General features: G+C 34.6%; 40 protein-coding genes and 2 tRNA genes (1 of these 42 only partly in view). 33 read left to right on the top strand and 9 right to left on the bottom strand.

From position 1 onward, the window contains the following. Window positions 1-281: 281 nt before the first annotated feature. The 3 genes from J2Z81_RS03230 to J2Z81_RS03220 all read left to right on the top strand — a co-directional run bounded on the left by J2Z81_RS03230 (window position 282) and on the right by J2Z81_RS03220 (window position 2,718). On the top strand, window positions 282-857 hold the full coding sequence (locus tag J2Z81_RS03230; protein WP_029268505.1) for a TVP38/TMEM64 family protein: 576 nt from the start codon (window positions 282-284) through the stop codon (window positions 855-857). A gap of 204 nt (window positions 858-1,061) precedes the next feature. Beyond that, window positions 1,062-1,547: a dUTP diphosphatase gene (locus tag J2Z81_RS03225; RefSeq protein ID WP_029268507.1), complete on the top strand. Its 486-nt coding sequence runs from the start codon at window positions 1,062-1,064 to the stop codon at window positions 1,545-1,547. 85 nt (window positions 1,548-1,632) lie between these two features. Next, entirely contained in the window at window positions 1,633-2,718 is a 1,086-nt protein-coding gene (locus J2Z81_RS03220) for a M42 family metallopeptidase (RefSeq protein ID WP_226370690.1), read from the top strand. Window positions 2,719-2,775: 57 nt separating this feature from the next. Here J2Z81_RS03220 and J2Z81_RS16050 read toward each other — a convergent pair whose 3' ends face one another. From J2Z81_RS16050 to sspI, 6 genes are all read right to left on the bottom strand, one after another. Beyond that, window positions 2,776-3,396, bottom strand: coding sequence for a lytic transglycosylase domain-containing protein (locus J2Z81_RS16050; protein WP_226370689.1), 621 nt, complete (start codon window positions 3,394-3,396; stop codon window positions 2,776-2,778). Between the two features lie 65 nt (window positions 3,397-3,461). Continuing rightward, a complete protein-coding gene (locus tag J2Z81_RS03210; RefSeq protein ID WP_226370688.1) occupies window positions 3,462-4,133 on the bottom strand; it encodes an ABC transporter ATP-binding protein in 672 nt (223 codons plus the stop codon). Beyond that, complete coding sequence (locus J2Z81_RS03205; protein ID WP_226370687.1) at window positions 4,126-5,259, bottom strand: ABC transporter permease; 1,134 nt, start codon at window positions 5,257-5,259, stop codon at window positions 4,126-4,128. The genes J2Z81_RS03210 and J2Z81_RS03205 overlap by 8 nt, the downstream gene beginning before the upstream one ends. Next, window positions 5,256-6,479, bottom strand: a complete 1,224-nt coding sequence (locus tag J2Z81_RS03200; protein ID WP_029268518.1) for an ABC transporter permease — start codon at window positions 6,477-6,479, stop codon at window positions 5,256-5,258. The genes J2Z81_RS03205 and J2Z81_RS03200 overlap by 4 nt, the downstream gene beginning before the upstream one ends. 18 nt (window positions 6,480-6,497) lie before the next feature. Next, complete coding sequence (locus tag J2Z81_RS03195) at window positions 6,498-8,087, bottom strand: flagellar basal body-associated FliL family protein (protein WP_226370686.1); 1,590 nt, start codon at window positions 8,085-8,087, stop codon at window positions 6,498-6,500. Window positions 8,088-8,296: 209 nt separating this feature from the next. Continuing rightward, window positions 8,297-8,515: a small acid-soluble spore protein SspI gene (gene sspI, locus J2Z81_RS03190; RefSeq protein ID WP_029268522.1), complete on the bottom strand. Its 219-nt coding sequence runs from the start codon at window positions 8,513-8,515 to the stop codon at window positions 8,297-8,299. A 91-nt stretch (window positions 8,516-8,606) separates the two neighbouring features. Between sspI and J2Z81_RS03185 the strand changes: the two genes are divergently transcribed. The 3 genes from J2Z81_RS03185 (at window position 8,607) to pheT (ending at window position 13,200) form a co-directional block, all read left to right on the top strand. Continuing rightward, on the top strand, window positions 8,607-9,353 hold the full coding sequence (locus J2Z81_RS03185; RefSeq protein ID WP_318842367.1) for a TrmH family RNA methyltransferase: 747 nt from the start codon (window positions 8,607-8,609) through the stop codon (window positions 9,351-9,353). Window positions 9,354-9,724: 371 nt separating this feature from the next. Further along, the gene (pheS, locus tag J2Z81_RS03180) at window positions 9,725-10,759 is read left to right on the top strand and encodes a phenylalanine--tRNA ligase subunit alpha (protein WP_029268525.1); all 1,035 of its coding nucleotides are present in this window, start codon (window positions 9,725-9,727) and stop codon (window positions 10,757-10,759) included. A gap of 14 nt (window positions 10,760-10,773) precedes the next feature. Beyond that, entirely contained in the window at window positions 10,774-13,200 is a 2,427-nt protein-coding gene (pheT, locus tag J2Z81_RS03175) for a phenylalanine--tRNA ligase subunit beta (protein WP_226370685.1), read from the top strand. 46 nt (window positions 13,201-13,246) lie between these two features. On the opposite strand, the gene rnhC is transcribed toward pheT, so the two are convergent. Next, the gene (gene rnhC / locus J2Z81_RS03170; protein WP_226370684.1) at window positions 13,247-14,185 is read right to left on the bottom strand and encodes a ribonuclease HIII; all 939 of its coding nucleotides are present in this window, start codon (window positions 14,183-14,185) and stop codon (window positions 13,247-13,249) included. 199 nt (window positions 14,186-14,384) lie between these two features. Between rnhC and zapA the strand changes: the two genes are divergently transcribed. The 11 genes from zapA to uvrC all read left to right on the top strand — a co-directional run bounded on the left by zapA (window position 14,385) and on the right by uvrC (window position 27,135). Beyond that, window positions 14,385-14,648 (top strand): cell division protein ZapA, encoded by a 264-nt coding sequence (gene zapA / locus J2Z81_RS03165; RefSeq protein ID WP_029268530.1) that lies wholly within the window; start codon window positions 14,385-14,387, stop codon window positions 14,646-14,648. Between the two features lie 3 nt (window positions 14,649-14,651). Next, window positions 14,652-15,206 (top strand): CvpA family protein, encoded by a 555-nt coding sequence (locus tag J2Z81_RS03160; protein WP_029268531.1) that lies wholly within the window; start codon window positions 14,652-14,654, stop codon window positions 15,204-15,206. 163 nt (window positions 15,207-15,369) lie between these two features. Next, window positions 15,370-17,085 (top strand): DNA polymerase/3'-5' exonuclease PolX, encoded by a 1,716-nt coding sequence (polX, locus tag J2Z81_RS03155; RefSeq protein WP_226370683.1) that lies wholly within the window; start codon window positions 15,370-15,372, stop codon window positions 17,083-17,085. 37 nt (window positions 17,086-17,122) lie between these two features. Continuing rightward, the gene (locus J2Z81_RS03150; protein ID WP_226370682.1) at window positions 17,123-19,462 is read left to right on the top strand and encodes an endonuclease MutS2; all 2,340 of its coding nucleotides are present in this window, start codon (window positions 17,123-17,125) and stop codon (window positions 19,460-19,462) included. Between the two features lie 270 nt (window positions 19,463-19,732). Next, window positions 19,733-21,421, top strand: a complete 1,689-nt coding sequence (locus tag J2Z81_RS03145; RefSeq protein WP_226981204.1) for a long-chain-fatty-acid--CoA ligase — start codon at window positions 19,733-19,735, stop codon at window positions 21,419-21,421. A gap of 136 nt (window positions 21,422-21,557) precedes the next feature. Continuing rightward, the gene (locus J2Z81_RS03140) at window positions 21,558-22,142 is read left to right on the top strand and encodes a TetR/AcrR family transcriptional regulator (protein ID WP_029268534.1); all 585 of its coding nucleotides are present in this window, start codon (window positions 21,558-21,560) and stop codon (window positions 22,140-22,142) included. Between the two features lie 60 nt (window positions 22,143-22,202). Continuing rightward, entirely contained in the window at window positions 22,203-22,976 is a 774-nt protein-coding gene (locus J2Z81_RS03135; protein WP_029268536.1) for an enoyl-CoA hydratase, read from the top strand. Between the two features lie 42 nt (window positions 22,977-23,018). Next, window positions 23,019-23,792 (top strand): electron transfer flavoprotein subunit beta/FixA family protein, encoded by a 774-nt coding sequence (locus J2Z81_RS03130; RefSeq protein ID WP_029268538.1) that lies wholly within the window; start codon window positions 23,019-23,021, stop codon window positions 23,790-23,792. Window positions 23,793-23,821: 29 nt separating this feature from the next. Then, window positions 23,822-24,805 carry an electron transfer flavoprotein subunit alpha/FixB family protein gene (locus J2Z81_RS03125; protein WP_029268540.1) on the top strand — a complete coding sequence of 328 codons (984 nt, stop codon included), beginning with the start codon at window positions 23,822-23,824 and terminating at the stop codon, window positions 24,803-24,805. A 133-nt stretch (window positions 24,806-24,938) separates the two neighbouring features. After that, a complete protein-coding gene (trxA, locus tag J2Z81_RS03120) occupies window positions 24,939-25,253 on the top strand; it encodes a thioredoxin (RefSeq protein WP_029268542.1) in 315 nt (104 codons plus the stop codon). 100 nt (window positions 25,254-25,353) lie between these two features. Beyond that, complete coding sequence (gene uvrC / locus J2Z81_RS03115; protein ID WP_029268543.1) at window positions 25,354-27,135, top strand: excinuclease ABC subunit UvrC; 1,782 nt, start codon at window positions 25,354-25,356, stop codon at window positions 27,133-27,135. A gap of 44 nt (window positions 27,136-27,179) precedes the next feature. On the opposite strand, the gene J2Z81_RS03110 is transcribed toward uvrC, so the two are convergent. After that, the gene (locus J2Z81_RS03110; protein WP_226370681.1) at window positions 27,180-27,617 is read right to left on the bottom strand and encodes a DUF2507 domain-containing protein; all 438 of its coding nucleotides are present in this window, start codon (window positions 27,615-27,617) and stop codon (window positions 27,180-27,182) included. Between the two features lie 326 nt (window positions 27,618-27,943). Between J2Z81_RS03110 and J2Z81_RS03105 the strand changes: the two genes are divergently transcribed. From J2Z81_RS03105 to J2Z81_RS03090, 4 genes are all read left to right on the top strand, one after another. Continuing rightward, window positions 27,944-28,564 carry a succinate dehydrogenase cytochrome b558 subunit gene (locus tag J2Z81_RS03105; RefSeq protein ID WP_029268547.1) on the top strand — a complete coding sequence of 207 codons (621 nt, stop codon included), beginning with the start codon at window positions 27,944-27,946 and terminating at the stop codon, window positions 28,562-28,564. Window positions 28,565-28,676: 112 nt separating this feature from the next. Beyond that, entirely contained in the window at window positions 28,677-30,428 is a 1,752-nt protein-coding gene (gene sdhA, locus J2Z81_RS03100) for a succinate dehydrogenase flavoprotein subunit (protein ID WP_029268549.1), read from the top strand. A gap of 16 nt (window positions 30,429-30,444) precedes the next feature. Continuing rightward, window positions 30,445-31,209: a succinate dehydrogenase iron-sulfur subunit gene (gene sdhB / locus J2Z81_RS03095; protein WP_029268551.1), complete on the top strand. Its 765-nt coding sequence runs from the start codon at window positions 30,445-30,447 to the stop codon at window positions 31,207-31,209. Window positions 31,210-31,278: 69 nt separating this feature from the next. Continuing rightward, window positions 31,279-31,725, top strand: coding sequence for an acyl-CoA thioesterase (locus J2Z81_RS03090; protein ID WP_029268553.1), 447 nt, complete (start codon window positions 31,279-31,281; stop codon window positions 31,723-31,725). 180 nt (window positions 31,726-31,905) lie between these two features. On the opposite strand, the gene J2Z81_RS03085 is transcribed toward J2Z81_RS03090, so the two are convergent. Continuing rightward, window positions 31,906-32,136, bottom strand: a complete 231-nt coding sequence (locus J2Z81_RS03085) for a helix-turn-helix domain-containing protein (protein ID WP_029268555.1) — start codon at window positions 32,134-32,136, stop codon at window positions 31,906-31,908. Between the two features lie 326 nt (window positions 32,137-32,462). On the opposite strand from J2Z81_RS03085, the gene racE reads away from it, so the two are divergent. From racE to yihA, 12 genes are all read left to right on the top strand, one after another. Beyond that, window positions 32,463-33,269 (top strand): glutamate racemase, encoded by an 807-nt coding sequence (gene racE / locus J2Z81_RS03080; RefSeq protein ID WP_226370680.1) that lies wholly within the window; start codon window positions 32,463-32,465, stop codon window positions 33,267-33,269. 128 nt (window positions 33,270-33,397) lie between these two features. Next, entirely contained in the window at window positions 33,398-34,480 is a 1,083-nt protein-coding gene (locus J2Z81_RS03075) for a GerMN domain-containing protein (protein ID WP_226370679.1), read from the top strand. A 128-nt stretch (window positions 34,481-34,608) separates the two neighbouring features. Then, window positions 34,609-35,382: a ribonuclease PH gene (gene rph / locus J2Z81_RS03070; protein ID WP_029268561.1), complete on the top strand. Its 774-nt coding sequence runs from the start codon at window positions 34,609-34,611 to the stop codon at window positions 35,380-35,382. Next, window positions 35,379-35,972, top strand: a complete 594-nt coding sequence (locus J2Z81_RS03065) for an XTP/dITP diphosphatase (RefSeq protein ID WP_029268563.1) — start codon at window positions 35,379-35,381, stop codon at window positions 35,970-35,972. The genes rph and J2Z81_RS03065 overlap by 4 nt, the downstream gene beginning before the upstream one ends. A 14-nt stretch (window positions 35,973-35,986) precedes the next feature. Continuing rightward, window positions 35,987-36,505, top strand: a complete 519-nt coding sequence (locus J2Z81_RS03060; protein ID WP_226370678.1) for a metallophosphoesterase — start codon at window positions 35,987-35,989, stop codon at window positions 36,503-36,505. Between the two features lie 175 nt (window positions 36,506-36,680). Beyond that, window positions 36,681-36,751 (top strand) — tRNA-Gly (locus tag J2Z81_RS03055). Window positions 36,752-36,768: 17 nt separating this feature from the next. Continuing rightward, window positions 36,769-36,842: transfer RNA gene (locus J2Z81_RS03050), tRNA-Arg, on the top strand. Between the two features lie 134 nt (window positions 36,843-36,976). Continuing rightward, window positions 36,977-37,960, top strand: a complete 984-nt coding sequence (locus J2Z81_RS03045; protein ID WP_029268567.1) for a tetratricopeptide repeat protein — start codon at window positions 36,977-36,979, stop codon at window positions 37,958-37,960. 136 nt (window positions 37,961-38,096) lie between these two features. Continuing rightward, window positions 38,097-39,383 carry a trigger factor gene (tig, locus tag J2Z81_RS03040; protein ID WP_029268569.1) on the top strand — a complete coding sequence of 429 codons (1,287 nt, stop codon included), beginning with the start codon at window positions 38,097-38,099 and terminating at the stop codon, window positions 39,381-39,383. Between the two features lie 396 nt (window positions 39,384-39,779). After that, entirely contained in the window at window positions 39,780-41,057 is a 1,278-nt protein-coding gene (clpX, locus tag J2Z81_RS03035; RefSeq protein WP_029268571.1) for an ATP-dependent protease ATP-binding subunit ClpX, read from the top strand. A 298-nt stretch (window positions 41,058-41,355) separates the two neighbouring features. Beyond that, the gene (lon, locus tag J2Z81_RS03030) at window positions 41,356-43,674 is read left to right on the top strand and encodes an endopeptidase La (protein ID WP_226370677.1); all 2,319 of its coding nucleotides are present in this window, start codon (window positions 41,356-41,358) and stop codon (window positions 43,672-43,674) included. Further along, window positions 43,674-44,026 carry the 5' portion of a ribosome biogenesis GTP-binding protein YihA/YsxC gene (yihA, locus tag J2Z81_RS03025; protein WP_029268575.1) on the top strand. Its footprint extends 229 nt past the window's final position, so the window shows 353 of its 582 coding nt (coding positions 1-353); it begins with the start codon at window positions 43,674-43,676; its stop codon lies beyond the right edge, outside the window. The genes lon and yihA overlap by 1 nt, the downstream gene beginning before the upstream one ends.

The raw sequence follows: 44,026 nt of genomic DNA, 5'->3' as shown, positions 1-44,026 counted from the left end.
GGATACTCAAGAGATTGAACCGCCGTATACGGAACCGTACGTACGGTGGTGTGAGAGGTCGACTAACCAAGTAATGGTTAGTCACCTACTCGATTTATTTATGTGAGGAAAACGAACGCATGATTGTCTTAAAATAGAGAGTATAGTATTCGATTTATCGAAATTACTTTTGTTGATTAAAGTGTATCCGCGTTTTATTTTGTACTTTATGTCATGAAAGGCTCGTCTCTTGTCATATACCTATAATAAATAGGTATTTGCCTACAGAAGGAGGGGAGGACATGGAACTGATTGGTAACTATCTGATGGCTTATATTGAATTAGGAGGATTATTTGCACCAATATTATTCATAAGTTTCCATTTACTTCGGCCCCTATTTTTTATACCAGTTGTATTTATATGTATCTCTGGGGGCGTGTTATTTGGAACTGTGGCAGGAACTATTTATTCGATTATAGGAATTACTTTATCGAGTATTATTTTTTATGGTGTAATCCGATGGATGCCAAAGACATTAGATAAACTTCTCAGTTTAAAGACAAAATTAATAGGAGAACAATCCAAATTTACAATGTCGCAGATCGCACTCCTTCGACTTATCCCTTTTATTCATTTTCATCTTTTATCTATATGTTTAATTGAAATTTCGAGGAGTTTTAAGGATTATATGAAATCATCTTTATTATCTAATATTCCTTTAGCTTTTGTGTATACTTCGATTGGGAAATGGATTTCAAATTTATCCCCACTTCATGTTTTTATCTTTTTAGCGGTGTTACTGTCATTGATTTATATACTAAGAAGAAAAGAAATCAATATTAAATGGGAAGATTTTTTCCAAGTAAGTACTTATTGATACCATTCATACGTGTGAATGGTATTTTTTTTGATTAGTATCCAAGAGGTTGTTATTAATAAAGGATTATCTTTGAAAAGGTGAATCAAAGGCAGCGATTGAAATCTATGGAGATTCCTACATTAGCAAAAAAATATGCGAAAATAGCCTTTTTAATAATGCAATATGTTACAATCGAAAAAAAGGGGAAAGAGGTTAGCATTCGTGGATTGGAATACGTTGTTTACAATGCAAGAGAAACTTGATGAATATATTGAAGAAAAAAACAATATAAAAAATACGGATGTTTTTCGGGAAAAATGCTTAGCTCTGTTAGTAGAGCTCGGTGAATTAGCGAATGAAACACGGTGTTTTAAATTTTGGAGTAAAAAGCCAAGAAATGATGATTCTGTGATTTTAGAAGAATACGTAGATAATATACATTTTCTTTTATCGCTAGGGATTGAAAAAGGATACCGATACACAATGATTCCAGAGGTAAGAGATACTTTATCTGAATCAGAGCAGTTTATGCATATATTTGACGCATGTGTACAATTTAAAAAAGAGCCAACCAAAAATAATTATGAGCATTTATTTAACCAATATCTATTGCTCGGAAATTTGCTTGGTTATAATGAAACAGATATACAAGAAGCTTATTTCAAAAAAAATGAAGTAAATTATGAAAGACAAAATCAAGGGTACTAATGATACTTTTTAAAAATTGTATTCTTTCTAAGAAAACAGATATAATGAAAGGGTAGAAAGTATTAAAAGGAGGATAAATTTACATATGGCAAAAACAGATGAAACACTTACGATGTTAAAGGATTTAACAGATGCAAGAGGAATTCCCGGTAATGAAAAAGAAGCAAGAGAAGTAATGGAAAATTACATAAAGCCTTATGCTGATAAAGTGTATACGGATAACTTAGGAAGCTTAATCGCAGAAAAAATAGGAAATCAAAATGGGCCTAAAATTATGGTTGCAGGACATTTAGATGAGGTTGGCTTTATGGTCACTCGTATTGATGATCAAGGTTTTATTTACTTCCAGACTGTTGGCGGATGGTGGAGCCAGGTTATGCTGGCACAACGTGTAACTATTTTAACGGCCAAAGGGGATATCACAGGTGTGATCGGCTCTAAACCACCGCACATTTTATCTGCTGAAGCGCGAAAAAAACCTGTAGAAATTAAAGACATGTTCATTGATATCGGTGCATCCAGTAAAGAAGAAGCGAGCGAATTTGGTGTGCGTCCAGGTGATTCTATCGTACCGTATTTTGAATTTACTCCTTTAAAAAATGAAAAGATGTTACTAGCAAAAGCTTGGGATAATAGAATAGGCTGTGCAATAGCTATTAAAGTGTTAACGTTGTTAAAAAAAGAGGATCATCCAAATATCGTATACGGTGTAGGAACAATCCAAGAAGAAGTTGGTTTGCGCGGGGCGAAAACCGCGACAAATATGATTGCCCCAGATATTGGTTTTGCAGTTGATGTTGGAATAGCTGGTGATACACCAGGAATAAGTGATAAAGATGCTGACAGTAAATTAGGTGAAGGACCTCAAATTATTTTATATGATGCATCCATGATATCGCATAAAGGTGTACGTGAATTGATCATAGATACTGCAGAGGAACATAATATACCTTTCCAATACGCAACAATGGCAGGTGGGGGAACAGATTCGGGTTCCATTCACCTAACTGCTAACGGAGTTCCTGCATTGTCGATCACTATAGCAACGAGATACATTCATTCGCATGCAGCAATATTACACCGAGACGACTTTGAAAATGCTGTAAAATTAATCGTTGAAACAATAAAAAAATTAGATACTGATACAGTAAAGGAAATTAAATTTGCGTAGGTTTATTCATATATTGTGATAGGAGAAGATCAGCAATTATTCTGTTGCTGATCTTTTCTATGCTAAATCATTCTTCATTATTTTATTTACATAATTCTTTGTCTCACGGAATGGGGGAACCCCCTGATGTTTATCAACATTACCTGGTCCTGCATTATAAGCAGCGAGAGCAAGTTCTTTGTTTCCGTTATATCTTTTTAGCATTTGACTTAAATATTTTGTTCCAGCTTCGATATTTTGCTTAGGATCAAACGGATCAGATACACCTAACCCCAGTGCTGTTCCAGGCATCAATTGCATCAGACCCTGTGCACCTGCAGAACTTTGTGCTTGTACATTATAATTCGATTCTGCCATAATGACAGAATGAATGAGACTTTCATCGACATTAAATTTTTTTGCCGCTTCCTGTATGTATTGATCAATCGTTGCAGACACAGGATCATGAGTGACCTTGGACCTGGATTGGAGAGAAGAAGCATTATAATTAATAGGATAATGATCATTGCTCGCTTTTTTGTTCGTTTTATTTAGGGCAGTTGCTTCATTTATCTTTGCTTGTAGCAATTGCCTAAATGCATTTGGCATCGATGAATCATGAGATATCCCGTTATTATTCATTCTATGTACGGACATTACTTGATGTTGAATCAGTCGCTGTAAATCGTTTGTTTCCATTTAGTTATTCCCTCCTATAATATATTTTTATTTTACTACAAAAGACCCATAAAACAATGTTCGATTTATAAGGATATTACATTTTCATCTGATTTACTTAAAATATTTTTGTAAAAGGGATCTTCTCCAATACAAAATACACGATCACAGAGATGATTAATTTCATCCATATCATGTGTAGTGTAGACAATTATTTTTTCCTTATTTATTGCATGTTCTAGCAGATAATTACCAATTTCTTTTCGTGACTTAAGATCAATTCCTACAGTTGGCTCATCTAATAATAATACAAGTGGATTATGGATCAGACTGATTGCTAAATTTAATTTACGCTTCATTCCACCTGAAAGTGTTTTTACTGGCTCTTTCCACTTTTCAAGTTTCATATCCAAGCACAGTTGTCTTAATTGTTCTTTATTCTTTCTTTTCCACGATAATTTTTCAAAAAAGATCATATTTTCCTCAACTGTAAACTCTTCCCAAACAGCAATCTCTTGAGGTACAAAGCCAATTTGTTTACGAATATTTGTTTTATTTTTTTGATAAGGTTCACCATTTAAAGCTACCGTACCTTTAGAAGGTTTTAGAGTTGTTGCCAGTATACTGAGTAAAGTAGACTTTCCTGCACCATTTTCTCCAACAAGTCCTATAATTTCTCCTTTAGCTATAGAAAAAGAAATATCATTAAGTATCAACTTTTTTCCGTAAGATTTTGTTAATCCGTGTGCATTAAGCATTGTATTTCTCCTTTCGCCCACACCATAAACCTAATAAAGCAATCAATATAACAGACCATAAATAACTTATTTGTCCTGATAGAAAGGCATGAAGCGGGTTAAAATATTCTACCCCATTATAATTTCTTGTAATGCTTTCAATTGGGAGAATAGCTCCACTTGCAATTGATAAAAATAAAGTAATGATAAATGAAACACTGTAAAATAAGAATATGTTCTTAAAACATAAGGCTAATAGAAATGCTCCTGTATTTAACATTAACCGAAAGGAGAGGATTGCACCAATGAAAGATAAATTTACCGGTTCTTTTAAAAAGGTATGAAATATACCGATCGCCACCATATCAAACATTAGAAAAAGGATCGTGTACAGTAAAAAGTTATACAATAAGTATTTTTTCCATGTAAAGCGTATAAACACAAAACGTGGTAAAATATTTGCATTCTGCTCTTTTATCAACCAATCAAATATAAATAAAGTAGTTAAAATACTTAATAATGCCCAAATACCCCAGGTATCCAAAGTGAATAATTCCCTTTTTGGTCCTTGTTTATCCGTATTGGAAAAGGTAAATTTGGTATAAAGTAGGTTTTCTTCTTTTTGAATGGATTTGCTTTTATTTATAATTTCCTTCCAAGACCATTGTTCTTTTTGTGGGTATTGTTCACTTAGATGTTGGATAATGTGAGCAGCTTTTGATCTGCTGGTTTCTTGTTGAGCATAGGATATTATCATTTCTTTGATTGGTGAAAAGGCAAAGGATAAATCAGATTGATAGCTTGTAATTAATTGATTACGCTTTCCTTGACGTATTTTCTCTTCGTATCCCTCGTGTATGATAAAAACGCTATCCAGCTCATGCTTCTTTAGCCGGTGAAGCGCATCGTCTTCGGTAGTTTCATAAACCCGGATAAAAGGTGTTTCTTTTATGTGCTGATAAAGTTCCATTGACGAGTTTGTTTTTTCTTCCAATATAATTCCAACGGGAACTTTTGTATCCGATTGAATGATATTCATTAAGTTTATAATAGCAAGTGTAGTAAGAATAGGGAACAATAACCAAAATAACAGGCTGAGCCACTGTTTTTTAATATGAATCAAGCGCGTCTTAAGGATGTCTCTCATTGCTGGACACGCTCCTTTCCTAATGAAAGTCCCATAAGGATTAACAAACCTGCCCCGTTCATTAATAGCAATGGAAGATAATCAGCATAATAACGTCCGTTTAAGACAATTTCCTGAAGCCAATGAAAAGTCACACTAGAAAAAATATAAGGCATAAATGATTGAATTTGTAATGGATAGTAAAGACTCGGTATAAAAGACCCGCTTAGCATTAATATAATACCTAGTATGGTTAATTGTAAAAACAGTCGAAGTTTCATTGCAGCTATCAATGTTTCTATCACCGCAAATGTAATGAGTAAAAGTATGCTATAAAGTCCCATAATAATGCTAATTCGCAGGTAGTTCGCTCCCCACACTTGAAAAGATAAAGAGTAGTTTAATATAGCAAACGAAATAATTGCAAATAAAGCAGTAACGAGTAATGTAACGAGCATTCTAGCAAAAATTTGATGCAGTTCTATAACCCCATAAAGTTTCATCCGCGTTTTTATACGCTGTGTTTCTTCTCTATGTAGAAATGTATAAATGATAAAAATCCAAATGGATATGGTTATAAACCAGCTGGCAATACTAAAATAGTCTGTTGGGGATGATGTAGCCTGGTTTTTTAATTCTTTTTGGTCTATGAGTTTATCCTTTCCTATTGTATAAAATAAAAAGTTCTTAAATTGCTCAAACAACATGTCATGTCGTGTTTCATCATCAATAGCCAATGCCTTTGCAAAATGATTAATGGTTAAGATATTAGCTTGTGAGGTACGAATATGTCTTGCTACGCTGTCAATTAGTTCTTTTATTAAGTGACTCTCTGTCACTTGGTTTGGATTCCCTTTGATAGGTATTGTAACAGGGGTTCCATTATACAAGTTTTTGGTAAAGTTTTTTGGTAGTTCTATATAACTGCTGATCCTATTTTTGTTTATACCATTGATTGCTTCATTTTCGGACATATTGGCTAGTTTAATATAATCTCCTAATTGTGATGTTTCGTCAATCATTTCAACAACTAATTGAGTTTCTTCAGATTTATCCAAATCGACTATTCCAACTTTAATCGGTTTACTGTCTGGGGGTGAGAAAAAAGCCACAATGATTGTAACAATTAATCCAATAGTAATGATTGGCAGAAGCAAAAGAAGAGGAAGTGAGATCCACTTCCTCCGTAATTGTATAAAGTTGTTTTTAGTAAAAAGGAACATCTGTCTTAAAAAGTTCATACAATCACATCCAGTTCATTAAAAGCTCATTCCTGGTCCGCCCATAATACCAAGAAACCACTGTTGTGCTTGAGGAGCTACATCTGTTTCGAAATAATTCTTGAGTTCATCCACATTCATACTACCTAGATCTTTGATATTATCTTCTTTAGGCATCTCGACACTCTTTATCGTTTTTCCTTTATTTTTAATATGCAGAGAAGCCATTTCCTGGGTAATGTTTAAAGATGGAAATTCAACTGAAAAACTGTGTTCCGCACTCATTTTATCCTTCTCATAATTAGCATTTCCAGTCCAAATCAATTTGCCACTGTCACCATATTGGTCATCTATGGAAAATTGACGCTCAAATTCACGCTTGCCATCTTTTAGCGTACTATTACCTTCGTATGCCAATTCCATATTCTCGGCAGATAGTTTAATAGAATCAGTTGCTTTATCATCTTTGGTTGAAAAATCTCCAGTAACACTTGCTGAACTTTCTTCATAGTCATCTGAAAATGCAAGTTTATAGTCGAAGCTTTGATTGTTATCTTCTAATTTTTGCGTTCCATTCACTGTAAACTTTGCTAATTGGTCTTTTGTTGGTCCCATTTCTACAGAAAATTCGCGCTTAACTATTAATTTGTCTTTTGTCCATATGGTAGACGTTATCCCATCAGGTATTTTAAAATCTTTAAGTCCATCTTGTGCTTCTTTTAAAGCATCATCAAAATCGTTCATCATTTCATCAAAATTCATATCCAAACTAGCGTCTGCCGGCATTCCAAATTGTTGCATTTGAATTTGTTCTTGCATAATTTCTTTTAATCTATCATCTTTTTGCATTTTTTCAAAAATAGCCTTTAAAATATCTTTTACCTCATCCTCGGAAAGATGCATTGTCATTTTTTTGGTGTCTACAGATTCATCGTTTATTTTTACTGTTTCATCTGTAATTTTAAATGCACTATCCGGGAGTTTGTCATAAATCATTTTTAAGTATTCTTCATTGAAATACTTCTGATCTTCTTCAGATAAACCTCGTTTAAAGAAAACTTCAAAGTTTGGATTCTCCTCACCAGTGAATGTCATGGGATCTAGTTCATGAAGGAATTTTCCTATGTCCTTATCTTTTACTTGAAGTAATTCTTCAAGAAATGGCAGGCCGATAGTAGCTTTTTCATCGGTTAAATAAAATTGAACATCGTCAATTTCAATATCCCCAAAACTTCCTTTTATTTCAGAAGCTATTTGTTTTTTTTCCATATCCGCAGAAGTAGTAAGTGTAATTGTTGAGTTATTAATGATTTCTTGTGGACTCATTGCTCCATAGCCTGATGAAGCAGTTGGGTCATTGTATTCTGCTGAAAGGTCTATAACTGTCTCGGTCGGATTATTTTCCGTTTGTTCTAACCAATCAAATTCTGGCTTGAAGCGCTCCTCTACTTTATCCGTAAGAAACTCCATTGATTTTTTTTCTGAAAGGAAGTACTTTTCTTTGTCAGACAAATTTAACATTACATAAGCTGCTACACCACCTCCTATGACAAGAACTGCTGCAATAATAATTGCTACAATCTTTTTTGGAAACCCCTTTTTTTGTCCATCGTTAAGCGTTTCTTCCATTCCTTCTTCTCCTTTCTATTTCTGTTTCATGCTTTCCATATATATGTATTATTCAAGGCACATAATGATAACTAAAAAGCATGTATATTGATTTTATCTCAATTTATAAAATTTAGTCAAATTATGTCGGGAAATATTTTCCTTCTTCAACATAAAAGATGGATTCTTCTTCATTTAGAAATCCATCTTTTTAAAGAATTGATTTATTTTTAACTTGTTGCTTGCTTGACACCTTGTTCTAATGCACCAATCATTTCTTGTTTTTCTTGTTCTCCAGATTGCTTCCATATCAATTCAAAAAGTACTCCTAACCCCGGAAGCATTTTTTCTTCCCCTTTTTGAATAGCATCAACGATTGTTGCTTCTAATTGTTCTTGATCATTGGAAGCAATATTGGACACAATTGCTTTCCGTAAATTTAGATCCATCTAAAATCACCTCTACTTCAGTTAGAATTTATCGATAGTTTGACCGATATAGGCCGAAATATGTATGATATAACAATAATGAAGAATAGGAATGAAAAATATGATAACATCTGTACAAAATCAAAAAGTAAAATATTGGAAGAAATTACAAAAAAGAAAGGGTAGAATTAAGGCTGGGATGTTCCTGATTGAAGGATACCACTTAATCGAGGAGGCTAAGCGTAGTAATTGGGATATTCATGAAATTATTATCAAAGAAGATCAACAGGTTCCGGATTGGTGCATGGACTTTACAATAGAAAAAGTAAACAAAACTGTTTTTCATCACATTGCACAAACGGAGTCACCGCAAGGAATTATTGCTGTTGTTAAGATGAATCAGACAGAATGCTATCCAGGGAATTATATGCTGCTTATCGATGCGGTACAGGATCCGGGTAATCTTGGTACCATGATTCGGACAGCGGATGCCGCTGGATTTGATGCGATTATCTTAGGAGAGGGGACAGTGGATGTATATAATGATAAGGTAATTCGGTCTACACAGGGTTCTCTCTTTCATATTCCTGTTTTACAGAGGAATCTTTTAGAAACAATATCAATATTAAAAAAAGAAGGATTTCGAATATGGGCTTCGGCATTGTCAGGTGCAGAACCATATAATCAAATAGAGGTTGAGGATAAAGTTGCGCTAATTATAGGCAATGAGGGAGCAGGTATTCAAGATACATTGCTTCACGAAGCTGATTCCATTGTAAATATTCCCATCTACGGAAGAGCCGAATCTTTAAATGCTAGTATTGCTGCTGGCATTTTAATGTATTATATTAGAGGATAAAGCTTGCAATTATTTGTGCGATTCTCTATAATGAAAGAAATTTGTCATAAACGACAAGCAATGAAAGAGCTAATTAACATTCATAGGTACGGAACAGGGAAGAAATGTCGTAGACTGAAAACATATCTACCGCAACGAATGTTAATGTTTCACTCTGGAGCTGACACTTAGACCTTGGAATTCAAGTAAAGGTGTTCCGGTTAATTACCGTTATCTTTATTCAAGTTGGACACAAATCATCTATTAAACCTAGCTTGTTTCGCGTAGGTTTTCACTAAGGTGTTAAAAGTGTCAACAAGGGTGGTACCGCGATAAAACAGCCTCGTCCCTTTTTGGGAAGGCTTTTTTTATTTTAAAGGAGGTATTTCAATATGAAAGAACAATTAGAGTCATTACAAAATGAAGCTTTAGATTCCATATCTAAAACACAAGATTTAAAAAAACTTCAGGAGATAAAAGTATCCTTTTTAGGCAAAAAAGGCTCACTAACCAGTGTTTTACGTGGTATGGGCAAATTATCTAAAGAAGAACGTCCAATTGTAGGGGAAGTTGCAAATCGTGTCCGCTCATCGATTACAGCGGCTATTGAGCAAAAGAATGAAGAACTTGAAGCAAAGGCGATAGAAAAACAACTTGAAGATGAAGCAATTGATGTTACACTGCCAGGACGTCCTGTCCAGGTTGGAGGAAAGCATGTACTGACTAAATTAATTGAAGAAATAGAAGATCTCTTTATCGGTATGGGCTTTGAAGTTCAGGAGGGGCCTGAAGTTGAAACAGACTTTTTCAACTTTGAAGCATTAAACTTACCACCAAACCATCCGGCTAGAGATATGCAGGATACATTCTATATTACAAACGAATTATTGCTCCGCACACATACTTCACCAGTTCAGGCACGAACAATGCGGGAATATAAAGGGAAGAAACCCGTAAAAATGATTTGTCCGGGAAAAGTGTACCGCCGAGATAATGATGACGCAACACATTCGCATCAGTTTACACAAATAGAAGGGCTATATATTGATAGAAATGTTCGCATGAGTGATTTAAAGGGTGTTTTAAATAACTTTGCGAAAAAAATATTTGGTCAAGATCGAGAAATCCGTTTACGACCTAGTTTTTTCCCATTTACGGAACCATCTGTGGAAATGGATATATCTTGCAAAATATGTGGTGGAAAAGGTTGTTCTGTTTGTAAGAAATCAGGATGGATAGAGATTCTTGGAGCGGGGATGGTTCATCCGAAAGTACTAGAGATGGCTGGTTATGATTCCAAAGAGTTTTCTGGCTTTGCATTTGGAATGGGACCTGATCGAATTGCTATGCTGAAATACGGTATAGATGATATTCGCCAATTCTATGTGAACGACACACGATTTTTAAAACAATATCATAATGCATAAGGAGGCTATATAAATTGCTAGTATCATTAAATTGGCTAAAAAATTATGTTGACATCGATTCAATAACGCCAGAAGAACTTGCTGAAAAAATTACCAAATCCGGCATTGAAGTAGATGGAATTGAGTATATTGCCGAAAAAAGTAAAAATGTTGTTGTAGGTTATGTAGAAACTTGTGAAAAACATCCAAATGCAGATAAATTAAATCTTTGTCAGGTTGATGTCGGTGATCAAAAATTACAAATCATTTGTGGTGCGCCGAATGTTCGACAAGGTCAGAAAGTTGCTGTAGCAAAACCCGGAGCAATTTTACCAGGGAATTTTAAAATTAAAAAGGTGAAATTACGAGGTGTAGAATCAAATGGTATGATTTGTTCACTACAGGAACTTGGAATTGAGGAAAAGTTCGTGCCAAAGGATACAGCAGATGGCATTTTTGTTTTTCCAAATGACGTTGAAATTGGAGAAGATGTTGAACCATTATTAAATTTAAATGATGCAATTCTGGAATTTGATTTAACTCCAAACCGGGCGGACTGTTTAAGTATGATCGGGATTGCTTATGAAGTAGCTGCAATATTGGATCAAGATATTCATTTACCTGAGGTAAAAATAAAAACCATCACTGAAAAAGCTCAAAATTATGTATCTGTTGAAGTAGAAGATAAGGAATTAAACCCTTATTATGGCGCATTTATTATTAAAGATATTGAAGTTAAGCCTTCACCATTGTGGATGCGTAATTATTTAATAGCGGCGGGGATTCGTCCAATCAATAATGTTGTTGATATTACAAACTTTGTGTTATTGGAGTACGGGCAACCTTTACATGCGTTTGATTATGACCAGCTCCAATCTGAGAAAATTGTTGTAAGACGTGCTAAAGAAAATGAAACGCTTATTACTTTAGATGAAAAAGAAAGGATGTTAACAACAGATAATCTCGTAATTACAAATGGTAAGGAACCGATTGCATTAGCTGGTGTAATGGGAGGAGCAAACACGGAAGTAAGCGAGCAAACAACTACGATTTTACTTGAGGCAGCTTATTTTGATGGTTTTTCAGTTCGTAAAACAGTAAAAGCTACTGGGTTACGCAGTGAAGCTAGTACGCGATATGAAAAAGGAATCGATCCAAGTCGGGTGAAGATCGCCGGTGAGCGTGCATGCCAACTACTATATGAATACGCTAACGGGAAAGTCTTAGCTAATAGTGTGGAAGTTGACTCCTTAGATTGTACTAAGAAAACCGTTGAAATCACAACAAATGAGATTAATAAACGATTAGGGACGGAAATCAGTACTGAGGAAATTGTCTCTATTCTGGAAAAGTTACGCTTTGCTTTTGATCAAGAGAAGGATCATTTTACTGTTGAAATACCAACAAGACGCGGTGATATATCTATTTTTGAAGATATGCTTGAGGAAGTTGCAAGAATATATGGGTATGACAATTTGCCATACACTTTACCGATTGGAGCTGCTGATGCAGGTGCTTTAACACAAAGACAAAATTTAAAGCGGAAAGTGAAAAATTTCATGGAAAGTTCAGGATTAATGGAAGGAATTACATACTCGTTAACGGATCTAAATAATTCCAAGAAATTAATAAGTCCAGATATAGAGGAGGAAAATATAACTCCTGTGAAACTAGCTATGCCAATGAGTGAGGACCATCAATTTTTACGGTTAAGTATTTTACCTGAATTACTTCGTACATTGGCATATAACAATGCTAGGGGCCAACGGAATACAGGTCTTTATGAGCTTGGGTCGATTTTTATTACGGAAGAAGAAATCTTAACGAAACAACCGGAAGAAAAACTACGTTTAGCTGGTGCACTAACTGGAGAATGGATAAGTCATCCATGGCAACAGGAGAATAAAAAAGTTGATTTTTATGTAGTTAAAGGAATCGTAGAAGGGCTGTTTGAATTTTTAAAACTTCCAGCAACATTTAAAAAGGAAAAACTCTCTGATATGCACCCTGGAAGATGTGCAAGCATTGCTGTAAACAATGAACCGATTGGTTTTATTGGACAAGTACATCCGATGTTTGTTAAAAAGATGGACTTAAAAGAGACATACGTATTTGATATCAATATGGAAAAGGTTTTTTCTGCTTATAAAAAGGAACCAGAAACGAAACCCATTCCAAAGTTTCCATCCATTACAAGGGACATTGCTTTTATCGTAGATGAGAATGTCGTCGCAGGCGATCTAAAAGCTTCGATTGAAGAAATAGGGGCGCCTCTTGTGAAAAAAGTACGTATTTTTGATGTTTATCAAGGAGAGAATTTACCGGAGGGTAAGAAGTCTATTGCTTATAGCCTGGTCTATCGTCACCCGGAAAAAACGTTAAAAGATGATGAAGTGGAAGAATCTTACCAACAGATTATCGATGAAGTAAATAAAAAATACGATTCTTATATTCGATCATAAGTAAAAGCAAAAGCCCATCAGGATTTCTTGTCCTGTGGGTTTTCTTTTATAAATATTTCTTTGCTTTATTTGTATTAGCAAAATGTGTTTTAGCACAAGTGTGTAGAACCTGCTTACCTCTCTTTTTAATAATGTTGGCGATGGTTTGGTCAACTAGATAGGAAGCACCTTTCTGTAAAGGAACTCCGATTTTTTTGGATAATTTATCCATTTCATTTAGAAAACTTGCACGTGCTATAATAGATCCTGCAGCCACTGCAAGCGAGTAGCTTTCTGCTTTTGTTATAAAATAAGTTTTTGCTGAAAGTGATTCTTTCTCGGAGCTGATATATTTTTTATATAAACTTGGCTCACAAAATTGGTCAATTAAAATACCTTTTAAAGGTTGATTATTAATTTTTTGCTGCAGGTTTTTTATTGCGTGATGATGGAGCATTGCTTTCATTTTACCTTGAGACCAACCTTTTTTCTGTAATTTATTATACTTTTCATTGCGCAGTACAAGCAGGGAGTAGGGCAAGCGAGATTTTATTATCTCTTTGGATAATTTCCGTATTTGTTCATCTGATATATTTTTTGAATCTTTTACACCCAGTTCACTTAAAGCGGCTATTTGTTCTTTTTTAACATATGTACAAGCAACAGTAATAGGACCGAAATAATCCCCGGTTCCAGCTTCATCCGAACCAATATGCGAGTTGTTAAATAATGTTAAGGGTGGCGTGTATAACGACGTTTTTTGTGATGTAACTTTTTGCTGAGATTTAGGCACTTGTTGTTTGTTCATCCATTTTCCCGCCTCTGCTTCTGGAGACGCTCCTTGAAATAATACCTTTCCAGATTTGTAAGCAGTGATTACGGCGTTTTTGGTTTTCGCTCGAAAAAGGGATCCTTGTGGGGGGTCTTGAAGAAAATGCTGATAATATTTTTTCATTTTATTAATGGTCTCCAAGGTTAATTTATGGACGCTTTGTCCCAATTTCATCTCTCCCATCCTCTGTATATAGTTGACTATAACAAACTCAATTTAAAAAAGAAATGCTTTACTGGTAAATCCATTCGACTAAATAGTTTCGGTTTCCCTAAACCTGATGTTCATGTTAATATAAGGTGAATAATTTTAGATAATAAAAATATAGATTCATATTTCTTAAAATATTAAATTTTTATTGGAGGGTGCATAAATGGCCCATAAAGATAAAATACGTGTATCTGTCGATATTTATAACAGATCATATACAATTGTTGGAGAAGAAACAGCATCTCATGTTCGATTAGTTGCTAGTTTAGTGGATCAAAAAATGCGTGAGATCCAGGAGGCGAATAAACATTTAGATACAACAAGATTAGCAGTTCTTACTGCTGTTAATTCCATGAACGATTATTTAAAATTAAAAGAAGACTATGCAGCATTACTAGGCTCATTAAATAAGAAAGAGGATAAATAAGCCATGGTTACATTAATAATACTTTTCTTTCTCGGATTCGGATTTTTGGCTGGTTTAAAAAGGGGTTTTGTTTTACAAGTATTTCATTTAGTAGGATTTATTATAGCTTTTATTGTTGCATATTTGTATTATGATAAGTTATCTTCAAGCCTTGCAGTATGGGTTCCGTATACAGAATTGCCAAATGATAGCACGTGGGCATCGTTTTTACAATCCCTCCCCCTTGAAAAAGGATTTTATAATGCTATTTCCTTTGCGATTATTTTCTTCGCTACGAAAATTGTGTTGCAGATTATAGCTTCAATGCTTGATTTTGTAGCATATTTGCCAATTTTGAAATCCATTAATAAACTTGCTGGGGCTATACTAGGATTTGTCGAAATCTATCTCATTTTGTTTGTTATATTATACATTTTAGCATTAACACCGATGTCAGGAATACAAGTTTGGCTGAATAGTTCAACGCTTGCATTATTTATCATCGAACACACACCAATTCTTTCTGAATTGATAAAATCATCATGGTTTGCACAAATGAATAGCATATTAACAATCTAGAGGTGTTAAGGATGCCTCATGTACAATTTTCTAAGCAAAGCATATTAAAAAGGCTGATTCAAGTATTAGTGTACACTTTTGTATGTTTCGTACAATAAGTATTACTTTAACTGGAATCAGTCCTTTTAATGAAATGAAGGTATAAAAGAAGGTGACTGGAAAAGTGACGAAAAATAAAAAAGATGTAATAAAATTACTTGAACAAATAGCTATTTACCTAGAAATAAAAGGAGAAAATCCGTTTAAAATATCTGCTTACCGAAAAGCGGCTCAAGCATTAGAACAAGATGAAAGGTCGTTAGAAGAGATTCGTGAATTTACTAACATTAAAGGTATTGGAAAAGGGACAAGTGAAGTCATTCAGGATTATATTGCCAATGGTATTTCTGAAACATTGGAGCAATTAAAACGCGAAATACCAGAGGGATTAATTCCATTACTTCAGCTTCCAGGTCTTGGTGGTAAAAAAATATCAAAATTATATCAAGAACTGGGTATTACAGATGCATCGTCCTTAAAAGAAGCGATTAAAAAAAAACAAGTGGAGAATCTATCTGGTTTTGGAAAGAAAACAGCTGAAAAAATATTAATTGCATTGAAAGAAGCAGGCAATCGACCTGAACGATTACCGATAGCGATGATGCTGCCGATTGCTGAAAGGATACAATCCTTTTTAAGTCATGTTCCTGAGATAAAAGATTTTTCGGTAGCTGGCAGTTTAAGAAGAATGAAAGAGACGATAAAAGATATTGATTTTATTATTGCTGCAGATGAAGCAGCTAAAGTGCGTGATATTTTATTAATGATAGATAATATAAAAGAAATTATAGCTAAAGGAGATACAAAAGTATCTATTGTTTTAGATGACGTATATGATATTAATGTTGATTTTAGAATCGTTGCACCAGAAGAATTTGCTTCAACATTGCATCATTTCACAGGATCAAAGGAGCATAACGTTGCCATGCGACAACTTGCAAAAGCGCGTGGGGAAAAAATTAATGAATATGGCATTGAAATAGAAGATACTAATGAGATATTAACATTTAAGAGTGAACAAGAATTTTTTAAGCATTTCGGGTTACATTATATCCCACCAGAGATAAGAGAAAATACAGGTGAAATTGAAGCTTTTGCAAACAACCTAAACCTTATCGAAAAAAGTGATATACGTGGGGACCTGCATATGCATACAACCTGGAGTGATGGTGCACAATCGATTGAGGAAATGGTTAATCACGCGCGGAAAATTGGTTATCAGTATATAGCGATTACGGACCACTCGAAATTTTTACGTGTAGCTAATGGTTTAAATGAAACAAGATTACGGAGGCAAAGGGAAGAAATTGCTATGTTAAATGAAAAATACCCAGATATTTATATTTTTTCAGGTGTAGAAATGGATATTTTACCTGATGGAAACCTGGATTTTTCGAATGACTTTTTACGAGACATGGACTTTGTGATTGGTGCGATTCATTCAAGTTTTAATCAATCTAAAGAAAAGATCATGACAAGATTATATCATGCTTTGGAAAATCCTTATGTTTCATTAATTGCACATCCAACAGGAAGACTAATTGGACGTAGAGATGGATATAAGGTAGACGTAGAAAAATTAATGGAACGGGCGAAGGAAACGGAAACGGCACTAGAAATAAATGCCAATCCAAATCGGTTTGATTTATCTGCTGACTGGGCAAAAAAAGCGCAGGAAATTGGAGTTACTATTGCTATTAATACAGATTCACATGATTATCAAATGATGGATCATATGAAATATGGGATAAGTGTGGCAAGGAAAGGCTGGCTAAAAAAAGAAACAGTGATGAACACATGGTCACTAGAAAAATTATCTAAATTTATAAATAGTTATTAGTTGTGTATAGATAAGGATATAAAAGGAGTAAGAAAGTATGAACGAACGTATTCTACATGTTCTCGAATACAATAAAATTTTAAAACAATTAAATAACCAGGCAGCAACATCTTTAGGCAAAGATCTTATCGATGCAATAAGTCCCTCAACGGATTATATAGAGGTAAAGCAATTACAGGAAGAAACGGATGAAGCTGTACAAATCATTCGCCTCAATAAAGTAATTCCCTTAGGCGGTATATATGATATTCGTCCTAGTTTGAAAAGGAGTGTCATCGGTGGTTTATTAAATACAGAAGAATGTTTAAATATCGCAAGCACTATTTATGGAGGAAGACAGACAAAAAACTTTATTGAAAATATAGAAGAAACATTCCCTCATTTAGAAAGACTTGTTGATGTAATAACACCACTAAGAGAATTAGAGCGTCAAATTAACAGTTGTATTGACGATCACGGATATGTAATGGATAATGCTTCTGCTAAATTAAAGGGTATTCGTTCTGCGATTCGAACACACGAAACTAGGATACGTGAAAAACTGGATAATTATATAAGAAGCCAGAGTAGCATGCTTTCTGACGCGATTGTTACAATTCGCAATGAACGATACGTTATTCCTGTTAAACATGAATATCGCGGAACGATAGGTGGAATTGTTCATGATCAATCAGCTTCTGGGGCAACATTATTTATGGAGCCTAAATCGATTGTTGATCTTAATAATCAATTACAAGAGTCAGCTTTAAAAGAGAAACAGGAGATCGAACGAATATTACGTGTTTTAAGTGAAGAAATTGCTGCAAATGAGGCTGCATTAAATGAAAATGTAAAGGCTCTTGGAAAAATAGACTTCATATATGCGCGTGCAAAATTGGCTAAGAAAATGAAAGCAGCGCGACCAAAAATAAATAATCAGGGAATAATTAAAATGCAACAAGCGCGTCACCCATTGATTCCTATAGATGAAGTAGTTGCAAACGACATTGAAATTGGCGAATCCTATTTATCTATTCTTATTACTGGACCGAACACGGGCGGAAAAACTGTAACATTAAAAATGGTGGGATTATGTACGTTGATGGCTCAATCGGGTTTACAGATACCAGCTTTGGATGGCTGTGAAGTAGCTGTGTTTGAACATGTTTTTGCTGATATTGGTGATGAGCAATCGATCGAACAAAACTTGAGTACATTTTCTTCACACATGTCAAATATTGTGGAGATAATGAAACAAGTTAATCGTAAATCACTCGTGCTGTTTGATGAGATCGGGGCAGGTACAGATCCACAAGAAGGTGCGGCATTAGCTATGTCGATATTAGATGAAGTTATTTCAAGAAAGGCAAGAGTAATTGCTACAACCCATTATCCCGAACTAAAGGCATATGGTTATAACCGGGAACATGTTATTAATGCATCTGTAGAATTTGACGTTCAGACATTACAGCCGACCTATCGTTTATTAATAGGTGTACCTGGTAGAAGTAATGCTTTTGAAATTTCTAGACGATTAGGATTAAGCGATAATATAATTAATGAAGCAAAAGATTTGATCGGTGTGGATTCGAAAAGTGTGGAAAATATGATAGCTGCTTTGGAAAGTTCCCGAAAACAGGCAGAAAAAGAGTATGAAAAAGCACACCAGATTTTAATTGATAGTGAAAACTTAAAGAATGATCTCCAAAAAGAATGGAAACAATTTGAACATAAACGAGAGAAATTGTATAAGAAAGCTGAAGAAAAAGCAGAAACAGCATTGCGAAAAGCGCGAGAAGAAGCCGAAATCATTGTAGAAGAAATGAGGAACATGAAAAATGAAACTTCATTAAAAGAACATGAATGGATTGAGGCAAAAAAAATGCTCGAGGAAGCAAAGCCTAATTTAGCATCAAAGAAAAAGAAAGAACATGATAAAAAGGCATCATCAGTAAAAATACAACCTGGTGATGATATTAAGCTGTTAACTGTCAATCAAGAGGGTACGGTGTTAGAACAAATTAGCGATCATGAGTTTCTTGTACAAGTCGGTATTATGAAAGTAAAGGTAAAGCGCGATGATTTACAGCTCATTAAAAAACAGAAAGAAACAATTGAAAAGCCAATTGCAACAATAAAAGGATCTAACCATCATGTAAGTACGGAAATCGATTTACGAGGTGAGCGATATGAAGATGCTCTATTAAGGCTAGAGAAATATGTAGATGATGCCATCTTAGCCGGTTATCCTAAGGTATCTATTATTCATGGTAAAGGTACAGGTGCTCTCAGGAAAGGAGTACAGGATTTCGCCAAAAACCACCCCAATATTCATTCGCACAGATCAGGTTCGGCTGGGGAAGGCGGTAGCGGAGTGACGGTCATTGAATTGATTTAAAAATTGATTACAAAATCATTCCCATTTGAATAACAGCTAGTACCAATGAAGGGGAGAGTATGTTGGAAACATTATCAAAAGTTTTAATTGTAGTTGCAGTTGCTTTTGTTATCGTAGGAATTATTTATTTACTTTAAAACAAAAAACTTGAATGATATCATAATTTGAGAATGTCATTCAAGTTTTTTTAGTTAGAATTAAATAAAATTTCAAAAAATAGAAATTAATCGGTATAATGGTAATAAGCTTATTATTAAAGGAGGAATATTTATGGTAAAAAATTGGCTAGATCATTATCCGGAGGAAATACCTGCGAGCATCCCCTACGATGAAAAACCTTTGCACACTTTTTTACAAGATGGGGCCGCTCGATTCAAAGAAAAGAAAGCGCTTCATTTTATGGGAAAAGAGATTTCATTTTCAGAGCTTTATCTACAGGCAAAAAAAATGGCTGGTTACATGCAATCATTAGGTGTGAAAAAGGGAGATCGTGTAGCAATCATGTTACCGAATTGTCCCCAATCTGTTATTTCTTATTATGGAGCTTTGATGGCTGGAGCAATTGTCGTACAAACCAATCCTTTATATAAAGAAAGAGAATTGGAGTATCAATTAAATGATTCGGAAGCTAAAGCTATTGTATGTTTGGATCTTTTGTTACCGCGCGTTTCCAATGTCCAAGGAAAAACAAATATAGAACATATTATTGTTACTGGTGTGAAAGATTATTTACCATTTCCAAAAAACATGATTTATCCTTTAATTCAAAAGAAGCAAACTAAAATGGTAGTTAAAATAGAGGAAAGCAAAAATATCCATCTATGGAAATCAATATTTGAACAAGAGAATCATACATTTACAGAAGTTCCAATTAACCCTAAAAATGACCTTGCATTACTTCAATATACTGGTGGAACTACAGGATTTCCAAAGGGGGTAATGTTAACTCATTACAATTTGGTTTCGAATGTTCAAATGTGTCAAGCATGGCTGTATAAAGCAAAGCCAGGGAAAGAAGTTGTATTAGGTGTTTTGCCGTTTTTTCATGTATACGGTATGACAGCAATAATGAACTTTTCTATTATGTTTGGTTCGAAAATGGTTTTACTTCCGAAATTTGATGTTAAAGAGGTTTTAAAAACAATCGATAAACAGAAACCTACCTTGTTTCCTGGTGCACCGACCATTTACGTTGGTTTACTAAATCATCCTGATTTAAATAAATATGATATATCGTCTATAAGAGCATGTGTGAGCGGCTCAGCGCCTCTTCCTTACGAAGTGCAGGAGCAATTTGAGCAGCGTACAGGTGGAAAAGTAGTTGAAGGCTATGGACTAACAGAAACCTCTCCTATAACTCATGCTAATTTTCTTTGGTCGAAAAGAGTAAATGGAAGCATTGGGGTTCCATGGCCGGACACAGATTCAAAAATCATCGATGTAAACACATTGGAAGAAGTTGATGCAGGTGAAGTAGGTGAAATTGCAGTAAAAGGACCACAAGTAATGAAAGGGTATTGGAATAACCCTGAAGAAACAGAGCATGTATTAAAAGACGGCTGGCTATTTACTGGGGATCTCGGTTACAAGGATGATGAAGGTTATTTCTACATTGTTGATCGAAAAGGTGATATGATTATAGCTGGAGGGTATAATATCTATCCTAGAGAGGTGGAGGAAGTTCTTTATGAACATGAAGGCGTTCAAGAAGCCGTTGTTGCAGGCATCCCGGATCCATATCGCGGGGAAACTGTGAAGGCCTTTGTAGTATTGAAAGAAGGATATCAATTAAGTGCAGATGAATTGAATCATTTTTGCAGAAAACATTTAGCAGCATATAAAGTTCCAAGACTTTATGATTTTCGCCGAGAATTACCAAAAACGGCAGTGGGAAAAATTCTTAGAAAAAAATTAATTGAAGAAGAAAAAGAACAATTTAAAGTTCAAGAAAATAAATAAATGGAGGTTGTTCTCTTTTTTCTTTCATACTCATACAAGCTCTATATTGACAAAGTGAATGTATCTTTGTACAATAAATAGGAATGAATGATTATTCATTCATATTTTCGTTTTAATGAAGTGATAGGAGAATATTATGAAAAAGAACAGGCCAAAGTACAAACAAATTATTGATGCTGCTGTAGTAGTCATTGCCGAGAATGGCTATCATGCTTCACAAGTTTCAAAGATTGCAAAAAAGGCAGGCGTAGCAGACGGTACAATTTATTTATATTTTAAAAATAAAGAAGATATTCTTATATCTGTGTTTGAAGAAAAAATGGGTCAATTTATTGAACAAATTGTATATAGTACAAATAAAAAGGATAATGCGTCTGAAAAATTGCTTACTTTAATTGAAGAGCATTTCCATCAGCTTGCAGAAGATCTTCACCTAGCAATTGTCACCCAATTAGAATTAAGACAGTCAAATACGGATTTACGATTAACAATTAATAAAGTATTAAAACCCTACTTAGATGTTATAGATGAAATTATCGAAGAGGGGAAAGTCGAGAATATTTTTCGCGAAAATTTAAACACGCCGCTAGTTAGACAAATGATCTTTGGAACATTAGATGAAACAGTCACAAATTGGGTTATGAAAGATCAGAAATATAACTTAGAAAAATTGGCTACTGAAGTTCATGCATTGATAACATCAGGAATTTCAAAAAAATAATCGAAAAAATCTAAATTTCCAATTAGTTCTGTTATACTGAAGTTGGGGAGGGGGGATAACTTGAAAACGATATCATACCAATTAGACGAACATGTCGCAATATTAACAATTAACAGTCCACCGGCAAATGCTTTATCTAGCGCATTAATAAATGATATTGATGAAAAACTAAATGAGATTGAAGCGAATCATTCAGTAAAGGTTATTGTACTAAAAGGTGAAGGTAAATTTTTCTCTGCTGGTGCAGATATAAAAGAATTTACTTCATTAAGAGAGAACTCGGACTATCAAGTATTATCTGAAAGAGGACAACAAGTATTTAATCGAATTGACCATTTTCCGGTACCAATAATTGCAGCAATTCATGGCGCTGCATTAGGGGGTGGACTTGAGCTTGCTATGGCCTGTCATATTCGGTTGGTAACAGCAAACACTAAATTGGGTCTTCCTGAACTAACACTGGGAATTATCCCTGGTTTTGCAGGTACACAGAGATTACCCCATTATGTTGGCACTGCAAAAGCATATGAAATGATCCTTACTGGACAGCCGATTAGCGGAAAGGAAGCGTGCTCCCTAGGACTTGCGAATCATGTTGTAGAAGAGGACCAATTGATTCCAGAAGCAATGAAATTGGCAAAGGGGATTGCTAAGAAAAGTAAAACTACCATCAACCATGTAATGAATTTAATCCCATTTTCAAAACCTGATCAGTTTACAAAAGGTTCGCAAGCAGAAGCAGAAGCTTTTGGTCATGTTTTTAATACAGAAGATGCAGCAGAAGGGATTCAAGCATTCATGGAAAAAAGAAAGCCTAATTTCAAGGATAAATAAACCACATATAATATATTTATTGCATTTAAAGGAGGAACTTACATGAATATTTATGTATTATTAAAAAAGACCTTTGATACAGAAGAAAAAATCATTATAAACGATGGTCAGATTGAAGATGATAGTGCGGAATTTATAATTAATCCTTACGATGAGTATGCTGTTGAAGAAGCCATCAATCAGCGGGATGAACATGGAGGAGAAGTTACAGTTGTAACAATTGGTGATGAGGATTCTGATAAACAGCTGCGAACAGCCCTTGCAATGGGAGCTGATAAAGCCGTTCTCATTGATACAGAAGATGATCTGGAGGACGGAGATCAATATACGACTACAAAAATTCTTGAAGCTTTCTTCCAAGATAGAGAAGTGGATTTAATTTTAGCTGGAAATGTTGCCATTGATGAAGCAAGTGGCCAAGTAGGACCAAGACTTGCTGAATGTTTAGGAATAAACTATGTAACTACTATCACAGACCTAAAAATCGATGGAGACACTGCTAACATTGATAAAGATGTTGAAGGGGACGTTGAAAAAATAGAAACTAGTTTACCACTCCTGGTAACATGTCAACAAGGATTGAATGAACCACGTTATCCTTCATTACCTGGTATCATGAAGGCTAAAAAGAAACCGATGGAAGACTTAGAGATTGACGATCTTGATTTGGAAGAAGAAGACGTAGAGCCAAAAACAAAAACAGTAGAAATATTTTTACCAGCTGAAAAAGAAGCAGGAAAAATACTTGAAGGTGAAGTGGAGGATCAAGTTAAAGAATTAGTATCCTTACTTAAAAATGAAGCAAAAGTACTTTAAATCATGCTAAAGAGAGGAGAAATAATGATATGAGTGATAAATTACTAGTTATTGGTGAATCAAGAGATGGGGAATTGCGTAACGTCACATTTGAAGCAATAGCAGCTGCAAAAAAAATCAAATCTGATGCAGAAATCGTTGGTATCATTTGTGGGAATCAGAATTTGCAGAATCAAGGCCAGGAAATGATTTATTATGGTGCTGATCGAATTGTAACGGTTCAACATGATAATTTGAAAACGTATACTTCTGAAGGTTACGGACAAGCGCTTATGGCAGTTATTAATGAAGAAAACCCTGCTGGGATAGTTATGGGGCATACCGCTATTGGGAAGGATTTGACTCCTAAGTTAGCCAGCAAACTAGAATCAGGCTTGATTTCTGATGCAGTGGATATTGAGCATAATAATGATGAGTTAATTTTCACTAGACCAATTTACTCAGGTAAGGCTTTTGAGAAAAAAGTGATCACAAGCGGAATTATTCTTGCTACGATACGTCCGAATAATATTCCTATATTGGAAAAAGATGAAACAAGATCTGGAGATATCCAATCAAAAGATGTAGATATTACAGAAATACGTACAATTATTAAGGACGTTGTACGTAAAGCATCTGAAGGTGTAGATTTATCAGAGGCAAACGTAATTATTGCTGGTGGAAGAGGAGTTAAGAGTGAAGATGGTTTTAAACCATTATATGAACTGGCAGATTTGTTAGGTGGAGCGGTTGGTGCTTCACGAGGTGCATGTGATGCAGAGTACTGTGATTACTCCCTTCAAATAGGTCAAACTGGAAAAGTGGTCACACCTGATTTATATATAGCAGTGGGAATATCAGGAGCAATACAGCATTTGGCAGGAATGTCAAACTCCAAAATCATTGTGGCAATTAACAAAGATCCAGAGGCAAATATCTTCAATGTTGCAGATTATGGTATCGTAGGTGATTTATTTGAAGTCGTGCCACAATTGACAGATGAAATAAAAAAAGCACTCCAACCTACTAGCTAAAAACTATTCTAATTGAAGATCTTCTTCAATCGAGAAAAACCATCCTACGAAAAATTGATGAAGCAAACTATTAGCATGTAGTTATAAAGGGTGGTATACTCAGTAAAGACTTTATGATTGAGGAGGGTGAATAATGGCAATTGAAAATGTTACAGACCAAAACTTTTCACAAGAAATTGCAGAAGGTCTTGTATTAGCTGATTTCTGGGCACCATGGTGCGGACCATGTAAAATGATTGCACCGGTGTTGGAAGAAATCGACGGTGAAATGTCTGAAAAAGTTAAAATAGTTAAATTAGATGTCGATGAAAACCAAGAAACTGCTGGAAAATACGGTGTTATGAGTATTCCAACTTTACTTCTATTTAAAGATGGAAGCGTAGTTGACCAAGTAATTGGTTTCCAGCCAAAAGAAGCACTTGTTGATTTAATAAATAAACACGCTTAAAAAGTGTTTCAACAACATTTAAAAGACTAAAGCAGATCCCTTGTTACAATTGTAACAAGGGATCTGCTTTAGATGGTTTGAATAAAAGGGATGAAGCATATTGAATCATACAATAAAAGAAAAATTAGCTGTTCTTCCTGCTCAACCAGGCTGTTATTTAATGAAAGATAAGAATAAAACTGTCATTTATGTCGGAAAATCAAAAAAATTAAAAAACAGAGTAAAATCTTACTTTACGGGGGCTAATGATAGAAAAACGCAACGATTAGTACAGGAAATTGTGGATTTTGAATATATTGTTACATCTTCTGAAATTGAAGCACTTATATTAGAAATGAATTTAATTAAAAAGTATGACCCTAGGTATAACGTAATGCTAAAGGATGATAAGTCATATCCATATTTAAAAATTACAAATGAACGCCATCCGAGATTGCTAATTACTCGAAAGGTAAAAAAAGATAAAGGGAAGTATTTTGGACCTTACCCAAATGTTATCGCAGCAAGAGAAACAAAAAGGTTATTAGATCGATTATTCCCCCTAAGGAAATGTAATAATCCTCCTGGACGTGTGTGTCTTTATTATCATATGGGTCAATGCCTGGCGTGCAGCGAAAAACCAGCATCAGAAGAAATGTATAAAGAAATTAAGCAAAGTATCACTTCTTTTTTACATGGAGGATATCATGAAATTAAAAATCAATTAAAAGAGAAAATGTATAAGGCTAGTCGCCAGTTGAATTTTGAAAGAGCACAGGAATTTAGAGACCAGATTCAGCATATTGAAATTGTAATGGAACAACAAAAAATGACGTTAAACGACAATGTTGATCGAGATATATTTGGATATAGCTATGATAAGGGTTGGATGTGTATTCAAGTATTTTTTGTCCGACAAGGGAAATTAATCGAACGTGACGTTGCAATTTTTCCATTCTATGATGATGCTGAAGATATATTTATAAGTTATATTGGGCAATTCTATCTTCATTTAAATCATCCTATACCTAAAAGTATCTTCGTACCAATTGGGGCAGATACCGATTTATTAAAAGAATTATTAGATACTGATGTTCACACCCCTTTTCGAGGACGTAAAAAAGAATTAGTTGAATTAGCAATGAAAAATGCAAAGATTTCATTGCAAGAAAAATTTTCACTTATTGAACGCGATGAAGAAAGAACAATATTAGCTGTTGAACGCTTGGGAAGGATACTGAATATTGAAACACCTCATCGTATAGAAGCATTTGATAACTCAAACATTCAAGGAACTGATCCTGTTTCAGCAATGGTAGTATTTATTGATGGAAAACCAAATAAAAAAGAATATCGTAAATATAAAATAAAAAATGTTAGCAGTCCTGATGACTATGAAACGATGCGAGAAGTGATTCGCAGACGTTACACCCGTGTGTTAAAGGAACAATCACCCTTACCAGATTTAATTGTTGTAGATGGTGGAAAAGGACAGATGAATGTGGCATTGGATGTCCTTGAAAATGAGCTAGGATTAGATATTCCATTATGTGGTTTAGTGAAAGATGACAAACATAAAACAGGGGAGCTACTATATGGTATGCCACCAGTTGTAATGCCTTTAAAGCGTAAATCACAAGAGTTTTATCTGGTGCAGCGCATCCAAGAGGAAGTTCACCGTTTTGCAATTACCTTCCATCGTCAGTTGCGGGGGAAAGGCTTACTTCACTCCGAATTAGATAACATTGCTGGTGTTGGAGAAAAAAGAAGAAAATTATTGTTGACGCATTTTAAAACAATTAAGGAAATTAGAAAAGCATCTATCAAAGACATAACCAATTTAGGAATTCCAAAAAATGTTGCAGAAAAAATCATAACCCACTTAAATAAGGTTAAAAAATAAGGCGCAGTTTTATTACAAACTGTACCTTTTTTATACAATTGATTTTATTTGGTATATACAACTGTAAATTCGATTTGATAGATTTTGTGATTAACCTTTTCAATGCATTCACATTCGTTACCTTTTATTATTTGAATGGCTTCTGCTAAAAATCCAGCTTCTAAACGAAATTCAGAGTTTAATGGGGATTTCAAACGATAAACGATTGCATCATCCATTAAATGAAATATTAGTTCTCTTTTTTTCTCTTTTACAAGCTCTATTTTCCCCCACCCTAATTTTTCATAGATATCATAAATATCTTCTAGTGATGTTATGTCCAGTTTCCTAGCAAGATTCCTACCTATAAAATATAGTAGAGTTTTTGATTCTGTACCTAGTAATTCAGGTAAGCTTATATAGCGTAGGATATCATATCCAGCACCTGATGTATGTAAGTCATCAAGGAGAGAAATGGGGATTTTTTGTTGTTTTTTCGACATAATTCAACGTCTCCTTTTTCATTTGAAATCTATATCGCAAACAATAAAATATCATTACACAATTATTTTTTCATAGTCCCATTATCTACATAAACAAATGAATCTGCAAGCATCTATCTGATTCTAATAAAATTTACTATTCATTTAATTATATGAAGGCAATGGATAATAACTAAAAAGGGTGTATCGTTTCCTTGACGGTTATATAAGTTAGAAGTACAATAAACATGTCACAAATTGTATAATTTTAGATAATAAATTTTTAACTTTATTATTTAAAATTTTACATTACTCATTAATATTAAACAATCTAAGGGGGGTAACTCATGGCAACGCAACGTGAATTTTTTTACCGGAGATTACATTCATTATTAGGTGTAATCCCAATAGGTGTGTTTTTAGTTCAGCACTTAGTGGTGAACCATTTTGCTGTATACGGGGAAGAAAGCTTTAATAAGGCTGCGGGAGTTATGTATGGTTTGCCATTTCGAATCGTACTAGAAACTGTTGTTATCTATCTTCCAATTTTATTTCATGCAATACTCGGTGTCTATATAGTGTTCGTATCGCGTAATAACGTGAAAAACTATGGATATTTTCGAAATTGGATGTTTTATTTACAGCGGATATCCGGAATCATCACATTAGTATTTATTGCATGGCATGTTTGGGAGACACGTATTCAAATCGGTCTTGGGAATGAAGAACTGAACTACAGTCTAATGGAAAGTATACTGACTAACCCATTTATGTTCTGGTTCTACACTATTGGAGTCTTATCTACAACGTTCCATTTTGCAAATGGTTTATGGAGTTTTCTTGTTTCATGGGGTATTATACAATCTCCGCGTTCACAAAAGATTACTACATACGCAACTTTAATTGTATTTTTAGCGATTAGCTATGTTGGTGTTAGAACTTTAATTCAATTTGCATATGGGGTTTAGTTCGTGAAAACGTTATAAGACCAACATATATGGTAATGGAAAAAGTCAGATGCGATACACCGGTCAATTAACTGGTTTTAAAGATCTGATATTAGAAAAAGGAGTTTTTATTATGAGTAATCGTAAAATTGCTGTAGTAGGTGGCGGGCTTGCTGGATTGATGGCTACAATAAAAGCGGCTGAAGCAGGAGTAAACGTTGACCTGTTTTCCATTGTGCCTGTTAAACGTTCTCATTCTGTGTGTGCCCAAGGAGGCATAAATGGTGCAGTAAATACAAAAGGAGAAGGCGATTCTCCTTGGAAACACTTTGATGATACTGTATATGGTGGAGACTTCTTAGCTAATCAGCCACCAGTAAAAGCAATGTGTGAAGCAGCACCAGGCATCATCAATTTACTAGATCGTATGGGAGTTATGTTTAACCGTACCCCAGAAGGATTATTAGACTTTAGGCGTTTTGGCGGCACAAGTGTCCATCGTACTGCATATGCAGGGGCAACAACAGGTCAACAATTACTATACGCACTTGATGAGCAAGTTCGCCGCTATGAGGTAGAAGGTTTAGTAACAAAATATGAAAGCTGGGAATTTCTTGGAGCTATTATTGATGATGATGGTGTTGGAAAAGGAATTGTAGCACAAGATATTAAGACACATGAAATAAAATCATTTCCATCCGATGCAACGATATTAGCTACAGGAGGACCTGGAATCATTTTTGGGAAATCTACAAACTCAATGATTAATACAGGTTCAGCGGCAAGTGCTTTGTATCAGCAAGGTGCAAGATATGCAAATGGAGAGTTTATTCAAATACATCCGACTGCAATACCTGGTGATGATAAATTACGTCTAATGAGTGAATCAGCACGAGGGGAAGGTGGACGTGTATGGACTTACAAAGATGGTGAACCATGGTATTTCTTAGAGGAAAAATATCCTGCATACGGAAACCTTGTTACCCGTGATATCGCTACTCGTGAAATATTTGATGTTTGCGTTAATCAGAAACTTGGAATAAACGGCGAAAATATGGTTTATCTTGACTTATCCCATAAAGATCCGAAAGAATTGGATGTTAAATTGGGGGGTATTATCGAGATCTATGAAAAGTTTGTTGGTGAGGATCCTCGAAAAGTACCTATGAAAATTTTCCCTGCTGTTCACTATTCCATGGGAGGATTATGGGTTGATTATGATCAAATGACAAGTATACCTGGTATCTTTGCAGCTGGTGAATGCGATTATTCCCAACACGGTGGCAACCGTCTAGGTGCTAATTCTTTGTTATCAGCTATTTATGGTGGATCAGTTGCAGGGCCAAATGCAATAAAATACGTTGAGGGTCTCGAAACACATGTAGAAGATATGTCTTCAGAGTTGTTTGAAAGAAGACAAAAGGAAGAGCAGGAAAAATTTGAAGCGTTGATGAAAATGGACGGCGAAGAAAATGCTTATCAAATTCACAAAGAACTTGGTGAATGGATGACAGACAATGTGACAGTTGTTAGACATAACGATAAGCTAAAACAGACAGATGAAAAGATTAAAGAACTGATGGAACGCTGGAACAATATTAATATCAACGATACAGCTCGTTGGAGTAACCAGGGAGTAATGTTTACACGTCAACTTAAAAATATGTTACAGCTAGCCCGTGTTATTACAATTGGTGCACTTAATCGTAACGAAAGCCGAGGGGCACATTATAAACCGGATTACCCAGAGCGAAATGATGTAGAATGGTTAAAAACAACAATTGCAACATATGATCAAGAGAAAAATGAACCGATCTTCACATATGAAGATGTAGATGTTTCTCTAATTGAACCAAGATTAAGAGACTATACAACAAAACACTGAGGGGGGAAATTTTAAAATGGCTGAACAAAAACAAGTTACGTTTATTATAACACGTCAAGACAGCCCGGATTCTGCTCCTTATGAGGAAACATTTCATATACCTTATAAAAAAAATATGAACGTTATTTCTGGGTTAATGGAAATTCGTCAAAATCCTATAAACGCAAAAGGTGAAAAGACAACGCCTGTGTACTGGGATATGAGCTGTTTAGAAGAAGTTTGCGGTGCTTGTTCAATGGTTATTAATGGGACTGCTCGTCAGTCATGTGCCGCACTCGTTGATCAACTAGAGCAGCCTATTCGTTTAGAGCCAATGAAAACTTTTCCGGTTGTACGTGACTTAATTGTAGATCGTGAACGAATGTTTGACGCTTTAAAACAGGTGAAAGCATGGATCCCAATTGATGGAACTTATGATTTAGGTCCAGGGCCACGTATGCCTGAAAAGAAACGTCAATGGGCATATGAATTATCAAAATGTATGACATGTGGCGTTTGTTTAGAGGCATGCCCTAACGTAAATGATAAGTCAGACTTTATTGGACCTGCTGCTTTATCACAGGCACGTTTGTTTAACGCACACCCAACTGGAGAAATGAATAAAAGTGAACGGTTAGGCGGTTTAATGGAAGATGGAGGAGTCTCCGGATGTAGTAACGCACAGAACTGTGTTCAAGTATGTCCAAAAGGTATTCCTTTAACAACTTCAATTGCAGCTATGAACCGTGCAACGAATATTCAATCTTTTAAAAACTTCTTTGGCAGTGATCATTCTTATTAATATTTATTAACCTAACCCTTGCCAGTCAAACGGTAAGGGTTATTTTCATAATAGAGAGGAGACTTGAAATTGAAGACCGTTGCATATATAGAAGATATCGACCAATGGAAAGCAGAATTTTCATTTTATATATCCATTAAGATTCGTTTTTCGGAAACAGATATGTTTGGTCATGTGAATAATGTTTCTCCATTTATTTATTTTGAGGAAGCCCGGATTGAATATTTAAAGTCAATGGGATTATTTGAAGATCCAAAGCATGAAAGGGGAATCCCTATTGTTGCTGATCTGCAATGTGATTACCATCGTCAAATTTATTTTACAGACCAATTAAAAATGTATGTAAAAGCTAATCATGTTGGTAATACCTCGGTTGATATTCATTATATGGGGCTAAATCAAAAAGAAGAGCTTTGCCTGACAGGACGTGGAAGAATGGTTTACATTAATACGGATACGGGCAAACCTACGCCCTTATCTGAACCAATGAAAGAAAAACTTTTGGATGGTATTTGAAAATCAGTTGAACGATAACTTGCTTTAAATTATCTGTTTTTTTATACAGTCAGCAATTGGTATATATCATATTTAATGTTTATATCAATTGCTGGTCATGATCCCATACTGAAGGAAGTTTGAATACTTAAAGGCGGCATGTCCAATTGACAAGAACGGAGGGTAAAAAACCCTCCTATTTTAGTAGAGCTTCAATTCACCCATGCGTAGAAGCTCAACTACAGCTTGTGAACGCCCCTTAACTCCTAATTTTTGCATAGCATTTGAAATATGGTTACGGACAGTTTTTTCTGATATAAACAAATCCTGGGCAATTTCTTTTGTTGTTTTATCTTGTACTAAGAGTTCAAAAACTTCTTGCTCGCGTTTGGTCAGTAATTTTTTCTGTTTATACTCGTTTTTGTCCTTCAAATGTTAACCCCTCCTTGCTGTCAATAGAGTGCAGATTGAAGGGAATTATTTAGTCATAATAGCTTATGAAAACATTGGAAATCAGTGCGTGCTCTTGCCTGAATAATTCAATTAAATTGCATGCTGCTATTATTTTCTTCTGAAAAACAACATTTCATCAGAAAATTATATTTGTTCTCCCATGTAATGTTTTAATTCCTTTAAAAATAACAAATTTTGTTGTAAATTGTAAAAGTAATAAAATAGTGGATTAGATGTCTGTTTTTTGTTGTTCTATGATTTGACAACATTTAAATAATTTATACTAGTAAAAAGAGGCGATTATTTTGAATCATCCAATTGGAGTTATCGATTCTGGCGTAGGTGGATTAACTGTTGTTCATGAATTAATGCGACAACTTCCTAAAGAAAAATTAATATACATAGGAGATACATTGAGATGTCCTTATGGACCAAGGCCAAAAAAGGAAGTAAAAAAATTTACATGGGAAATGGTAAGGTTTTTATTGAAAAAAAATATAAAAATGTTAATTGTAGCATGCAATACTGCAACAGCTTTTGCCCTAACGGAACTCCAAGAAAATCTGGACATCCCAGTTTTAGGGGTAATCCAGCCAGGAGCCCGTTCAGCTATTAAGGCTACACAAACCAATCATATTGGTATCATTGGCACAGAAGGAACCATTCGAAGTGAAGCTTATCCTATAGCTTTGAAAAGTATTAAAGCTAATATAAGTGTCAGTGCTTTAGCATGTCCATTATTCGTACCAATGGTGGAACAGGGAATATTATCAGGTGAGCAAGCGGAGAATGTAATATCAGATTCCTTGCAAACGATCAATAAAGATGATGATATGGATACGTTAATACTTGGCTGTACACATTATCCACTTATCAAGGAAACCATTCAAAAGGTTATGGGAAAAGACGTGACTCTGATCTCTTCGAGTGAAGAAACGGCAAGAGAAACTAGTACCATTCTTGATGTTCACCATTTATTAAATATAGAAGAAAAAATACCGAATCATCAATTTTATGCTACAGGAAATTTAAATATTTTCACAAAAATATCTCAAAGTATTTTTAAATACGAAAATTTAGGTAAGTTAACAATTGAAAATGTAAAGATATAATAAATCAGTTAATTTATACTTGTTTCTTTACTACATCCAGACTATTTTTAATTTTTTTCATAGATTGGTCTAATTTTTCAGGTAGGCTCGTATAGATAGTAGTACAAACTATCGTAGGAGGGAAGATCATGAAAAAATACGGTGTTCTAACATTAATGTTGATGATGATCTTATCGATCATCTTAACAGGATGTTTTCAAGGAGAACAGTCTATGAAAGAAATTGATGTGCCTCAAAATAATGAATCGGCAGAGAAAGAGGATGCTACAGATAAAAAATCGGAATCCAAGGAGACAAAGAAGGGTGAGAAAGGTCAAGATTCGGACTCAGAAAAGGTTGCTCGACAATTGTATTTAGTAGATGCTAATGGGATGGTAGTATCTCAAACTTTGGAACTGCCAAAAGAAGAGTCGAAGGAAGTAGCTACACAGGCATTGGAATATTTGGTTAAAGATGGACCCGTGACTTCCATCTTACCGAACGGTTTTCAGGCTGTTTTACCAGCTGGTACAGAAATTTTAGGCCTTAATTTGCAAGAAGATGGAACCATGATTGTTGACGTTTCCAAAGAATTTGAAAACTACGAGGCGGACGAAGAATTAAATATACTAGAGGCAATGACGTTTACAATAACGCAATTTGATGACGTTGATAAAATGAAACTAAGAATCAATGGTCATTCTGTAGAGGAAATGCCAGTAAATGGAACCCCCATTAAAGAGGGATATACAAGAGCAAATGGAATTAATCTTAAAGAATCAGATGCCCTTGATCTATTAAAAAGTGAAGCTGTAACAATGTATTATCCTGCAGAACATAATGAAAATCGTTATTATGTGCCTGTAACTCAGCATTTGGAATATGACGATCAAGATATATTTAGTTCTATTGTACAAACTTTAATTGACGGGCCTAGATTTAATATCAATGCAACACATGTTTTTAATTCCAAGACCAAATTAACTAATAAACCTGTACTAAATGAAGATGTACTTGAACTATCATTTAGCAAAGACATATTAAAAGATGGAGACAAGGCAATGATTTCAGATGAGGTAATGGAAACTTTAGTTCGCACGCTAACAGATCAGGAAGAAGTTGAAGGAGTAAAGGTAGAAGTAGAGGGTGTAGACAAACTAGTTAATGAAAATGGGGAAGCGTATACGGAGCCGGTTACAAAAAAAACGTTTGTTCCAACTGATAAGCTTTAATATGGAGGATGGTGTGAACCACCTCTTTTTTTATTGTTTAAGAAAGGATAGAGTGATCTGTTGAGTGATTAACATTTAGCTTTAGCAAAAAATATGATAAGCTTAGACTTGGAATAAGGAGGAATAAAATGAGAAATGATCAACGAAATCATAATAATTTAAGACAAATAAAAATGGTACCACACTTTGTTAAACATCCAGAAGGCTCTGTTTTAATACAAGTAGGTGATACAAAAGTGATCTGTAACGCTAGTATTGAAGATAGAGTTCCTCCGTTTATGCGCGGTCAAGGTAAAGGCTGGATTACAGCGGAATATGCAATGTTGCCACGGGCAACTAGCCAAAGAACAATTAGAGAATCATCTAAAGGTAAAGTAAGTGGAAGAACAATGGAAATCCAACGTTTAATTGGCAGGGCACTACGTGCGGTTGTTGATTTGGAAAAAATAGGCGAACGTACTGTATGGGTGGATTGTGATGTTATTCAAGCTGATGGAGGAACAAGAACGGCCTCTATCACAGGTGCATTTGTTGCGGTTGTATTAGCTTTTGATAAATTACTTCAAAATAAAATGATTAGCCATATCCCAGTAACTGACTTCCTTTGTGCTACATCCGTTGGAATATTGCCAAATGGAAAAGCAATATTGGATTTAAACTATAAGGAAGATTCTCAAGCAAACGTTGATATGAATATTGTTATGACAGGATCTGGAGAATTTGTAGAAATACAAGGAACTGGGGAGGAAGCAACATTTTCTGGTAGTCAGCTTCAAGAAATGCTTCACCTTGCAGATGAAGGATTAAAGCAAATTATTGAAAAACAAAGAGAGGTACTTGGTGATTTAGCAGATCGAATAGGCGAAACCAATATAAAAATGACCACCAAGGAACATAAATGAAAAAAATAATTATTGCTACAAAAAATAAGGGAAAAGCTGCCGAATTTAAAGCCTTTTTTAATAAAACTGGTATAGAAGCTTATTCTCTATTAGATGTAAATAACCAATTACCTGAAATAGAGGAGACCGAAAAAACTTTCGAAGGCAACGCGGCTTTAAAAGCAGAGAAAATAGCTGATGTTTTAGGTGTTCCTGTATTAGCTGATGACTCGGGTTTGATTGTTGATGCTTTAAATGGCGAACCAGGAGTTTATTCAGCAAGATATGCCGGTGAACCGACTAATGACCAGGCAAATATTGATAAAGTGTTAGAAAAAATGCAAGCTATTTCTCAAGAAAAGCGAACTGCAAGATTTATTTGCGTTTTAGCGCTTGTCATTCCTGATTCAGAAACAATATTTTGTACTGGGTATTGTGAAGGTGAAATTTCTTCCGAACAAGCAGGAACAAATGGTTTTGGATACGATCCTATTTTTATACCTGCTGGTTATTCGATTACACTAGCACAGCTGTCATCAAAGGAGAAAAATAAAATAAGTCATCGAAGTAATGCAATTGCTCAGCTGGAGAAATGGTTACAAAACATATAAAGAAGGGAAGCATTATGACGAAAGTATTGATTTTAAGTGATAGCCACGGTCTTACTGAAGAAATTGAACGAATAACAGATCGCCATCAATCCGAATATATGATTCATTGTGGTGATTCGGAATTAGATATGGACGCTCCATCATTAAAACCGTTAATTAAAGTTGGCGGAAATTGTGATTCGGATACAAGGTTTCCATCTGAGCAAGTAATTCAAATCGAAAATCTTACTTTTTTAATAACCCACGGGCATTTGCATCATGTAAAAAGGAACCTAATGACTTTATCGTATCGGGCAGAAGAAGTTAATGCACAAGTTGTATGCTATGGACATACACATATTGCTGCGGCACAAAAATTTGATAATCAACTGTTCATTAACCCTGGCAGTATTCGTTTGCCTAAAGCTCGCCATGAAAAAACATATGCAGTTTTGGAGTGGATCGATTTAGATCGTATTAAAGTAGAATTTTATACAGTCGATGGGAATATCATAAAAGAATTATCTTATCAAACAACCATAGATGAAAAATAACTTTCATCGTATTGCCCCTAAGAAATAATGATAACAACTTTGGGGCAATTATATTTTTAATACTTTACTAACGTTTTTTAAAAAATATGTTGACAAAAGTCACTATAATGCATATAATAATTCTTGTCCGTTAAAAAAGTATAACTATGCAACATACATAATGGTATTTGAATATGCGGGTGTAGTTTAGTGGTAAAACCTCAGCCTTCCAAGCTGATGATGTGGGTTCGATTCCCATCACCCGCTTTGATACATAATCATATGTCCCAGTAGCTCAGTTGGATAGAGCAACAGCCTTCTAAGCTGTGGGTCGCAGGTTCGAATCCTGCTTGGGACGTCATCTGAAGAAACAGGAAACCTATACGTTGGATAATAGGTTTCTTTTTTTATAAAGAAAGTTTATTTCTAATCGAATCGGGAATGGTTATTATTATATTGTATACAATGATTAAAAAAGAGAGGAGTGAAAAAATGAAAAACAGTTCAGAAAATGTGGTTCTTTTTCCTAAGTGGAAAAAAATGCTAGAAGATAAAAGTGTGGAAGCAATAAAGCAGAAAGAATATGAAGAGGCTTTAATAAACTTAAATAAATTATTAAGCTATCATGTAAACAACCACGAAATTATTATCGGTAAAATGATTTGTTTAATGGAATTAGGAAGATATGAAGCAGCCCAGGATTATTGCGAACAAGTTCTAAAATGTAAAGATGCAAATTATTACCACTATCTACATATATATTTAACTATTTTATTTCAAACAAGCCAATATGAATTGCTAATGGATCAACTTACAGAAGAATTTATAAATAATAAAATACCAAAAATGTTTCATGAACAATTTAAACAGTTATATGATATGAGCGAACAAATGAAAAATGATTTGAACATAAAAAAACATAAAGCATATCTCAATGATTTACAGCAAGCTATAGACGAAGATGATCATAGTTTGCAATGGCGCCTTGTTGAAGATTTGCGAAAAATGGAGATAAAACCTACCCAAAGAATATTACATTTATTAGTTGATGAATCCATTCATCCAGTAATTAAAACAGCTATATTTCTTTGGTTACAGGACGAAGAAGTTACACAAGAGGTATCTATACATAAACTGAATTTATCATTAGATATATGTCCGGTTAACGTTTCAGATTTACAATTGAATACAACGGTAAAGCAGACAATACTAATGGTCAGTGAGTTAGAGCAAAATAACCCATCATTATTTTTATTAATCAAACAGGTTCTTTATCGTTATGCATACGTCCGACACCCAATAATGTATCCTAATGAAGATATTATTGAGGTGACGAGAGCTTTGAAATATATTGGTAATCAGTATCTTAATATACATATAAACTCGGACGATAATATGCTTAATGATACTACTGTTCGTTACATAGAAGAAATAAAAATGTGTGAGGCACTTTATTTAAGTATCATCGAAGAATAATGGTTTGTAAACGAGAAATGCTTGAAAGGCAAACTATTTATGTTATAATGAGATGGTTGTAAATATGATATGATATAGTATTTATTGTAATAACGAAAAGCAAAAATAGATTTAATAGATTTTGGAGGGAATTTTTATGTCAGCAAAATGGGAAAAACAAGAAGGAAATGAAGGAGTACTAACGATTGATGTTCCAGCTGAAGATTTTGATCAAGCACTAGATAAAGCTTTCAAAAAAGTAGTTAAAACAGTCCAAATCCCTGGATTCCGAAAAGGAAAAGTTCCTCGTAAAATCTTTGAAAAAAGATTTGGTGTCGAATCATTGTATCAGGATGCGGTGGATATTGTTTTACCTGAAGCTTATATGAAAGCTGTTGAAGAAACTGGAATTTCCCCTGTAGATCAGCCTGAAGTTGATATTGAAGAAATCGAAAAAGGTAAAAATCTTGTTTTTACAGCCAAAGTAATAGTTAAACCAGAAGTTACACTTGGTGAGTACAAAGGATTAGAGGTAGAAGAGCAATCTGTTGAAGTAACAGATGAAGATGTAGAGCAGGAGCTAGAAGCACAGCGTCAACAACATGCAGAACTTGTTGTTAAAGAAGAAGGCAATGTTGAAGAAGGCGATACTGTTGTTATGGACTTTGAAGGATTCATGGATGGTGAGGCATTCGAAGGTGGAAAAGGTGAAAATCATTCTCTAGAAATCGGATCTGGACAGTTTATTCCTGGATTTGAAGAACAGTTAGTTGGTAAAGAAACTGGTGAAGAATCTGAGATTGAAATTAATTTCCCAGAAGACTACCATGCTGAAGAATTAGCAGGAAAGAAAGCGACATTTAAGGTTAAAATTCATGAAATAAAAGAAAAAGAACTACCAGAGTTAGATGACGAATTTGCTAAAGATGTTGATGAAGAGGTTGAAACACTAGATGAATTAAAGAAAAAGAAAAAAGAACAGCTCGAAGAACAGAAAAAGCAAGATGCTGAAAATCAAAAACGTGAAACATTAATTGAACAAGCTTCTAATAATGCAGAAGTAGACATCCCTGAGGCAATGGTAAATACAGAATTAGAACAGATGATTAAAGAATTTGAACAACGCCTTCAAATGCAAGGTATGACGATGGAAATGTATTACCAATTCTCAGGTCAAGATGAAAATGCGTTGAAGGAACAAATGAGAGAAGACGCTCAGAAACGTGTGAAAACAAATCTTACATTAGAAGCGATTGTTAATGAAGAGACGATTGAGGTTTCACAAGAAGACGTTGATGCTGAACTTGAAAAGATGGCATCTATGTATGGTACAGAAGTAGAGCAGCTTAAGCAAATGCTTGGCGGTAATACAGACGCACTTAAAGAAGATTTGAAATTCAAAAAAGCAATTGACTTTTTAATTGAACATAGTAAAAGTGTATAAAGTAAAAGAAAATTTATTAATATAACGGAAGTAAAAGAACAAGGTGCGATGATTCGTACCTTGTTTTACACTTTTATTAACATAAGAATATAATTTTAGAATCAAATACATAGTATATATTTATCTTCATTTGTTAATTGCATAAAGTAAAAATGGTTTTGGTTTGACTTTTGCAGTTATTTCTTCATAATTAAAAAATAAGAAATAAAATGATCATCATCATATAATCAAGAATTTGAATTGATGATCTGCTTGGATATTGCAGTGTTTTTAATCCGATGAAAAAGAGTATATCATTTTGTTTTCTATTTTTGTTCTGTTATGATGACAATGAAAGTAAGAGTCACGTATTTAAAAACATTAGAAGTAGAGTTAAACTTTTAGGGGTGAAATCAAATGTTTAAATTTAATGAGGAAAAAGGGCAACTAAAATGTTCATTTTGCGGGAAGGGTCAAGATCAAGTACGTAAACTTGTAGCTGGTCCTGGCGTTTATATATGTGATGAGTGTATTGATTTATGTACTGAAATCGTAGAAGAAGAGCTTGGAACGGAAGAAGAAACGGAGTTAAAAGAAATACCGAAGCCAAAAGAAATTTGTGAGACACTTGATGATTATGTGATCGGTCAAGAACAGGCAAAGAAAAATTTATCGGTAGCAGTGTATAATCACTATAAACGTATTAATTCCCCTAAAAATGTAGATGATGTTGAGTTGGCTAAGAGTAACATTGCTATGTTGGGGCCGACAGGAAGCGGGAAAACGTTATTAGCTCAGACACTCGCTAGAATACTTAATGTTCCATTTGCAATGGCAGATGCAACTTCGCTTACGGAGGCTGGCTATGTAGGTGAAGATGTTGAAAATATCCTGTTAAAACTAATTCAAGCGGCAGATTATGATATTGAAAAAGCTGAAAAAGGAATTATTTATATTGATGAAATTGATAAAGTAGCACGTAAATCAGAAAACCCATCTATTACGAGAGATGTATCTGGTGAAGGTGTACAACAAGCGCTTCTTAAGATACTGGAAGGAACTGTTGCAAGTGTTCCTCCGCAAGGGGGCCGTAAACATCCGCACCAGGAGTTTATTCAAATTGATACTACGAATGTTCTCTTTATTGTGGGCGGTGCGTTTGATGGAATTGACCAAATTATTAAACGTCGTCTTGGTAAAAAGGTAATAGGCTTTGGTGATAATGAAGCACAGCAAGATCTGGATACAGGTGAATTACTTGCTAAGGTGTTACCAGAAGATTTATTAAGTTACGGCTTAATACCTGAATTTATTGGGAGACTCCCAGTTATTGGAAGCCTAACGCCATTAGATGAACATGCGCTAGTTGAAATTTTAACAAAGCCTAAAAATGCATTAGTAAAACAATATAAAAAGTTATTCCAAATCGATGATGTAGAATTAGAATTTGAAGAAGAAGCTCTTGTAGCAATCGCTAAAAAGGCTATTGAACGTAAAACAGGTGCACGGGGGTTGCGCTCCATTATCGAAAATACGATGTTGGATGTTATGTTTGAATTACCATCACGTGAAGATATAGAAAAATGTGTGATAACAAAAGCTACAGTTGCTAATGAAGATGGAAATCCTAAATTGATTTTTAGTGATGGAACTGTAAAAGAAGGTAATGAAAAGTTACCAAAAGAAAGTGCATAATTTTAACTTAAAATAATACTTTCATGAGACTGATTTAGCTTATTAGCTCCTTTTATGCTTGCATTTCCAATGTAGGGAGTCTCTAATAATTGCTTCGGATCAGTCTCTTTCTTTATGATAATAGGTAGTATTTATTTGTGTAATAGGAAATGCTATACATAGGATTTATAGAGTTTACTATAACCTTCTAACTTTTGTGTATCTTATTTACAAATAGGAAAGTTTTCTATAAACTCTAAGAAAATATTAAGTGTAGTGCAATTAAAAATACATAACAATTATGGAGGTACATACGACTATGAAGAATAATATTATCCAGTTACCCCTCCTTCCTTTACGCGGATTACTTGTATTTCCATCAATGGTTCTTCACCTTGATGTAGGCAGAGATAAATCTGTAACCGCAATTGAAAAAGCAATGATGGGTGATCATCAAATTTTTCTAGCGTCTCAAAAGGAAGTTAGTATAGAAGATCCTGAACCAAAGGATATATATCAAGTGGGCTCCCTAGCGAAAGTAAAACAAATGCTGAAATTACCCAACGGGACAAATCGGGTACTTGTTGAAGGGATACAACGTGCAGAAATCATCCGCTTTACTGATAAAAAAGAGCACTTTAATGTGGAAATAAAATTATTAGAAGAAGAACATGGGGAACCAAATGAAGAGGAAGCCTTAATGCGTTCTTTATTAGAATTATTTGGACAGTACATAAAAATATCCCGAAAAATCACTGAAGAAACATTTGCAACTGTTTCTGATATAGACGATCCTGCCAATCTTGCAGATATTATTGCCTCTCACCTGCCTTTGAAAACAAAGGATAAACAAGAGTTGCTGGAAATAAAAAATGTCAAACAACGTTTAGAAAAATTAATTGAGTTAATATCAAATGAGAAAAAAGTGCTTGACTTAGAAAAAAAGATAGGAAAACGTGTTAAAACTTCAATGGAAAAAACACAAAAAGAATATTACCTACGAGAACAACTAAAAGCTATCCAAAAAGAATTAGGAGAGAAGGATGGCAAGACAGGTGAAGTAGGAGATTTAAACGAAAAAATAGAACAATCAGATATGCCAGAACGAATTGTCGAGGTTGCAAAAAAAGAATTAGATCGATTTGAAAAAATTCCTCAAAGCTCAGCTGAAAGTTCTGTTATACGAAATTATTTGGAGTGGCTATTGGCCCTTCCGTGGTCAAAAAAGACAAATGATACAGTAGAAATAAAGCATGCCCATCGCATTCTAGATGAAGATCATTATGGATTAGATAAGGTAAAAGAACGCATTTTAGAATATTTAGCAGTCCAAAAACTTACAAAATCCATTAAGGGTCCGATTCTTTGCCTGGTTGGGCCTCCTGGGGTTGGTAAAACATCTTTAGCAAAATCAATCGCAAGATCGGTCAATAGAAACTTTGTTCGCGTTTCTTTAGGTGGAGTACGTGATGAAGCAGAAATAAGAGGACATAGAAGAACGTATATTGGTGCGATACCAGGTCGTATTATCCAAGGAATGAAAAAGGCAAAGACAATAAACCCTGTTTTCTTATTGGATGAAATTGATAAAATGTCAAATGATTTTCGTGGGGATCCATCATCTGCTATGCTTGAAGTTTTAGATCCGGAGCAAAATAGTAATTTTAGTGATCACTATATAGAAGAAACCTACGATTTATCCAATGTTCTCTTTATTGCAACAGCAAATTATGTAAATCATATTCCACAACCGCTATTAGATCGAATGGAATTAATTTCAATTGCTGGATATACTGAAGTAGAAAAATTGCATATTGCGAAAGAACATTTACTTCCAAAGCAGTTAGAAGAAAATGGATTAGAAAAAAATAAACTTCAAATTAGAGATGAAGCTTTATTAAGTTTGATACGGACTTATACTCGTGAAGCAGGGGTTCGTAATTTAGAAAGGCAAATTGCTTCGCTTTGCAGAAAGGCTGCGAAAATAATTATTTCTGGTGATAAGAAACGAGTTATTGTTACTAAAAAGAACTTAGTAGAGATTCTAGGTAAACCTTTATACCGCTATGGACGTATGGAGTTAGAAGACCAAATCGGTGCTGCTACAGGGTTAGCTTATACAGCAGCTGGAGGCGATATACTATCCATTGAGGTTTCACACTATCCCGGAAAGGGAAAGCTTACTTTAACAGGAAAACTAGGAGAAGTGATGAGGGAATCCGCACAAGCTGCTTTTAGTTATATTCGTGCAAGAACTAACGAATTGCATATCGATCCCAAATTTCACGAAACATATGATATTCATATTCATGTTCCAGAAGGGGCCACACCAAAAGATGGACCTTCTGCTGGGATAACGATGGCAACAGCACTTGTTTCTGCTTTGACAGGACAGGCTGTCAAGAAAGAAGTAGGTATGACAGGGGAAATAACGCTGCGGGGAAGAGTACTGCCTATAGGCGGCTTAAAAGAGAAATCATTAAGTGCTCACCGAGCTGGGATCACTACAATAATTATTCCCGAAGATAATGAGAGGGATATTGAGGATATTCCCGAAAGTGTACGCAATGATTTAACGTTTATAAAAGTAAATCATTTAGACCAAGTACTTAAACATGCGCTTGTGGAGGAAAAATAATGAAAATAACAACAGCTGAAATTATAACGAGTGCTGTTAGTGCTAAACAGTACCCAAATGATCGAAGTCCGGAAATAGCATTAGCTGGCAGGTCAAATGTAGGTAAGTCATCCTTTATTAATAAAATGATTCAGCGAAAAAATTTAGTAAGAACATCATCAAAACCCGGTAAGACGCAAACACTAAATTTTTATAAAATAAATGATCTTTTTTATTTCGTTGACGTCCCTGGTTATGGCTATGCAAAAGTTTCTAAGAAGGAACGAGAAAAATGGGGCGGTATGATGGAGGAATACTTTCAAACGAGAGAAACGCTGAAAGCAGCTATCTTAATTACCGATATCCGTCATGA

The organism is Virgibacillus alimentarius, assembly GCF_017874635.1.
Classification (GTDB): Bacteria; Bacillota; Bacilli; order Bacillales; family Amphibacillaceae; genus Virgibacillus_B; species Virgibacillus_B alimentarius.
Note: the sequence above shows the minus strand (reverse complement) of the source record. Positions and strands in the feature narration are given on the sequence as shown.

Coding starts and splice junctions, on each gene's coding strand:
- J2Z81_RS03230 (WP_029268505.1), top strand. CDS start 282: ATGGAACTGATTGGTAACTATCTGATGGCTTATATTGAATTAGGAGGA.
- J2Z81_RS03160 (WP_029268531.1), top strand. CDS start 14,652: ATGGTTACATTAATAATACTTTTCTTTCTCGGATTCGGATTTTTGGCT.
- J2Z81_RS03110 (WP_226370681.1), bottom strand. CDS start 27,617: ATGTCGAAAAAACAACAAAAAATCCCCATTTCTCTCCTTGATGACTTA.
- pheS (WP_029268525.1), top strand. CDS start 9,725: ATGAAAGAACAATTAGAGTCATTACAAAATGAAGCTTTAGATTCCATA.
- J2Z81_RS03210 (WP_226370688.1), bottom strand. CDS start 4,133: ATGCTTAATGCACACGGATTAACAAAATCTTACGGAAAAAAGTTGATA.
- J2Z81_RS03125 (WP_029268540.1), top strand. CDS start 23,822: ATGAGTGATAAATTACTAGTTATTGGTGAATCAAGAGATGGGGAATTG.
- clpX (WP_029268571.1), top strand. CDS start 39,780: ATGTTTAAATTTAATGAGGAAAAAGGGCAACTAAAATGTTCATTTTGC.
- sdhA (WP_029268549.1), top strand. CDS start 28,677: ATGAGTAATCGTAAAATTGCTGTAGTAGGTGGCGGGCTTGCTGGATTG.
- J2Z81_RS03205 (WP_226370687.1), bottom strand. CDS start 5,259: ATGAGAGACATCCTTAAGACGCGCTTGATTCATATTAAAAAACAGTGG.
- J2Z81_RS16050 (WP_226370689.1), bottom strand. CDS start 3,396: ATGGAAACAAACGATTTACAGCGACTGATTCAACATCAAGTAATGTCC.
- J2Z81_RS03220 (WP_226370690.1), top strand. CDS start 1,633: ATGGCAAAAACAGATGAAACACTTACGATGTTAAAGGATTTAACAGAT.
- lon (WP_226370677.1), top strand. CDS start 41,356: ATGAAGAATAATATTATCCAGTTACCCCTCCTTCCTTTACGCGGATTA.
- trxA (WP_029268542.1), top strand. CDS start 24,939: ATGGCAATTGAAAATGTTACAGACCAAAACTTTTCACAAGAAATTGCA.
- tig (WP_029268569.1), top strand. CDS start 38,097: ATGTCAGCAAAATGGGAAAAACAAGAAGGAAATGAAGGAGTACTAACG.
- J2Z81_RS03195 (WP_226370686.1), bottom strand. CDS start 8,087: ATGGAAGAAACGCTTAACGATGGACAAAAAAAGGGGTTTCCAAAAAAG.
- J2Z81_RS03145 (WP_226981204.1), top strand. CDS start 19,733: ATGGTAAAAAATTGGCTAGATCATTATCCGGAGGAAATACCTGCGAGC.
- J2Z81_RS03045 (WP_029268567.1), top strand. CDS start 36,977: ATGAAAAACAGTTCAGAAAATGTGGTTCTTTTTCCTAAGTGGAAAAAA.
- sdhB (WP_029268551.1), top strand. CDS start 30,445: ATGGCTGAACAAAAACAAGTTACGTTTATTATAACACGTCAAGACAGC.
- J2Z81_RS03150 (WP_226370682.1), top strand. CDS start 17,123: ATGAACGAACGTATTCTACATGTTCTCGAATACAATAAAATTTTAAAA.
- J2Z81_RS03065 (WP_029268563.1), top strand. CDS start 35,379: ATGAAAAAAATAATTATTGCTACAAAAAATAAGGGAAAAGCTGCCGAA.
- rph (WP_029268561.1), top strand. CDS start 34,609: ATGAGAAATGATCAACGAAATCATAATAATTTAAGACAAATAAAAATG.
- J2Z81_RS03185 (WP_318842367.1), top strand. CDS start 8,607: ATGAAAAATATGATAACATCTGTACAAAATCAAAAAGTAAAATATTGG.
- J2Z81_RS03075 (WP_226370679.1), top strand. CDS start 33,398: ATGAAAAAATACGGTGTTCTAACATTAATGTTGATGATGATCTTATCG.
- zapA (WP_029268530.1), top strand. CDS start 14,385: ATGGCCCATAAAGATAAAATACGTGTATCTGTCGATATTTATAACAGA.
- J2Z81_RS03200 (WP_029268518.1), bottom strand. CDS start 6,479: ATGAACTTTTTAAGACAGATGTTCCTTTTTACTAAAAACAACTTTATA.
- J2Z81_RS03060 (WP_226370678.1), top strand. CDS start 35,987: ATGACGAAAGTATTGATTTTAAGTGATAGCCACGGTCTTACTGAAGAA.
- rnhC (WP_226370684.1), bottom strand. CDS start 14,185: ATGAAATTGGGACAAAGCGTCCATAAATTAACCTTGGAGACCATTAAT.
- J2Z81_RS03105 (WP_029268547.1), top strand. CDS start 27,944: ATGGCAACGCAACGTGAATTTTTTTACCGGAGATTACATTCATTATTA.
- J2Z81_RS03130 (WP_029268538.1), top strand. CDS start 23,019: ATGAATATTTATGTATTATTAAAAAAGACCTTTGATACAGAAGAAAAA.
- J2Z81_RS03140 (WP_029268534.1), top strand. CDS start 21,558: ATGAAAAAGAACAGGCCAAAGTACAAACAAATTATTGATGCTGCTGTA.
- sspI (WP_029268522.1), bottom strand. CDS start 8,515: ATGGATCTAAATTTACGGAAAGCAATTGTGTCCAATATTGCTTCCAAT.